General features: G+C 62.8%; 55 protein-coding genes, 1 tRNA gene and 1 riboswitch (1 of these 57 running past the window's edge). Of the genes, 38 read left to right on the forward strand and 18 right to left on the reverse strand.

All coding sequences use genetic code 11. The features are described 5' to 3' along the window. Positions 1–2: 2 nt before the first annotated feature. Positions 3–84: transfer RNA gene (locus AB5Y91_RS13545), tRNA-Tyr, on the reverse strand. Positions 85–210: 126 nt separating this feature from the next. Between AB5Y91_RS13545 and AB5Y91_RS13550 the strand changes: the two genes are divergently transcribed. Next, positions 211–720, forward strand: coding sequence for a VC2046/SO_2500 family protein (locus AB5Y91_RS13550; RefSeq protein ID WP_368170026.1), 510 nt, complete (start codon positions 211–213; stop codon positions 718–720). 75 nt (positions 721–795) lie between these two features. On the opposite strand, the gene raiA is transcribed toward AB5Y91_RS13550, so the two are convergent. Further along, positions 796–1,134 (reverse strand): ribosome-associated translation inhibitor RaiA, encoded by a 339-nt coding sequence (gene raiA, locus AB5Y91_RS13555; protein WP_005325604.1) that lies wholly within the window; start codon positions 1,132–1,134, stop codon positions 796–798. A 390-nt stretch (positions 1,135–1,524) separates the two neighbouring features. Here raiA and AB5Y91_RS13560 point away from each other — a divergent pair, with 390 nt between their 5' ends. The 5 genes from AB5Y91_RS13560 to yciA all read left to right on the forward strand — a co-directional run bounded on the left by AB5Y91_RS13560 (position 1,525) and on the right by yciA (position 8,826). Beyond that, positions 1,525–4,041, forward strand: a complete 2,517-nt coding sequence (locus AB5Y91_RS13560) for a bifunctional diguanylate cyclase/phosphodiesterase (RefSeq protein WP_025326381.1) — start codon at positions 1,525–1,527, stop codon at positions 4,039–4,041. A gap of 86 nt (positions 4,042–4,127) precedes the next feature. Further along, positions 4,128–6,044, forward strand: a complete 1,917-nt coding sequence (locus tag AB5Y91_RS13565) for a transglycosylase SLT domain-containing protein (RefSeq protein WP_368170027.1) — start codon at positions 4,128–4,130, stop codon at positions 6,042–6,044. Between the two features lie 177 nt (positions 6,045–6,221). Continuing rightward, positions 6,222–7,220 (forward strand): LacI family DNA-binding transcriptional regulator, encoded by a 999-nt coding sequence (locus AB5Y91_RS13570; protein WP_368170028.1) that lies wholly within the window; start codon positions 6,222–6,224, stop codon positions 7,218–7,220. Between the two features lie 248 nt (positions 7,221–7,468). Further along, positions 7,469–8,284: an NAD-dependent epimerase/dehydratase family protein gene (locus AB5Y91_RS13575; protein WP_368170029.1), complete on the forward strand. Its 816-nt coding sequence runs from the start codon at positions 7,469–7,471 to the stop codon at positions 8,282–8,284. 143 nt (positions 8,285–8,427) lie between these two features. After that, positions 8,428–8,826 carry an acyl-CoA thioester hydrolase YciA gene (gene yciA, locus AB5Y91_RS13580; RefSeq protein ID WP_005325590.1) on the forward strand — a complete coding sequence of 133 codons (399 nt, stop codon included), beginning with the start codon at positions 8,428–8,430 and terminating at the stop codon, positions 8,824–8,826. A gap of 6 nt (positions 8,827–8,832) precedes the next feature. Here yciA and AB5Y91_RS13585 read toward each other — a convergent pair whose 3' ends face one another. Beyond that, positions 8,833–9,057 carry a hypothetical protein gene (locus tag AB5Y91_RS13585; protein WP_025326386.1) on the reverse strand — a complete coding sequence of 75 codons (225 nt, stop codon included), beginning with the start codon at positions 9,055–9,057 and terminating at the stop codon, positions 8,833–8,835. 111 nt (positions 9,058–9,168) lie between these two features. On the opposite strand from AB5Y91_RS13585, the gene AB5Y91_RS13590 reads away from it, so the two are divergent. Beyond that, positions 9,169–10,014 carry an endonuclease/exonuclease/phosphatase family protein gene (locus AB5Y91_RS13590; RefSeq protein WP_106887356.1) on the forward strand — a complete coding sequence of 282 codons (846 nt, stop codon included), beginning with the start codon at positions 9,169–9,171 and terminating at the stop codon, positions 10,012–10,014. Between the two features lie 69 nt (positions 10,015–10,083). Here AB5Y91_RS13590 and AB5Y91_RS13595 read toward each other — a convergent pair whose 3' ends face one another. Together AB5Y91_RS13595 and gloB are read right to left on the reverse strand one after the other, a co-directional pair. Continuing rightward, positions 10,084–11,625 carry a LysM peptidoglycan-binding domain-containing protein gene (locus AB5Y91_RS13595; RefSeq protein WP_368170030.1) on the reverse strand — a complete coding sequence of 514 codons (1,542 nt, stop codon included), beginning with the start codon at positions 11,623–11,625 and terminating at the stop codon, positions 10,084–10,086. A gap of 69 nt (positions 11,626–11,694) precedes the next feature. Beyond that, positions 11,695–12,459: a hydroxyacylglutathione hydrolase gene (gene gloB, locus AB5Y91_RS13600; protein ID WP_368170031.1), complete on the reverse strand. Its 765-nt coding sequence runs from the start codon at positions 12,457–12,459 to the stop codon at positions 11,695–11,697. An 81-nt stretch (positions 12,460–12,540) separates the two neighbouring features. Here gloB and AB5Y91_RS13605 point away from each other — a divergent pair, with 81 nt between their 5' ends. Then, positions 12,541–13,263 (forward strand): class I SAM-dependent methyltransferase, encoded by a 723-nt coding sequence (locus AB5Y91_RS13605; RefSeq protein WP_171275776.1) that lies wholly within the window; start codon positions 12,541–12,543, stop codon positions 13,261–13,263. Positions 13,264–13,326: 63 nt separating this feature from the next. Here AB5Y91_RS13605 and rnhA read toward each other — a convergent pair whose 3' ends face one another. Next, positions 13,327–13,791 carry a ribonuclease HI gene (gene rnhA / locus AB5Y91_RS13610; protein WP_111911319.1) on the reverse strand — a complete coding sequence of 155 codons (465 nt, stop codon included), beginning with the start codon at positions 13,789–13,791 and terminating at the stop codon, positions 13,327–13,329. A gap of 52 nt (positions 13,792–13,843) precedes the next feature. Between rnhA and dnaQ the strand changes: the two genes are divergently transcribed. Together dnaQ and AB5Y91_RS13620 are read left to right on the forward strand one after the other, a co-directional pair. Beyond that, on the forward strand, positions 13,844–14,578 hold the full coding sequence (gene dnaQ, locus AB5Y91_RS13615) for a DNA polymerase III subunit epsilon (RefSeq protein ID WP_289984366.1): 735 nt from the start codon (positions 13,844–13,846) through the stop codon (positions 14,576–14,578). Continuing rightward, complete coding sequence (locus tag AB5Y91_RS13620; RefSeq protein WP_368170032.1) at positions 14,575–15,834, forward strand: TIGR03503 family protein; 1,260 nt, start codon at positions 14,575–14,577, stop codon at positions 15,832–15,834. The genes dnaQ and AB5Y91_RS13620 overlap by 4 nt, the downstream gene beginning before the upstream one ends. Positions 15,835–15,900: 66 nt before the next feature. On the opposite strand, the gene AB5Y91_RS13625 is transcribed toward AB5Y91_RS13620, so the two are convergent. Beyond that, entirely contained in the window at positions 15,901–17,418 is a 1,518-nt protein-coding gene (locus AB5Y91_RS13625; RefSeq protein WP_262109241.1) for an HD domain-containing phosphohydrolase, read from the reverse strand. A 173-nt stretch (positions 17,419–17,591) separates the two neighbouring features. Continuing rightward, positions 17,592–20,048, reverse strand: coding sequence for an acyl-CoA dehydrogenase FadE (gene fadE / locus AB5Y91_RS13630; protein WP_163148557.1), 2,457 nt, complete (start codon positions 20,046–20,048; stop codon positions 17,592–17,594). Positions 20,049–20,305: 257 nt separating this feature from the next. Here fadE and lpcA point away from each other — a divergent pair, with 257 nt between their 5' ends. The 3 genes from lpcA to AB5Y91_RS13645 all read left to right on the forward strand — a co-directional run bounded on the left by lpcA (position 20,306) and on the right by AB5Y91_RS13645 (position 22,437). Then, positions 20,306–20,884, forward strand: a complete 579-nt coding sequence (gene lpcA, locus AB5Y91_RS13635) for a D-sedoheptulose 7-phosphate isomerase (protein ID WP_005325554.1) — start codon at positions 20,306–20,308, stop codon at positions 20,882–20,884. 122 nt (positions 20,885–21,006) lie between these two features. Beyond that, a complete protein-coding gene (locus AB5Y91_RS13640; protein ID WP_202046300.1) occupies positions 21,007–21,804 on the forward strand; it encodes a class II glutamine amidotransferase in 798 nt (265 codons plus the stop codon). 297 nt (positions 21,805–22,101) lie between these two features. Next, a complete protein-coding gene (locus tag AB5Y91_RS13645; protein WP_106887347.1) occupies positions 22,102–22,437 on the forward strand; it encodes an Hpt domain-containing protein in 336 nt (111 codons plus the stop codon). A 14-nt stretch (positions 22,438–22,451) separates the two neighbouring features. Here AB5Y91_RS13645 and yvcK read toward each other — a convergent pair whose 3' ends face one another. Continuing rightward, positions 22,452–23,375 carry a uridine diphosphate-N-acetylglucosamine-binding protein YvcK gene (gene yvcK, locus AB5Y91_RS13650; RefSeq protein ID WP_163155930.1) on the reverse strand — a complete coding sequence of 308 codons (924 nt, stop codon included), beginning with the start codon at positions 23,373–23,375 and terminating at the stop codon, positions 22,452–22,454. A gap of 112 nt (positions 23,376–23,487) precedes the next feature. Between yvcK and AB5Y91_RS13655 the strand changes: the two genes are divergently transcribed. After that, entirely contained in the window at positions 23,488–24,672 is a 1,185-nt protein-coding gene (locus AB5Y91_RS13655) for an FIST signal transduction protein (protein WP_168235449.1), read from the forward strand. A gap of 18 nt (positions 24,673–24,690) precedes the next feature. Continuing rightward, positions 24,691–26,772: an ATP-binding protein gene (locus AB5Y91_RS13660; RefSeq protein ID WP_368170033.1), complete on the forward strand. Its 2,082-nt coding sequence runs from the start codon at positions 24,691–24,693 to the stop codon at positions 26,770–26,772. A gap of 255 nt (positions 26,773–27,027) precedes the next feature. On the opposite strand, the gene AB5Y91_RS13665 is transcribed toward AB5Y91_RS13660, so the two are convergent. The 4 genes from AB5Y91_RS13665 to narQ form a co-directional block, all read right to left on the reverse strand. Continuing rightward, the gene (locus tag AB5Y91_RS13665; protein ID WP_111913686.1) at positions 27,028–27,603 is read right to left on the reverse strand and encodes an LON peptidase substrate-binding domain-containing protein; all 576 of its coding nucleotides are present in this window, start codon (positions 27,601–27,603) and stop codon (positions 27,028–27,030) included. Between the two features lie 313 nt (positions 27,604–27,916). Then, positions 27,917–28,342: a globin domain-containing protein gene (locus AB5Y91_RS13670; protein WP_262109266.1), complete on the reverse strand. Its 426-nt coding sequence runs from the start codon at positions 28,340–28,342 to the stop codon at positions 27,917–27,919. A 163-nt stretch (positions 28,343–28,505) separates the two neighbouring features. Then, a complete protein-coding gene (gene narL / locus AB5Y91_RS13675; protein WP_005325544.1) occupies positions 28,506–29,144 on the reverse strand; it encodes a two-component system response regulator NarL in 639 nt (212 codons plus the stop codon). Then, the gene (narQ, locus tag AB5Y91_RS13680; RefSeq protein ID WP_106887342.1) at positions 29,144–30,856 is read right to left on the reverse strand and encodes a nitrate/nitrite two-component system sensor histidine kinase NarQ; all 1,713 of its coding nucleotides are present in this window, start codon (positions 30,854–30,856) and stop codon (positions 29,144–29,146) included. Before narQ ends, narL begins: the two co-directional genes overlap by 1 nt. Before the next feature lie 79 nt (positions 30,857–30,935). Beyond that, positions 30,936–31,075: riboswitch (molybdenum cofactor riboswitch) on the forward strand. Between narQ and moaA the strand changes: the two genes are divergently transcribed. The 16 genes from moaA (at position 31,063) to AB5Y91_RS13760 (ending at position 44,030) form a co-directional block, all read left to right on the forward strand. Beyond that, positions 31,063–32,058, forward strand: a complete 996-nt coding sequence (moaA, locus tag AB5Y91_RS13685) for a GTP 3',8-cyclase MoaA (RefSeq protein WP_205641409.1) — start codon at positions 31,063–31,065, stop codon at positions 32,056–32,058. It overlaps the preceding riboswitch by 13 nt. Positions 32,059–32,308: 250 nt before the next feature. Beyond that, positions 32,309–32,818 carry a ferredoxin-type protein NapF gene (napF, locus tag AB5Y91_RS13690; RefSeq protein WP_368170034.1) on the forward strand — a complete coding sequence of 170 codons (510 nt, stop codon included), beginning with the start codon at positions 32,309–32,311 and terminating at the stop codon, positions 32,816–32,818. 8 nt (positions 32,819–32,826) lie between these two features. Continuing rightward, a complete protein-coding gene (locus AB5Y91_RS13695) occupies positions 32,827–33,117 on the forward strand; it encodes a chaperone NapD (RefSeq protein ID WP_256351239.1) in 291 nt (96 codons plus the stop codon). 125 nt (positions 33,118–33,242) lie between these two features. Beyond that, complete coding sequence (gene napA, locus AB5Y91_RS13700; RefSeq protein WP_368170035.1) at positions 33,243–35,732, forward strand: nitrate reductase catalytic subunit NapA; 2,490 nt, start codon at positions 33,243–33,245, stop codon at positions 35,730–35,732. Positions 35,733–35,747: 15 nt separating this feature from the next. Beyond that, complete coding sequence (gene napG, locus AB5Y91_RS13705) at positions 35,748–36,482, forward strand: ferredoxin-type protein NapG (protein ID WP_368170036.1); 735 nt, start codon at positions 35,748–35,750, stop codon at positions 36,480–36,482. After that, complete coding sequence (gene napH / locus AB5Y91_RS13710) at positions 36,479–37,354, forward strand: quinol dehydrogenase ferredoxin subunit NapH (protein WP_368170037.1); 876 nt, start codon at positions 36,479–36,481, stop codon at positions 37,352–37,354. The genes napG and napH overlap by 4 nt, the downstream gene beginning before the upstream one ends. Then, the gene (locus AB5Y91_RS13715) at positions 37,354–37,809 is read left to right on the forward strand and encodes a nitrate reductase cytochrome c-type subunit (protein ID WP_106887336.1); all 456 of its coding nucleotides are present in this window, start codon (positions 37,354–37,356) and stop codon (positions 37,807–37,809) included. Before napH ends, AB5Y91_RS13715 begins: the two co-directional genes overlap by 1 nt. A gap of 12 nt (positions 37,810–37,821) precedes the next feature. After that, on the forward strand, positions 37,822–38,412 hold the full coding sequence (locus AB5Y91_RS13720) for a cytochrome c3 family protein (RefSeq protein ID WP_025326410.1): 591 nt from the start codon (positions 37,822–37,824) through the stop codon (positions 38,410–38,412). A 224-nt stretch (positions 38,413–38,636) separates the two neighbouring features. Next, the gene (moaB, locus tag AB5Y91_RS13725) at positions 38,637–39,143 is read left to right on the forward strand and encodes a molybdenum cofactor biosynthesis protein B (protein WP_106887335.1); all 507 of its coding nucleotides are present in this window, start codon (positions 38,637–38,639) and stop codon (positions 39,141–39,143) included. A gap of 50 nt (positions 39,144–39,193) precedes the next feature. Further along, a complete protein-coding gene (gene moaC / locus AB5Y91_RS13730; protein ID WP_106887334.1) occupies positions 39,194–39,688 on the forward strand; it encodes a cyclic pyranopterin monophosphate synthase MoaC in 495 nt (164 codons plus the stop codon). After that, positions 39,685–39,930 (forward strand): molybdopterin synthase sulfur carrier subunit, encoded by a 246-nt coding sequence (gene moaD / locus AB5Y91_RS13735; RefSeq protein ID WP_290028802.1) that lies wholly within the window; start codon positions 39,685–39,687, stop codon positions 39,928–39,930. Before moaC ends, moaD begins: the two co-directional genes overlap by 4 nt. 16 nt (positions 39,931–39,946) lie before the next feature. After that, positions 39,947–40,423 (forward strand): molybdopterin synthase catalytic subunit MoaE, encoded by a 477-nt coding sequence (gene moaE, locus AB5Y91_RS13740; protein WP_368170048.1) that lies wholly within the window; start codon positions 39,947–39,949, stop codon positions 40,421–40,423. 85 nt (positions 40,424–40,508) lie between these two features. Further along, entirely contained in the window at positions 40,509–41,237 is a 729-nt protein-coding gene (modA, locus tag AB5Y91_RS13745; protein WP_368170038.1) for a molybdate ABC transporter substrate-binding protein, read from the forward strand. A gap of 210 nt (positions 41,238–41,447) precedes the next feature. Then, entirely contained in the window at positions 41,448–42,128 is a 681-nt protein-coding gene (modB, locus tag AB5Y91_RS13750; protein WP_106887331.1) for a molybdate ABC transporter permease subunit, read from the forward strand. Further along, on the forward strand, positions 42,125–43,180 hold the full coding sequence (gene modC / locus AB5Y91_RS13755) for a molybdenum ABC transporter ATP-binding protein (RefSeq protein WP_368170039.1): 1,056 nt from the start codon (positions 42,125–42,127) through the stop codon (positions 43,178–43,180). Before modB ends, modC begins: the two co-directional genes overlap by 4 nt. A 70-nt stretch (positions 43,181–43,250) precedes the next feature. Continuing rightward, positions 43,251–44,030 carry an alpha/beta fold hydrolase gene (locus AB5Y91_RS13760; RefSeq protein WP_368170040.1) on the forward strand — a complete coding sequence of 260 codons (780 nt, stop codon included), beginning with the start codon at positions 43,251–43,253 and terminating at the stop codon, positions 44,028–44,030. Positions 44,031–44,094: 64 nt separating this feature from the next. Here the strand turns inward: AB5Y91_RS13760 and moeB are convergent, their stop codons facing one another. Both moeB and moeA read right to left on the reverse strand, forming a co-directional pair. Next, positions 44,095–44,850 carry a molybdopterin-synthase adenylyltransferase MoeB gene (moeB, locus tag AB5Y91_RS13765; RefSeq protein ID WP_368170041.1) on the reverse strand — a complete coding sequence of 252 codons (756 nt, stop codon included), beginning with the start codon at positions 44,848–44,850 and terminating at the stop codon, positions 44,095–44,097. Then, complete coding sequence (gene moeA, locus AB5Y91_RS13770) at positions 44,847–46,073, reverse strand: molybdopterin molybdotransferase MoeA (RefSeq protein ID WP_368170049.1); 1,227 nt, start codon at positions 46,071–46,073, stop codon at positions 44,847–44,849. The genes moeB and moeA overlap by 4 nt, the downstream gene beginning before the upstream one ends. A 357-nt stretch (positions 46,074–46,430) precedes the next feature. Between moeA and folE the strand changes: the two genes are divergently transcribed. Together folE and AB5Y91_RS13780 are read left to right on the forward strand one after the other, a co-directional pair. Further along, positions 46,431–47,087, forward strand: coding sequence for a GTP cyclohydrolase I FolE (folE, locus tag AB5Y91_RS13775; RefSeq protein WP_106887327.1), 657 nt, complete (start codon positions 46,431–46,433; stop codon positions 47,085–47,087). Positions 47,088–47,362: 275 nt separating this feature from the next. Next, positions 47,363–49,012: a methyl-accepting chemotaxis protein gene (locus tag AB5Y91_RS13780; protein ID WP_290028795.1), complete on the forward strand. Its 1,650-nt coding sequence runs from the start codon at positions 47,363–47,365 to the stop codon at positions 49,010–49,012. 242 nt (positions 49,013–49,254) lie between these two features. Here the strand turns inward: AB5Y91_RS13780 and AB5Y91_RS13785 are convergent, their stop codons facing one another. After that, positions 49,255–50,985, reverse strand: coding sequence for a formate--tetrahydrofolate ligase (locus AB5Y91_RS13785; RefSeq protein ID WP_368170042.1), 1,731 nt, complete (start codon positions 50,983–50,985; stop codon positions 49,255–49,257). Positions 50,986–51,051: 66 nt separating this feature from the next. On the opposite strand from AB5Y91_RS13785, the gene AB5Y91_RS13790 reads away from it, so the two are divergent. Further along, the gene (locus AB5Y91_RS13790) at positions 51,052–51,465 is read left to right on the forward strand and encodes a hypothetical protein (RefSeq protein ID WP_368170043.1); all 414 of its coding nucleotides are present in this window, start codon (positions 51,052–51,054) and stop codon (positions 51,463–51,465) included. Between the two features lies 1 nt (position 51,466). Here the strand turns inward: AB5Y91_RS13790 and AB5Y91_RS13795 are convergent, their stop codons facing one another. Continuing rightward, positions 51,467–52,369: a LysR family transcriptional regulator gene (locus AB5Y91_RS13795; RefSeq protein WP_368170044.1), complete on the reverse strand. Its 903-nt coding sequence runs from the start codon at positions 52,367–52,369 to the stop codon at positions 51,467–51,469. A gap of 110 nt (positions 52,370–52,479) precedes the next feature. On the opposite strand from AB5Y91_RS13795, the gene AB5Y91_RS13800 reads away from it, so the two are divergent. From AB5Y91_RS13800 to AB5Y91_RS13815, 4 genes are all read left to right on the forward strand, one after another. Further along, complete coding sequence (locus AB5Y91_RS13800) at positions 52,480–53,040, forward strand: YceI family protein (protein ID WP_025326429.1); 561 nt, start codon at positions 52,480–52,482, stop codon at positions 53,038–53,040. Beyond that, positions 53,040–53,777 (forward strand): hypothetical protein, encoded by a 738-nt coding sequence (locus tag AB5Y91_RS13805; RefSeq protein ID WP_368170045.1) that lies wholly within the window; start codon positions 53,040–53,042, stop codon positions 53,775–53,777. Before AB5Y91_RS13800 ends, AB5Y91_RS13805 begins: the two co-directional genes overlap by 1 nt. Before the next feature lie 185 nt (positions 53,778–53,962). Beyond that, positions 53,963–55,084, forward strand: coding sequence for an adenosylhomocysteinase (locus AB5Y91_RS13810; RefSeq protein WP_168235430.1), 1,122 nt, complete (start codon positions 53,963–53,965; stop codon positions 55,082–55,084). Next, complete coding sequence (locus AB5Y91_RS13815) at positions 55,081–55,392, forward strand: SelT/SelW/SelH family protein (protein WP_163158005.1); 312 nt, start codon at positions 55,081–55,083, stop codon at positions 55,390–55,392. Before AB5Y91_RS13810 ends, AB5Y91_RS13815 begins: the two co-directional genes overlap by 4 nt. Positions 55,393–55,457: 65 nt before the next feature. Here AB5Y91_RS13815 and AB5Y91_RS13820 read toward each other — a convergent pair whose 3' ends face one another. Continuing rightward, positions 55,458–55,601, reverse strand: partial view of a lysophospholipid acyltransferase family protein gene (locus AB5Y91_RS13820; protein ID WP_368170046.1) — the final stretch only. Its footprint extends 1,584 nt past the window's final position; only the last 144 of its 1,728 coding nucleotides appear in the window; its start codon lies off the right edge, out of view; its stop codon occupies positions 55,458–55,460.

The raw sequence follows: 55,601 nt of genomic DNA on the forward strand, positions 1-55,601 counted from the left end.
GGTGGAGGGAGAAGGATTCGAACCTTCGAAGGCAGAGCCGTCAGATTTACAGTCTGATCCCTTTGGCCGCTCGGGAACCCCTCCCCAAGTGCGAGCCGCATACTAACAGATCTGTCGCGCTTGTGAACCCCTTGGCAGGGATTTTTAATGCTTAAAGGATTGGGTTGACGGCCGATAAACAATGAAACCCTCATTTCCAAGATTTATCCCATGCTGCCCAGTGCCATTCGTGATCGCCTGCTCGTCGATGAAGCCCAGTTGGGCCAGCGGCTCAACCAGGATCTCCGCCAGGGGGACAGGGCCGACTTCAGGCTGCACCTGGCGCTGCTGACCGACGCGGTCGAGGAACAACCCTGGTTTGGGGCCGCCCCGGCGGCGGCACCGCAAACGCAGGCATGGCGCACCCGTTTCGGTTTGATGCCCCAAGCCGATTTGCAGGGCGAGCCGGGGGACGCCGACGCCTGGGCACTCAACGAGCGGCTGCAACAGGGGGGCTGCATGGCCGATGTGCGGCTCTGGCTGGCGCTGCGATCTCCTGCGCTGGTCAACCGGACACCGGCGCTGGATCCCGCCGTGTATGACACCCTGTCGGCGCTCGGGCGGGAACGCTGGCAGGGCAAGCTGGCCTCCCAGCCCAGAGGGGAGGATCCCTTGCTGATGCTGCCGTTGCTGGAGGATCTGACGCGGGGGGTGGATGCTCGCTTGCGCTGGCTGGCCTGATGCCAGAGGCGCAGGGAGAAGATGCAAAAAGGCGGGATGACCCGCCTTTTTGCGCAATGGATGGGATAACCGGGATTAGGCGTCGGCTTCGTCCACCTCGGGAACGTCCTTGCCTACGACAGCCGCGCGGCGGGCGAGGGGTTTCTCGATATGGCGATTGAGCTGACGCTCCAGCTTCTGGCCCAGATCCGTGATGGCGGCATACAGATCCTCGTGCTCTGCCTGCGCAAACAACTTGCCGTTGGGAATGCCGGCGGTGGCTTCGACGATATACATCAAACGCTCTTTGGAGATGATCACATGGGGTGTGATAAGAGGCACCTGAAGACGCTCGAGCTTTTCAAAACGGGATTCAATGCGCTCGCGGATGGCTGGGGTAATGTCGATGATTTTACTGGTCATTTCGATTTTCATATTGGCCCCCTTCGGGTCGTCTTGCTTGTGTCTTCACCCTCAGATTACCCATGTGGCCGGATAGAAATGTGATTTGGGTCACAAAATATCCCCTTGGTGATCCGGCAATCCCTAAATTGTGAGCTTTTCCCGTTTCATGCCAAAAACCGCTTGAGCTCAGCGAAACGGGCAGGCAGTATGCGCGAATAGGATCGTTTCTGTCCCCCCTTGGCAGCGCCTTGTGTCGACCCGATGTCTGGTTTTCACCGCTCAGTCTCGCATTTTCTCTACCCACATCGTTTATCGCATCGCAAAAGGATTGCCATGCGCCGGTGGAGATATGCGCACAAACGGATATGCTTTTCTGCATGTGTCGGGGTGGATAACGTGGTTGTAGTGTTGGAGTCGTAAATGAAGCAACAAGCCACCCAGATGATGTGGTTTTATGATCGGCAGCATGAGCAGTGGAGTCTGTCTGATCATCTCTCTTGCCAGCCCTGGCAAGGGGAAGGGGCTCATCCCTGGGCCAGCCAACTGGCGCCAGAAGATGAGTCCGGTTTCGCCGATTTTCTCGCAAGACTCCACCATTCGGGCCAGCCCGGACAGTTCATCGGTCACCTCTGCGATGAGGCAGGCACAGTGCATCACGTGCTCTGGTACGGCCAATATGTGCCGGCCCAGCAGCTCTGCTGCGGCTGGCTGGCGCCCCTGGAGATGGCTCACAACGCCGCGAGCCGCGTCGAGCCGCCCGCCAGTCTGGCCCCGCCGCTTCCCCTGCTGCAAGCCCCCTTGCTGGCCCAGCTGGCGCAGGCGCTCTCCGCGAGGACGGGCCTCGATTTCTGCCATACCCTGGTCAACGAGCTTGCCCATATCCTGGGGGCCAACGCTGTCTGGCTGACGGAGCGGGTGGGCCTTGACCGGCTCAGGGTGCTGGCGAGCCACGGCATCGACTTCAAGGAGTACGCCCTGGCAGACATGCCCTGCCAGCAGCTCTATCGGGGCGCCGCCAGTGCGACCCCCATCAGCGAACCCCTGACCGGCTGTACCTGCCTGCCCCCGGGCCAGCACTACTATGCCCAGCCCCTGCTGGATCGCAGTGGCCAGATCCTGGGCCATCTCGCCCTGCTGTTCCCGAACCAGACCCAGACTGCCGATCTGGGATCCGTGCTGACCATCTTCTCGGTGCGCATGGTGGCCGAGCTGGAGCGCCTGCAGAGCGACGCCCTGATGCGGCTCTCTGCGGTGGCGTTCGAGACGCACGAAGGCATCATCATCACGGATCCCGACTTCAAGATCCTGAGGGTCAACTACGCCTTCAGCCAGATCACCGGCTTCGACAGCCAAGGGGTAATAGGCCTGCACCTTGGCAACGACCTCTGGTCCGGGCTCGGGGGGCTCGGCTATGAGCTCAACGCCCTGGATCGCTGGCAGGGTGAGACCCTGCGCCTGCACGCCGACGGCCATGTCTATCCCCAGTGGGAAATCGTCACGCCGGTGCAGGATGACAAGGGGGGCATCAGCCACTACGTCATCTTCTTCGAAGACATCTCCGAGCGTAAGGCGGCGGAGCGCCGCATCCAGGATCTCGCCTATTACGACGAGCTGACCGGTTTGCCCAATCGCCGCCAGCTCCACGAGACCCTGGCCCAGGCGTTCAGCGAGGCGAGCCGCGAGCACCTGATCGGCGCTTTGCTGTTCATCGACCTCGATCACTTCAAGACCATCAACGACTCCCTCGGTCATGCCACCGGCGACTGGCTGCTCAAGGAGGTGGCCAACCGCCTCAAGCGGCTGGTGCGGCAGGGGGATTGTCTGGCCCGGCTCGGCGGCGACGAGTTCGTGTTGCTGCTGCCCGGCCTCTCCATCAGCCCGCCCCAGGCGGAGATGCAGGCCGATCTCATCGCCGAGCGGCTCATCGGCGAGATTGCCGCCCCTTACAGTCACGGGGGCCAGGTGCTGCACATCGGGGCCAGCGTCGGGATCACGCTCTTCCCCGGAAGGGAGCAGGAGGCCGGAGATCTGCTCAAGCAGGCCGACACCGCCATGTATCAGGCCAAGTCGGCGGGCCGCAAGACCCGGCGTTTCTTCGATGCCTCCATGCAGTTGCAGGCGGACAGGCGTCTGCTCATTCACAACGAGCTGCGCAGCGCCCTCAACAATCAGGAGCTGACCCTCCACTATCAACCCCAGCACATGGTCGAAGGGGGAGACATCATAGGGGTGGAGGCGCTGATCCGCTGGCAGCCGCCGGGCCGGGCGCTGGTCTCTCCCGCCGAGTTCATCCCCATCGCCGAGGAGACGGATCTCATTGTCGATATCGGCAACTGGGTATTGCATGAGGCCTGTACCCAATATGTCTCCTGGGAGGAGAACGGGATCCACGTGCCCCAGCTATCGGTCAACGTCAGTGCCAAGCAGTTCCATGCCCACGATTTCGTCGATCGCATTCACGATGTGCTGGCCGCCACCGGCATGGATCCCTCCTGCCTGAACCTGGAGATCACCGAGTCAGTGGTGCTCGGTCATGCGGAGGACACCATCAGCAAGATGGCCGAGCTCAAGACTCTTGGCATCAGCTTCGCCATCGACGATTTCGGCGCAGGCTACTCCTCCCTGAGCTACCTCAAGCGGCTGCCCGCCGATGAACTCAAGATCGACAGATCCTTCATCCAGGACATCCCCAAGGATGGCGACAACATGGCCATAGTGGAGGCGGTGATCGCCATGGCCCGTCACATGGGATTCAACGTGACGGCCGAGGGGGTAGAGTCCCGCCAGCAGCTGGAATTCCTGCAGGCGCAGGGCTGTCATTTCTTCCAGGGCTATCTCGCCTCCAAGCCGCTGCCCGTGCCCTATCTGGAGCGCTACATCAGCCGCCTGACCCGCCATGATCGCGCCGCCCCTGCCGACAAAAATAGTGTGGCGTAGCGCCCATCTTTAACGGGTAGAATGAAGGTATCTCACCACCGCCAGCGGGCGGTGGTTATGCCTCTTCTTAAGGGAGAATGCCTTTCGTGAAAGCCGTGCAGGGAATCATCTTTTCGGCGCTGTGCGTGCCAGGGCTTGTGGCACCCGTCTTTGCGCAAACCATGGAGCAGTCCCTCTATCGTGAGGGTTATGACGCCGTGCGTGCCAATGATCAGGAGCGTTTCCAGCAGATCCGCGCCCGCCTCAACCATTATCCGCTGCTGCCCTATCTGGATTACTACCAGCTGGCGTTCCGGCCCGGGGCGGCAGATTACAACGACGTGACCCGCTTCATCCGCCAGCACGGGGATACCCCCCAGTCCAACCGTCTGGAGCGCAGCTACCTCACCTACCTGGCCCAGAGCCAGCAGTGGTCCCAGTTCCTGCGCTTCTACCCGGCCAAGCCGAACTCCACCGATCTGCTCTGCATGCACTACCAGGCCCGCTATTACACCGGCCACAAGAGCGAGGCCCTGCAGGAAGCGGGCAAGCTCTGGCTGACGGGCCAGTCCAGGCCCGATGCCTGCGATCCCCTGTTCCAGCTCTGGCAGCAGGCGGGTCTGCGCACCCAGGAGAAGATCTGGCAGCGGATGAACCTGGCCTTCGAGGCGCAGAACCCCAATCTCATCCGCCACCTCGGTGCCCAGCTGGGGGGCAGTCTGAAACCCTATGGGGATCAGATGATAGCCCTGTTTGATCAACCGGCCAGGGCGATGAACCCGGCCTCCTTCTCGACGGCGCCGCCGTCGAGACAGCTGCTCTCCCTCGGGCTGGCCCGCTATGCCAACGAGCAACCCGAGCCCGCCCTGCGTCAGCTGGGGGAGATGAAGCGCCGCTTCGGCCTGAACCAGGCCGAGGTCGCTCGGGTGGAGCGGGCCGCCGCCCGCCGCCTGCTGCTTGACAGATCCCTCGCCCAGCGCAACTGGCTGGATGCGACCCTGGTGCGGATGAAGGATGCCGAGCTGGTGGAGCTGCGGGCACGCCTCGCCATCTGGGAGCAGGATTGGCGCGGCCTCGAGGGCTGGGTCAAGCGGATGCCCATGGCACTGCAGAAGGAGGATCGCTGGCGCTACTGGCTGGCGCGTTCCCTGGAGGTGCAGGGCCGGCAAAAACCGGCGCGGGAGCTCTATCTCGAGACCGCCAACCTGCGCGGCTTCTATGGCTTCATGGCGGCGCAGCGCACCGGGGTGCCCTATCGCATCAAGAACCAGAGCGTGGGGCACAAGGTGCCGGACTGGCGTACCGCCAGCAGCCGCTGGCCTTTCCTGGTGCGGGTGCGTGAGCTGCTGGCGATGAACGAGATCACGGCGGCGCGCTCTGAGTGGATCCACAACATGGATCGCAATCCTGTGGCCCAGCGCCTGGAGTTCGGTCATATTGCCCTCAACCAGGGCTGGCACGAGCTGGCGATCCTCTCCAGCATCCGGGCCGAGGCCTGGGATGCGATCGACTTGCGCTTCCCCTTGCCCCTCAAGCGCACCTTCTCCCAGATGGCGCAGGAGCGCACCATGAACACCAGCCTGCTCTACGCCATCTCCCGTCAGGAGAGCGCCCTCTATCCGCTGGCGCAGTCGCCGGTCGGGGCGCGTGGCCTGATGCAGCTGATGCCGGCGACTGCCAAGGAGACGGCCGCCAAGCTGGGTGTACCCTATCGCAATGAGCAGCAGCTGTTCGATCCCACCATGAACATCCGCCTCGGCAGCGCCTACCTCAAGCGGCTGCTGGACGTCTATGACGGCAACCGGATCCTGGCGGCGGCGGCCTACAATGCGGGCCCCGGCAGGGTCAAGCGCTGGCGGGATCAGAGCACCAACAAGCCGATGGATGTCTGGGTGGAGAGCATCCCCTATAGAGAGACGCGCAACTACGTCCAGAACGTGCTCTCCTTCGATCTCATCTACCAGCACAAGCTGCAGCAGCCCCTGCGTTTCATGTCGGAACGCGAGCTCAATCACGCCTACTGAGTGCGGGGGCAGTCGTGTCAGCGACTGCCTCCCATTCTTGCCTCAGAATGGTTATTATCCCTTAAGCTTTGTTACAAAAGGAAACCTGTCAGGTGATCGGGCGCCGCGTCTTGGTCTGACTGGTTCGATATAATGCCCGATCAACACAGACAGGCTTCCCCAACAAAGGAATTGAGAGTGGCAACGATCAAAGACGTATCTCAGCTGGCGAATGTGTCCATTTCGACGGTGTCGCGAGTCATCAACAACACGGCGCAGGTTGCACCCGAGAAGCGCGAGGCCGTGCTCGCGGCCATGAAGGAGCTGAGCTTTCGTCCAAACAGCTTCGCCCAGGCCCTGGTAAGCAAGCGTTCCAACTGCATCGGTGTCCTGGTTGGGGATCTCTGTGGTGGCCCCTTCTTCGCCCAGATGATGCGTGGCATCGAGAGCATGGTCGACAAGGCGAACAAGTTCACCATAGTGGTCTCCGGCAACCACGACGCGGCCCGGGAGCGTCACGCCATCCAGGCGCTGCTGCAACGCCAGTGTGACGCCCTGATCCTGCACAGCAAGGCGCTGCCGGACGAGGAGCTGAGCGAGCTGGCGTCGGGGTCCACCCCCATCGTCTTCATCAATCGCCAGGTGCCGGGCTGCGAGGAGCGCTGCGTCTGGCTGGACAACCAGGCGGGCATCACCACGGCCTGTCAGCACCTGCTGGATGCGGGACATAGCCGGATTGCCTTCATCACCTCAGATGACGAGGAGTTCGTCGATGGCCAGCAGCGGATGGCCGGCTATCGCTTCGCCCTGCAACGGGCCGGCATCGAGCTGGATCCCGCCCTCATCGGTCGCGCCTTTGCCGACGAGAAGGGGGGCTATGTGGCCATGAGCGAGCTGCTGGAGCGCGGCGTTCCCTTCACGGCCGTGCTGGGCTTCAACGATGCCATGGTGGCGGGTGCCATCTCCTGCCTGCTGGAGCGGGGCTACAAGATACCGCAACAGGTCTCTGTGGTCGGTTTCGACGACATACCCTATGCCCGTTACATCTATCCCAAGCTCACCACTGTGCGTTATCCCATCGAGAAGATGGGAGAGCGGGCCGCGGAGCTCGCCTTGCGACTGCTGGATCACAAGCCGGTAGAGGGGCTGGCGCTCAAGTTTGAAGCTGAACTGGTGCGTCGGGAGTCCGTGGCCTGAGCCAAGAGGTTGGCCCCAAGCGGGCCAGCTTTTTCGCCAAACATTGAAAGCGCTTTCAGAAATCCTTTTCAACTGTGATCAGCTTCAAAGCTTTTTAACCGCGCAGTCACTAGCATAGGCCCCACGAATTAGGAGCGTGCGCTCCCGATTTTCCCGCTGTGGGAGGTAACCGGTTCATCCGGCTATTTCCTTCGTTACTTTCGACGGTCATCATAGGATGGCCGTTTTTTTTTGCCGAGATTTTGCCGATGACGACCGAACATGAGTATCAGACGGGAATAGTGGGTGCAGGCTGGCTGGGGTTGCCGTTGGCCCGGGCATTGCAGGCGCAGGGCCAGTCCGTCGCCGTGACAGTCAGCTCCCTCGAGAAGGCGACCCGGTTGCGTGACGGGGGCATCGCGGCCTGGCCGCTGCTGCTGGCCCCGGACATGGCGGGCCCGCTGCCGTTTCGCTGCCGCGATCTGGTGATCTGCGTGCCCCCCAGCAAGACCGAGGATTACCCGGCGTCGGTGGCACGGCTGTGTCAGCTGGCCAGGGCGGCAGGTGCTGGCAAGGTGCTCTTTATCAGCGCGACCTCGGTGTGGGCGCCAGGGCAGGGGGAGGATGAGACCCCGAGCCCGGCCAACGCCAGGGGAGAGCGGATGCGGGCGGCAGAACTGGCTGTCCAGGAGGGCGGCTTTGCGTGTGCCATGGTGCTGCGTCCGGCCGGCCTCTACGGCCCGGACAGGCACCCCGGGCGCTTCCTCTCGGGCAAGACGCTGGCAGGAGGAGGGCAGGCGGTGAACCTGGTGCATCTGGACGATGTGGTGGCGGCCTGCCAGCTGATGCTGGCGGTGGGGCAGGTGGGGGACACCTACAACCTGAGCGCCCCGGTCCACCCGCGCCGGGAGCAGCTCTATCCCTTCGCGAGCCGTCTGCTCGGGCTGGCGCCCCCGCAGTTCATCGAGCCGGCGGGGGATTTTTCCCCCATCGAGGGACAGCGCATCTGCCAGCGACTGGGTTTCGTCTACCGCTGGCCGGATCCGGCCCACTGGTTTGCCACGCAGGCGTCCTTGCAAGGCTGAGTCCGGATGGGCTTCAACCTGGTCTTCTTTGCCGATGGCTGGGCCCGCAAGCCTTGTGCGGTGCGGGCCCGCCGGGCAATTGAGGTTTGCCAAGGGCGGGATCGCCCCCTATCATGCCGCCATCCATGATAGAGAGAGCGGTAATGATGGAAGAGACAAAGCGTCATCCCGATGGGGAGCTGTTGCTGAGAACCCTGGCGATGCCAGCCGATACCAACCCCAATGGCGATATCTTTGGGGGGTGGATCATGTCCCAGATGGATATAGGTGGGGGCATCATGGCCAAGGAGCTGGCAAAAGGACGCATCTGTACCGTCTCGGTGGAGGGCATGACCTTCCACAGTCCGGTCAAGGTGGGCGACGTGGTGTGCTGCTATGGTCGCTGCCTGAAGGTGGGGCGCAGCTCCATGCGCCTCAAGCTGGAGGTCTGGGTCAAGCCGGTGCTGCGGGAGAACGAGGCCCAGCGTTACTGTGTGACTGAGGGGGTCTTTACCTACGTGGCCATCGACGATCAGGGTAAATCACGCCCCGTTCCGGTCTGAATCTGCTCAGATGAGCCGGGCGTTGATGATGGATATTTCCTGCTCAAGCCCGGTTTTTTGCCGTATCATGCGTTCCAGCATCTCTTCCGAGCCGACGCACTGATCCGTGTCGAACAGACAGAGATCGCACTGGGGATCCCGTCTGATCTGATAGACGGTGGAAAGCTCCACTTGATGACAGGTTCCTTGTTGATCATAAAATGTCACGCGGTACTGGTGCTGTCTCGCCATTGCGGGATCCCTCATGGATGAGTCGGGCCGGACACGAATAATGAGACTAGTCGGCGTCCATGACCTCTGTGAGGATCATGGCGCCTTGCAGAGGCAGGTGATTGTTAGCCAATGAAAAATAGTTATCGGATTCTGGGGACTTCCTTGCTGACGCTGGGACTGGTTGGCTGTTTCGAGGTACCGGATCAGGATCACCTGGTCACGGCGGCGGGCATAGTGCCCGGCGTCGATTGCCAGAAGCCCCCCCTGGTGGCGCTGGCCACCACCGCCTTGCCCCGCGAGTTTGGCATCACCGTCTGGAATCTCTACAAGGGGCAGCGCAAGAACTGGCGCGAAGGGCTGGACGAATATGCCAAGTCCCAGGATCTGGTGCTGCTGCAGGAGTCGGCGACCCGGCCCGAGATGCTGCAATGGCTGCGTGCCGGCGACTTCCAGTGGCAGCAGTTGCAGGCGTTCACCCAGGGCGGTGTCTCCTTCGGTGTCATGACGGTGGCCAAGACGCCGCAGGCCTTCGTCTGTGGCGTGCGCTCCCCCGAGCCGCTGCTGCGCATCCCCAAGTCCGGTCTGGTGAGCCTCTACCCCTTGCAGGGGGATCCTGACGGCGTGCTGGTGGTCAACCTGCATGCGGTCAACTTCGAGCTGGGGATGGCCACCTTCCGCGAGCAGCTCAACGATCTGACCGCACTGATCCATCGTCATCAGGGCCCTGTCATCCTAGGGGGAGACTTCAATACCTGGAGCGACAAGCGCGAGTTCTGGCTGAACAAGCTGGTCGGCGAGCTTGGCCTGCAGGAGGCCATCCCTGTGCCCGACTTGCGCCGTACCGCCTTCGGCCGTCCGCTGGATCACCTCTACTACCGCAACCTGGACCTAGTGGAGGTGAGCTCACCGGCTACCGATGCCTCGGATCACAATCCCATCATGGCGCGGTTCGCGGCCCAGGCCATCACCCCCTGAGGTTTGATGGATTGCAGGTAAAAAAATACCCCGCATTCGCGGGGTATTTTTTTATGCGGTGATAAGCAATCAGCTGTTGTTCTTCACGAACAGGGTCAGCTCCTGCCCCGGCTTGAGGTAGTCGGTCTTGCCGAGCTGATTCCAGCGCATCACGTCGTTGACGGCGACCTGGAAGCGGGCGGCGATGGAGGAGAGGGAATCCCCGCGACGCACCTGATAGACCATGGATTTGTTGCTGCCCTTGCCCTGCTTGGGCCAAATCACCAGCTTAATGCCCGGTTTCAGGGCTGACTTGGCGCTCAAACCGTTCCACTTGGCCAGATCGGCGTGGGTCACCCCGTGGGCCTGGCTGATGCTCCACAGATTGTCGCCCGAACGCACCTGATACTGGATCTTGCTGCCACTGCGGCTGGCCAGTTGCTGGGGCTTGCTGCGGGTGACCTGGCTCGCGGTGCCGCCGTTGGGGATCACCAGGCTCTGGCCACGGCGCAGATTGGTGCCGCGCAAATTGTTGGCCAGCTTGAGCTGCTGCACGCTCACCCCGTGATTCTGGGCGATGCGGGAGAGGGTATCGCCGCTGGTGACCTGATAGGAGCGCACACCACGGTTACGTTCACGCTGAGGCAGATCGGCCAGGGCCAGCTCCAGGGTGTCGGCGTACTCGATGGGTACCAACAGGTTGTAGGGGCCTCGCGGCGAGGTCATGCCACGCTTGAGTGCCGGATTGAGGGCTTTGAGCTGGGAAGCGGAGACGCCTGCCAGCTGCGCCGCCACGTTCAGATCGATCTGGCCACCCGTGTTGATGGTCCGCAACTGCGGCTTGTTGGCCAGCACCGGCAGGGTGACATTGTATTTGTCCGCATTGCGGATCATGTCGGCCATGGCCAGGATCTTGGGCACATACATCCGGGTCTCGCGGGGCAGATCCAGCGACCAGTAATCGGTCGGCCGACCGGCCTTCTGATTGCGGATGATGGCGTTGCGTACCCGGCCTTCACCGGCATTGTAAGCGGCCAGCGTCTGCAGCCAGTCACCGTCGAAGAAACGGTTCAGGTACTCCAGATAGTCCAGTGCGGCATTGGTGGACGCCAATACATCGCGGCGGCCGTCATACCAGTTGTCGTGGCGCAGGCCGAAGTTCTTGCCGGTAGCCGGAACAAACTGCCAAAGACCCACCGCATTGCTGCGGGAGCGGGCATTGGGATCGAACATGCTCTCGATCATGGGGATGGTAATAAGCTCCATTGGCAGCTCACGCCGTTCGATTTCCTCTACCATCAGATACAGGTAGGGCTCAGCCCGGCTGGCAATGGTCGCCATATGCTTATCATTACGCAGTAACCAATCACGCTGCTGGCGGACACGGGCATTTTCGTGCGAGTCCAACTGCATATCATCGCTGATACGCACCCACAGGTTATCCGTGTCATCCAGTTCTTCAATCTGTTCATCGCCGAACAGGAAGCGCGCTGAATGTTTTTTGTATGTTTTCTTGCTGACTTGGGGGGATTTGATCGGCTCGATTGCCGTTACCGCCCGGTCATCCTGATGGCTCAGGTTTTGACAGCCGCTGAGAAACAGCGCCGCCAATAAGGCCGTTCGTAGCTTCATCTCGCTCAGGTCATCTCTTGAAAAACAGCTCGCATCATAAGGGGCAATGGCCCCCTGATCAAGGTTTGTTCAAAAAACGTCCTTCCAGCCCCTCAGTACGGTGAAGGTATCCTCTGGATTTTCCAAGCATTTAAGGGCGTATTTCTCAGCAGAAAATTTCACTGAGTCCTCATTGCAGCGCAGAAAAACATTGAAATGCCGCTCATCCCCCAGGCGTGAGGGGAGACTCGGCAAGCCCTGCTGACGCAGCTTGCTGATCACCCCGATCCGCCGCTGGATCGCCAGGTTGTCCGGCTCGACCGCGTGGGCGAAACGCAGGTTGGAGAGGGTGTATTCATGGGCACAATAGAGGAGGGTGTCATCGGGCAGGGCCGCGAGCCGCTGCAGGGATCCGTACATCTGTGCGGGGCTGCCTTCGAACAGGCGACCACAACCGGCACTGAAGAGGGTATCACCACAAAACAGCATGCCATGGCCGTGATAGGCGATATGGCCCAGGGTATGACCGGGGATGTGGAGGACATCCAGGCTCAGGCCGTGCCAGTTGATCTGATCGCCGTCATCGAGCCACTGGCCGTGATGATCCGGCATGGGGTCATGTTTGGGGCCATAGAGGCGGGCATGAGGGAAACGATGAAGCAGATCCGTGACGCCGCCCACATGGTCGCGATGATGGTGGGTCAGCAGGATGGCGTCGAGCTCAAGCCCGAGCGTCTCGAGCCGCTCCAGCACGGGGGTTGCCTCGCCCGGATCCACGACCAGGCAGTGATTTTCGTGTCGGATCAACCAGATGTAGTTGTCGCTGAAGGCGGGAACTGTGATGACGCTATACATGGGTCGGCTTCTCTTTGTGTTCTCTTTGTGGAAGGGATCTTATATAACAAGATGGCATTCGCCCCCCGGATTGGTCCCATTATGCAGCTGGCACGTACCGAACAACAGATCGCGATCCCGACCAGCTGGTCGGCACTGCCCATGGGTGACTGGGTGGCGGCCGAGATCCAGGAGCGGCTCGACAACTGGTGCCCTCATCTGTTTGGCTACCATCTGCTGAAAATTGGCGCCCTGAGCGCCGAGCTCTCCTGCGGCAGTTCCACCATTCGCCACCAGCTGGGTGTCGCCCCCGGCGGGCGTCTGCTGGATATCAAGGGCGACCCCCTTGCCTTGCCGATCCGTACCGCCAGCGTGGATGCCTGCCTGCTCGCCCACTGCCTCGATTTCTCGTCGGATCCGCACCAGGTGCTGCGTGAAGCCGAGCGGGTGCTGACCGATGACGGCTGGCTCATCGTCAGTGGCTACAACCCCACCAGCCTGGTCGGCCTGGGTCATTACCTGCCCTTCATGCGACAGCACCTGCCCTGGTCGGCGCGCATGTTCACCCCGGCCCGGGTGACCGACTGGTTGCAACTGCTGGGATGCGAGGTGATGTTTGACGATCGCTTCGGCTTCTCCTTCATGGGGAAGCAGAGCCGGATCGGCTGGTGGCGGGAGAGCCTGGGGCGGGATTACTGCAGAGCCTTTGCCTCTGTCTATGTGATAGCCGCCCGCAAGCGGCGTTTCCCCGTCACCCCGGTGCGCCGTCGCTGGCGCCTGCCGGAGTCGATGGCGGCGCCTGGCATGGCGCGCCAGGGCTGGTGACTGTCCCGGCAGGCCGCTTGCCGTTCCCTTCATTAATAGAGAAGCTTCGGCCTGCCTGGCATCTCAGGGCTGGTAGCCCGTGTCTTCGGCGAGCTGCTTGCCGCTGGCGGCATCCCGGGCCAGCACGTCGCAGCGTTCGTTTTCCGGGTGACCTGAGTGACCCTTGACCCAGAGCCATTCGATCTGGTGGCGCGCCACTTCCGCATCCAGCGCCTGCCAGAGATCGACGTTCTTGACCGGTTGGCGACTGGCGGTCATCCAGCCTTTCTTCTTCCAGCCGATGATCCACTGGGTGATCCCCTGGCGCACATACTGGCTGTCGGTGGTCAGGCGAACCTGGCAGGGTTCGTTCAGGGTGCGCAGCCCCATGATGGCGGCCATCAGCTCCATCCGGTTGTTGGTGGTCAGCCGATAGCCCCCTGCCAACTCCTTGCGGTGCTTGCCATAGACCATGACGGCGCCATAGCCGCCGGGGCCCGGATTGCCGAGGCAGGAACCATCCGTATACAAATCAATCTTTTTTAGCATGTGTCTTGGGGTAAACTAGCGAATAAAACCGAAGTTTGACATGGATTCGATCATGAGCACACCCCAACTGAATCGCCAGATCATTCTGGATACTGAAACCACAGGTATGAACACGGCAGGCGGCCCCATCTATCAGGGTCACCGCATCATCGAGATCGGCTGTGTGGAGGTGATCAACCGCAAACTGACGGGCAATCATTTCCATGTCTACATCAAGCCGGATCGGTTGGTGGACCCCGAGGCCATCCAAGTGCACGGCATCACCGACGCCTTCCTGGCGGACAAGCCTTCCTTTAGCCAGATAGCCGACGACTTCATCGCCTTCATCCGCGGCGCAGAGATCATCGCCCACAACGCCCCCTTTGACGTGAGCTTCATGGACTATGAGTTCAGCAAGCTCGGCCTCGGTTTCAAGACGGCGGACATCTGCGGCATCACGGATACCCTGGCGATGGCGCGGGATCTTTTCCCCGGCAAGCGCAACAACCTGGATGTGCTGTGCGATCGCTACGGCATCGACAACTCCCACCGTACCCTGCACGGAGCCTTGCTCGATGCGGAGATCCTGGCGGATGTCTACCTGCTGATGACGGGTGGCCAGACCAAGCTCAATCTGGCCAGCGAGAGCAACGAGAATGACAGCAACCAGGACACCGGGATCCGCCGGCTGGAGAGCAACCGGGCTCCCCTCAAGGTGGTGCGCGCCAGCGACGAGGTGGTCGCCGTCCATGAGGCCAGGCTGGATCTGGTGCAGAAGAAAGGGGGAGCCTGCCTGTGGCGGCAATGAGTTCGCTCTGGGGGGGCCTGCTGCTGCTGACCTCCCTCTCCGGCATGGCCAACGAGGTGTTTGCCCCCTCTGACATTCCGCTGCTCGACAACCGCTTTCGCATCGATTACGGGGTCAAGGAGATCACCTTCATCATCAAGCGCAAGCCGGGCACGCCGTCGGTGATCCTGGTGCGGCCGGATGGCAGCAAGCTCTATGTGGGCAAGGTGACGCCGCCGGATGTGGGCTGGCTGACGCAGCAGGATCAGGATCTCATCACTGTGCGCAACCCCATGCCGGGCCCCTGGCAGGCCATCGGCGAGGTGGACCCCGACAACAGGGTGCGCCTGCTCACCGACATCCGGCTCGAGAGCGAGCCTCTGCCGGCCCGCCTCTATCAGGGAGAGCGGGTCAAGCTGCAGTCCAGGTTGCTGATCGATGGAGCTGCGCCGGGGGCGGGCTACTACCTCTCCGATCTCGGCATGACGGTGAAGCTGCAACAGTTCAACGACGCCGCCCAGAGCGGGGAGCCCATCGTCGAGGAGACCCTTGGACATTATCTGGATGATGGCAAGGGGCTCGACGAGGTGCCCGGGGATGGCATCCTGACCGCCGAGGCGGTGCTGGATGTGCCGGCAGGCAAGTATCGCGCCCTCTACAGCAGCGGCAACCAGGTGTTCTCCCGTGCCCAGTCCCAGCAAGTGCTGCTCTTCCCCTGGCCGCTGAGCTACACCCTGGATGCCCCTTCCGGTGACACTGGGGCCAGGCTCTCCTTGCTCATCGATGCCGACGAGCTGGATCCGGCCTCAGTGGTGATCCAGGGCAAGGCCATCGACAGCGCAGGGGTCAGCATGGCCTTCAATGCAGTGGCAACCGAGCCCCGCCTTGGGGTCGATCTCTCCGCCCTCAAGGCGGCGGGGCAGTACAGGGTGGAGGCGACCCTGTTTGGCACCACCCGGCTCGGCCGCGAGGTGCAACTGCAACTGCCGGTCAAGTCGTTCACCATAATGCCGCCACCGGCGCCCACCCCGTCAGCGGCATCTCCCACTTCGGCGGCGGTACCGACCCAGGCCAAGTTTGAGGAGCGGGAGAGCCCGGTCTGGTTGCCCTGGGCCCTGGGGGGCGGCGGTCTGCTGCTCCTGCTGCTGGGGGCGGGTGGCTTCATCCTGCTGCAAAAACGCCGGACCCTGCACAAGGCGATGGCGGCGCAGAAGGCGCAAAGCGAGGCAGTGGCCCCGGCGGCGCCCAAGCTGGATCTCAATCTGCCGGAGCAATAGCTCGCGCTCAATGCAAAGAAGCCGCCCGATGGGCGGCTTCTTCATGATGGCGTGGACACCCCTATCTCAGTGGGCGCCGATATAGATGTCTTTGTACTGCTCGCGGATCTCGAGGAACTTCTCCAGGTTGGCCAGCATCAGATCCACCAGCAGGGGATCGAAGTGCTCTCCCTTCTCTGCTCTGATCAGCGCCAGCACCTGCTCCAGTGGCCAGGCCTGCTTGTAGCAGCGATCCGACCCCAGGGCATCGAACACGTCCGCCAGCGCGACTATGCGCCCCTCCAATGGGATGGCATCCCCTTTAAGTCCGCGGGGGTAGCCGGTGCCGTTCCACTTCTCGTGATGGTTGCCAGCTATGGTGGCCCCTATCTGGAACAGCGCGAGATCGCTGCCGGAGAGCATGTCCTGCCCCAGCTGGGCGTGGGTCTTCATGATCTCCCACTCATCCGGGGTGAGCTTGCCTGGCTTGTGCAGTATGGCATCCGGGATCCCCACCTTGCCGATGTCGTGCAGGGGAGAGGCGCGCTTGATGAGCTCGCACCTGTCTTCGTTCATGTCGAGCAACTGGCAGAACAGCTCTGTGTAGAGCGCCACCCGCTTGACATGCAGGCCGGACTCCTTGGAGCGACTCTCCACCAGTTCGCCGATGCGGTAGATGATCTCGCGCTGGTTGTCGCCGATGACCTCGTTGAGCCGGATGTTCTCCAGCGCCACTATGATGTTCTCGGTGAACAGGCTCAGCAGGCCGGTATCCATCTGGCTGAGGGGGCGAGTGGTTTCGATGTGGAACAGCAGGTGGTGACGGGGGTTCTGGCAATAGAGCACCATCTGGTTGCCATCGTAGACGTTGGCGCCCTTGTCCATGGCGCAGCGCAGTATGGCTGGCGCTTCACTGAGGCGCAGGGCCGGGCCCTCGCTGAGCAGGGGTTCCAGCACCTGGTCCCGCACCTCGTAGGCCAGATGCTTCACATCATAGATCTGGGACTCTTCCAGGTTGAGCAGGGCGCTGAGCTGGGTCTGGGCCCCTTCGACGAACTGGCGCAGGGCCCGTTGCTCGAAGATCCCCTTGGAGGCCTCGATGACCTTTTCCAGCCCCTGGCGATTGCTCTCCAGGGTGCGAATGTCCCGGTAGGAGCGCAGGCTGGCGCGCAGCAGGGTGCGCAGCTTCTGGGAGGTGAGCTCCGTCTTGTCCTTGTAGTCGTTGATGTCGTAGTTGGTGACGACGTCGTCTTCCGGGGCCTGACCGGGTTGGCCGGTCCGCAGCACTATGCGCACCATCTTGTTTTGCAGTTCGTCGCGCACGAACTTGACCACCTCCAGACCGGCGTGATCGGCTTCCATGACCACATCGAGCAGCAGCAGGGCGACATCCGGGGTGACGGCGAGCAGGGCCTTGGCTTCGGCGGCGGAATAGGCGTGCAGAAAATCGATGGGCTTGCCGTCGAATTCAAACTTGCTCAGGGTAATCTTGGTGATGCGATGCACCTCGGGTTCATCGTCCACTATCATCACCTTCCAGCCGGCGGGTCGCGGTGCTGTTTGGGGCAGGTCTTCATCGTCAATTATCAGGATTTGATCATCCATTACGCAATCCTGTGTGTGATCCTGTGCTTACCTTAACCGCTTCATTCAAGTTAGGAAACGGATTGATATCCAAAACATGATCCAGCTGGTTGCTCTTTCTCCATCCGGGGTTGCCGGGCAGATGCCAGCATGAAAAACGCCTCCACTAGGGAGGCGTTTTGGCATTCATGGCATCAAGCTGCCCTGTGATAGGCGGACGCTTCAAACAGCGCCTTGTTGGCCACCAGATCGATGGGGTCGAAGTCATCGACGTTGATGGTGCGCAGGCGGCTCTCTTCGGCACGGCGCAGCAGGTCGGCCTCGGTCTGGTTGATGACGCCAAGGGCCAGGCCGGCGTCTGCCACCTTGTCCAGCTGGGTGAAGGGACGCTTGCGGCCCTCTGCCTTGCACACCTTGTCAAACAGCGGCTCGGCGGTCAGCACGTCATCGAGGGCCTGCTCCAGCAGCCCGAAGGGGTTGCCCTCCTCGCGGGTGAGGTACTGCCCTTCGGCCAGACGGTCGCGGGTGGCACTCGGGGTCTGCAGCAGACGGGCAACCTGGCTGTCCAGCTTGTCGGAGGGACGCTTCATGTCGCGACCCAGCGGCAACACTATGACGCGCAGGGCCAGGCCAATCCAGCGATTCGGGAAGTTGCGCAGCAACTCGTCGATGGCTTCTTGTGCCTTGAACATGGCATCTTGCAGCGCCCAGTGCAGCAGCGGCAGGTCGGCCTGTTGGCGTCCCTCATCCTGATAGCGCTTGAGGGCGCTGGAGGCGAGATAGAGCTGGCTCAGCACGTCGCCGAGACGGGCGGAGACCCGCTCCTTGCGCTTGAGCTCGCCACCCAGGGTGCCCATGGCCATGTCGGACAGGAAGGCCAGGTTGGCACTGAGGCGCGAGAGCTGCTGGTAGTAGCCCTTGGTCTGATCCCTGTAGGGGGCGGACGCGAAGCGGGCGCCGGTCAGGCCCAGCCAGAAGCTGCGCACCAGGTTGCTGATGGCAAAGCCCACATGGCTGAACACCGCCTTGTCGAACTGCTTGAGGGCCACTTCCTGATCCGGATGGCTGGCGGCCAGCATCTCCGGCAGCACGTAGGGATGGCAGCGGATGGCACCCTGACCGTAGATGATCATGCTGCGGGTCAGTATGTTGGCACCCTCAACGGTCACCGCGATGGGGGCACCCTGATAGCCACGGGCCAGATAGTTGTTCGGGCCCATGCAGATGGCCTTGCCGCCGTGGATGTCCATGGCATCTATGATGCACTTCTGGGCACGGTCGGTGAGGTGGTACTTGACGATGGCGGAGATGACGGAGGGTTTCTCCCCCAGATCGATGCCGGTCACCGTCAGCTTGGCGGCGGCACCCATGATGTAGGCGTTGCCGCCGAGGCGCGCCAGCGGCTCTTCGATGCCTTCCATCTTGCCGATGGGCAGTTTGAACTGGCGACGGATGCGGCTGTAGGCGCCGGTGGCCAGGGCCAGCATCTTGACGCCGCCCGTGCTGTTGGAGGGCAGGGTGATGCCGCGACCGACCGACAGGCACTCCACCAGCATGCGCCAGCCCTGACCGGCCATGGCGGGGCCGCCGATGATGAAGTCCAGCGGCACGAACACATCGTTCCCCTTGGTCGGCCCGTTCTGGAACGGCACGTTGAGGGGGAAGTGACGGCGGCCTATCTCGACGCCCTTGATGTCGGTGGGGATCAGGGCACAGGTGATGCCAAGCTCCTCTTCCTCACCCAGCAGGTGATCCGGGTCGCGCAGCTTGAAGGCCAGCCCCAGCACTGTGGCTATGGGGGCGAGCGTGATGTAGCGCTTGTTCCAGGTCAGGCGCATGCCGAGCACCTCTTCCCCTTCCCATTCGCCCTTGCAGACAACGCCGAAGTCGGGGATTGAGCCCGCATCCGAACCCGCTTCCGGGCTGGTCAGGGCGAAGCAGGGGATCTCCTTGCCGACGGCCAGGCGCGGCAGGTAGTGGTCTTTCTGCTCTTCGGTGCCGTAGTGTTGCAGCAGCTCGCCCGGGCCCAAGGAGTTGGGCACGCCGACGGTGGAGGCGAGCACGGCGCTGGCGCCGCACAGTTTTTGCAGCACGCAGGACTGGGCGTAGGCGGAGAACTCCAGGCCACCGTACTTCTTCTTGATGATCATGGCGAAGAACTTGTGGTCCTTCAGGTACTGCCACACCTCGGGGGAGAGGTCGGCCCGCTCGTGGGTCACTTCCCAGTCGTTGACCATGCGGCACACGTCTTCAACCGGGCCGTCCATGAAGGCCTGCTCTTCGGCTGACAGAACGCTGACCGGAATGGCGTGCAGCTTCTTCCAGTTCGGGTTGCCAGCAAAGAGATCCGCTTCCCACCAGGTGGTACCCGCCTCTATGGCTTCCTTCTCGGTGCGGGACATCTCCGGCATGATGGACTTGTAGATCTTGAACAGGGGTTTGGTCAGCTGGTTGCGACGAAACTCCACCAGGTTGAGCGGGATGGCGATCACCGCGAACAGCACCCACACCAGCAGGGGCACATGGCCATAGAGGGCGCCGGCGACCAGGGCGGCGGCCGTGGCAAGCGTGGAGGTGAACAGTGACGCCCGGCGGTAAGCCATGGCGCCGATCACCAGGATCACCCCGAACAGAGTGAGGGTCGTCGTCATTTTTCGCTCCTTGCATGAGTTGCCGAAGTTGGGGAAACGTGGGTTAACTGATCCAGAGGTCTGACCTGTTGGATATGGCCCCTGTTGTAATTCATGTGCACAAAATTATCAAGATGTTTACAAGCTCGTTACCTTGACACCGTGATCGGCCTAACGTACCGGGGCCGCATCTTGGCGGGCGGGGGGGCGACGATTGGATTGGCTTGTGCGACAATGCAAAACCCTATGTTGGACGATACAAAGAGACATCAGACGCCATGTACCAAGAACTTATCCGCAATGAATTGACCGAAGCTGCCGGCGTGCTCCAGGCCTTTCTGGCCGATGAGCAAAATCTGAAGAACATAGAGGCGGCCGCCAAACTGCTGGCTGACTCTTTCAAGGAAGAGGGCAAGGTGCTCTCCTGCGGCAACGGCGGCTCCCACTGCGACGCCATGCACTTTGCCGAAGAGCTGACCGGCCGCTATCGCGAGAACCGTCCTGGCTATGCCGGCATCGCCATCTCCGATCCCAGCCACCTCTCCTGCGTCTCCAACGACTTTGGCTATGACTATGTCTTCTCCCGCTACGTGGAAGCGGTCGGCCGTCGCGGTGACGTGCTGCTCGGCATCTCCACCAGCGGCAATTCCGGCAACATCCTCAAAGCCATCGAGGCCGCCCGTGCCAAGGGCATGAAGGTGATTGCCCTGACCGGCAAGGACGGTGGCAAGATGGCAGGTCTGGCCGATGTCGAGATCCGGGTGCCGCACTTCGGCTATGCCGACCGCATCCAGGAAGTGCACATCAAGGTCATTCACATCCTGATCCAGCTGGTCGAAAAAGAGATGGCCAAGTAATCAGAGAAAGAGGGCGGGTGGGGCTGCCGCGGGAGCAGATGAGCGATCCTGGCGCCTCGTATCCAGCTTAAGTTCGCTGATTGACGCAGAGATGATCAATTAATTCAGGGAGTGGACTGGACATGTGCGAACTGCTCGGCATGAGCGCCAATGTGCCGACCGACATCTGCTTCAGCTTTACCGGGCTGATGCTGCGGGGCGGCAAGACGGGCCCCCACAAGGATGGCTGGGGGATCACCTTCTACGAGGGGCGAGGCTTTCGCACCTTCAAGGATCCCGAACCCAGTGCCCAGTCACCCATCGCCAAGCTGGTGCAGGCGCTGCCCATCAAGAGCCGCGCCGTGGTCAGCCATATCCGGCAGGCCAACCGGGGATGCGTGTCGCTGGAGAACACCCACCCCTTCACCCGCGAGCTGTGGGGGCGCTACTGGACCTTTGCCCACAACGGCCAGCTGACCGGTTACAAGGGGTTGCGGACCGGGCGCCACCGTCCTGTGGGGGACACCGACAGCGAGCACGCCTTCTGCTGGCTGCTCGACAGGCTGGAGCAGAAATACCCCAAGCGTCCGGCGAACTTCCCCGCCATGTTCCGCTATCTCGCGACCCTGTGCGACGAGCTGCGTGGACTCGGGGTATTCAACATGCTGCTGTCGGATGGGGAGTTCGTGATGACCTATTGCAGCAACAACCTCTACTGGCTGACCCGTAGGGCCCCCTTTGGCGAGGCCCGTCTGCTGGATGAAGATGTGGCCATCGACTTCCAGAGCGAGACCACCCCGAATGACGTGGTGACCCTGATAGCCACCCGCCCGCTCACCGGCAATGAGAGCTGGGTGAAGATGGCGCCCGGGGAGTTCTGTCTGTTCAGGCTGGGTGAGCTGGAATACGGCAATGCAGCCAGGCTGCTGACCCGCCAATAAAAAAATACCAGGGTAGAATCCTACCCTGGTTCTTCGCAGCAGCCATACAGGCAAAAAGGGATGAGAGAGGTGTTGCTGAGCCGCATCATTCTCATGGCCTGCATTGTTATGTCATTGTTAATTTTGTGACAACATTTATCTCTTTCCTGCTTGGAACTGCGTGTTGATAACTTGAACTGGCTCACATTCTGATGGCGGCACGCCGCTTCAACCGACTCTCGCCGCAGAGCGGGTGACAGCCGGTGTGCGGGTCGGCTATATTGTGGTCTGTTTGAATACCATCATAGGGAAGAGAAGATGGAGTGGCTGGATCAGAAAGTGCTGAGACAACTGGCAGATGACATAGGTCACGACATGATGCCGGTCGTCATCTCGGTGTTTGTCGAGGAGGTGGGCGGGCAACTTGCCCAGCTCAGGCCGCTCTTTGATCAGCGGGACTGGACCGCCCTGGCCCGCCTCGCCCACAGCATGAAGTCCTCTTGTGGCAGTTACGGTGCCGAGCCCAGCTATCGGCAGGTGATGGCGCTGGAGCTCGCCTGTCGCCGGGAGGATGCGGAGGAGGCCGGTCGCCTGCTCGAGCAGCTCGAGCACTCCCTGCCTCAGGTGTTCTCCCATCTGGCCAAGTATCACTAGATCGCACTGGCGGATTAGCCCGCCTTGTCACGCTCTGCGTACCAGCTCAGTATCACCGCATCCAGCGCCTGTCGAAGTTTGAGGCGATCGTGGCGATGGGGCAGGGCTGCCTCACCCAGACTGGCCTGAATCAGGCAATGCTGCAGCTCCGGGGCCCCATGGCCTTCGGGGGCCAGGATGGCATCGATCCGCCCTTGGCCGATCCGCTCTTCCAGCCAGCGATGCTGGTGGGACAGGGTCAGCTTGCCAGCCGGCCCGTTTTCGGCCACCAGATTGCTGATGAAGACGACGATGGCGCCGCTGCTGCGGATCGCTTCTGCGATCTCGCTCAGCAACAGGGGCGGCATGATGGAGGTGAGGAAGCTGCCGGGCCCCAGAATGATCATGTCGGCCTGGCTCAGGGCGTCGATTGCCTCGTGGGTGGCGGGCACGATCGGGTTCAGGCTCAGGGCCCGTGGCGGCGTGGTGAGCTGATCGATGGAGACTTCCCCCAGGATCTGATCGCCACAGACGGTGTGGGCACACAGATCCGTGGGGTGCTCGGACATGGGCAGCAGGCTGGGCGCTATGTGCAACATGTCGCTGATGAGCCGGATGGCATCCAGGGGACGGACACAGAGGTTGTCGAGGGCCAGCAGCATCAGGTTGCCGAGGTTGTGACCCGCCAGCTCGCCGCGACCCGTGAAGCGGTATTCGAACAGCTGGCTGCCGATGCTGGGCTCGGTCACCAGCTGATTGAGGCAGTTGCGCAGATCGCCCCAGGCGATGCACTCCTGGCTCTTGCGCAGGCGTCCGGTGGAGCCGCCATCATCCGTGGTGGTGACTATGCCCGTCAGCCGAGTGCCTAAAAAAGAGAGGGAAGAGAGCACCCGACCCATGCCGTGACCACCGCCGATGGCGACGACCCGGTCGAAGTCATTGATATTTTTCTGCCACATGCAGTCATCCTGTGGGAGGCCAGTGCGCATCAGTTTAGCCCGCCTGGCCAGGTAATTGTTTGATAAAGGTATGATTTTTGCTTGATGCCCCGGCATCACATACCACTAGGAGATGGTGTTGAACTTCCTGACGGCTCACTCTCTTGCCGAGACGACCCCGCTGGCCGCCCAACAGATAGCTGAACGGTTGCTCGCTCAATCACCTCATTCCCCGTCGTTGTTGCTGGTCTATTTTACCCAAGCACACGATGCCGCGGTACTGCGCCGTGCGCTCAAGGCCCGTTTCCCCCATACCCGGCTCATCGGCTGCAGCTCTTGTGGCGGTATCCTGACCCAGGCTGGCCATCATGGCCGGCTGGGCTGGAGTCTGGCAGTGGCGGCCCTCTATGACGACAAGGGGGCCTACGGCGTGGCCGGTCAGGCAGGGGACGAGCTGGATGTGCGCCAGTTGCTGCGCCGTGCCATCGCCGATGGCGGGCGTCCCGGCGAGTTGCCGCAACTCATCCTGCTGCACACCAGCCCTGGGCAGGAGGAGGCGGTGCTGGCGGGCATAGATGCCGAGTTCGGGGCGACGGTTCCCGTCGTCGGCGGGTCGGCGGCGGACGACAGTGTCAGCGGCGAGTGGCAGCTGTGCTGGGATGAGGGGGAGGGTCGCCAGGGCTGCGTGGTGGCTGTGCTCTATCCCGATTGCCAGCTGGCCTTCCAGTTCCACTCCGGCTATGTGCCCACCGAGCGCCATGGCACCATTACCGCGCTGGATGGCCGCGAGGTGCTGACCATAGACAATGAACCGGCAGCCCGGGTCTATGCCCGCTGGACAGAGCGCCAGCTCCCCTGGCCTGTGGGTCCCATTTTGCGGGAGACGACCCTCTCCCCGCTGGCCCGCCAGGTCGGGACCCTGGATGAGATGCCCTACTACAAGCTCTCTCACCCCGAGGCGGTGACGGAGCGGGAAGGGTTGCGCCTCTTTACCGAAACCCGGCTGGGGGAGCGGCTGCAACTCATGTACAGCAGTCAGGAGGGCTTGCTTCAGCGCAGCCTGAATGCGGTGCGCATCGAACCCGAATATGGCATGGCGGGGAACCTGCAGCCCATAGGCGCTCTGGTGGTGTTCTGCGCAGGCTGCCGTCTGGCGCTGGGAGATTCGCTCAGCGATGTCGTCGGCCATTTCAGCCAACGGCTGGGGGAGATCCCCTTTATCACGCCATTCACCTTCGGCGAGCAGGGGCGATTGCCCCACGGTGAGCTGGCGCATGGCAACCTCATGGTATCGAGCGTAATCTTCCTCGAGAGCTGACAAGGTGCTGGACACAAGATGATAGGCAATAGCGAACTCGAAACCCTGGGCGACAAGCTGCAAACCACGCTGGTGGAGCTGATGCGTTGCCGGGAGCGCGAGGCCAGATACCGCCAGGAGTCACAGGCCCTGCTGTGCGGGGTGGCGACGCTGGCACAGGCCAAGAGCCTGGAGCAGGTGCTGGACAGCCTCATTCTGGCGCTCAAGCCCTTCATCGGCTTCGAACAGGCTGATGTGGTCGCCTGGGAGAGCACGCGCGGCACCACCCATCTGAGCACCCAACCCGGGGAGGTCGGCCGCACCTGGCCGCTGACGCCGCTCTTCTCCCGCGCCATCGCAGGTGAAACCCTGGTCATCTATGATCCGGCCCAGTTGCCCGAGCTGGCCTCCCTGGCGGGGGCGGCGGGCTGGGCCAGCGTCATGATGACGGGCTTGCAGGCGCCGGGCTTCTCCGGGGTGCTCATCTGCCGGCACAGTGCCGCGGGCACCTTCGATCTCCAGAGTAAGGCGGCGATGCAGCGTTGTCGCCCGCTCATCTCCCAGGCGCTGGTCAACATTGCCTATAGAGCCCGCCTGCAGGAGCAGGTCGACCTCAAGACCCTCGCCTTGCAGGCCAGCGAGCAACGCTTTCGCAGCTTTGCCGCCATGGCGTCCGACTGGTTCTGGGAGACGGATCCCGAGCACAGGCTGAGCTATGTCTCTGCCCCCGGCTATCAGGGGGAGGCGCTTGTCCGCCAGGCGGGGCGCAGCCTCTATGACTTTGCCCACGATAAAGAGGATCCCGCCTGGTGCAGGTATCAGCACCAGATAGCTCGCCATCTGCCGGTGCGGGCGATGCGCGCCCAGGTGACGCTGGCGAGCGGCCCCTGCTGGATGGAGATCAATGCCGAGCCCTGTCATGACGCCAGCGGTGCCTTCATCGGTTATAGGGGCACGGCGCGGGAGATTGGCAGCCAGATCCGCCGCGAGCAGGAGCTGGCGCGGGCGCGGGATGAGGCCGAGAGTGCCAACCGCGCCAAGTCCCAGTTCCTGGCCATGATGACCCACGAGATCCGCTCCCCCATGAATGCGGTGCTGGGGATGCTGGATCTGCTGCAACATGGCCGGCTCGAGACCCCGCAACAGACCCTGCTCGGCCACGCCACTCACTCTGCCCATCTGCTGCAGACCATCATCGACGATGTGCTCGACTTCTCGAAGATTGAATCCCATACCCTGGCCTTGCACTGCGAACCCTTTCAACCCGCCGAGCTGTGCCGGGCCCTGGTGGAGCCGCTGCAGGCGCAGGCCAGCGCCAAGGGCATAGCGCTGCATTGGCAGCTGGATGAGGAGGTGCCGTCCCACCTGCAGGGGGACGCGGTCCGCCTGTCCCAGGTGATCGGCAACCTGCTCGGCAATGCGGTGAAATTTACCGCCGCTGGTAGCGTGCGACTCGCGCTGGCGTGGCAGGATGAACGGCTGAGGGTGTCGGTCAGCGACACCGGGATTGGCATATCCCCCGAGGATCAGGCGCTGCTGTTCGAGCCGTTCTATCAGGTCGACAGCTCGGCCACCCGTCGCTTCTCCGGCTCCGGGCTTGGGCTGGCCATCTGCCGGCGGCTGGTGCAGCTCATGGGGGGTGACATCCGCCTGCAGAGCGCCCCTGGGCAGGGCAGCTGCTTCTGGTTCGAGTTGCCCGGGATGGCCTCACCTTGCGTCGCGTCGACCAACCCCGCCATCGAGGGGGTCTCCATGCTGGATCTGGATGTGCTGGTGGTGGAGGACAGCCCGGTCAATCAGCTGGTGGTGTCACTCATGCTGCAAAAGCTGGTGTGCCGGGTGAGGCTGGCAAGCAATGGCCTGGAGGCGCTGGCACAGGTCGGCGAGCGGCGACCGGATCTCATCCTGATGGATATGCGGATGCCGCAGATGGATGGGCTGGAGGCCACCCGTCGTCTGCGAGCCATGGGATGCGAGGTTCCCATAGTGGCGCTGACGGCCAATGCCATGACGGAGGACAGGGCCCGTTGCCTGGCCCAGGGGATGAACGATTTTTTGGCCAAGCCCATCAGCCTGGCCCGGCTGCGCAGCTGTTTGCTGCGCCATTGCCGGCTCCCCTAGCCCGATTTTGGGTAAAAAAAATGGTCAACCTGGTGGTTGACCAATTCTTCAGCAAATACTGAAGAGAGCACGGGATAAATCGGGTTGTACGGTCTTATATGAAAAAGTCGTGCCAACTTTTCATGACCTGTTATTGCGGCTTGCAGCCGTGTTATCTGTTTTATATGGTGGCTGCTGGTTGCAAAATGCAAATATCTTGTTTCATTGTAAGAATTGTCAGTCGTTATTTTCGCATTTTGCAAACCACTTCTTGACTCACTGTGCGATCAGTCGGCGCAGGAACTGGCGCGCCGCTTCACTGTTTTGTTTGGCAATCAACATCTGTTTCTCATAGATCGGCATGGGCAGGATCTCGAGCCAGCGCTGGCAGAGCCAGGCCGCGTCGTCGAACTGCTTGTCCGGGTAGAGCTCATCCAGTTCCGGATATTGTTCAAATACCTCCTGCAATCTGCTGACCAGCTGCTTGTCGCTGAAGTCCGAGTGCGCGCTCGGCCAGTTGGGCAGGGTTTCCACCTGAGCGTGACGCAATCCGGATCCATCCGTTTCCATTTCATGGATGCAGAAACGTTCCAGACCGAGCACTGTGACCCCGAGCAGGCCATCGTTGAGGGTATAGAAATCAGTCACTTTGACACGAGTGCCGACCGGCAGTATGCGTCCGCAGGTGCCCGTGCTGGTGGTCTCTTCCATGACGATGCCAAAGCCCCGATCATCGACGAAGGACTCCTTGAGCATCTGCAGGTGGCGAGGCTCGAACAGGCGCAAGGGGAGTTTCCCGCCCGGCAATATGTGTGAGGGCAAGGGGAACAGTGCCAGGTGTTGAAGTTTCATGTTCCATCCTCCGATAAGTTGCATCTGGATATGACAATGCAGTGACTGTGCCAGAGATCGGGGAAAATGGAGGAACGGCAGGAAAATGAGGCCGATAATTTAAATATCCATTAGTAATCAAACAATTATAATTTTACTCAATGGCAGGGACGGGACAACTCAGGAAGGGATTCAGGTGGCCTTGTAGGGGCTCGTACATGCCCCATCTGCAGAATGGGGCAGAGTTCGCATATTGCAAATGATCCCCCTGCAAAATGCGTATCTGCCGTCCATCTTAAGCGGCAGGATCTCTCGGGCGTGATGGCAGAGGCGGCTAGGCGACGGATTCGGTGGGCTGACTGAGCCCTTCCAGCATCAGGGCGGCTATCTCGTCGTACATCTGTGACCAGGCATCAGAGAGCGCTGGTGTGAAATGCTCCCCCAACCGACGTGCCAGCACCAGGGTCAATGCCTGTTTCAACAGGGCGAACTGGTGTGACTGCACCTTGAACTTTTGATGCCGCCTGCCGAGATCCCGGATGATGAAGCGCAAGGCATCCAGTTGCTCCAGGCTGGTGATCACCGTATTCAGGGTATCCGACACCTTGGCGACCGGCATTCCCGCAGGATCGGGAAAGAGGTTGATCAATTCCGGCGAGAGTCGGAACAGCTCCGCATATACCTCCTGGACATAGGTGTTGTTCAGTGCGGTGACCTTGCCCCAGGCCCTTTGTACCAGCTCGATCTGTTCGGATGTCATGTCGTGCGCCCTCCATGTGCTGTCTCCTGAAGATAATAATTCATTTGCTCAATAAGATGCGGGGGACGGTGGCGTTTTGTGAGGCGGGGGAGGGAGGCAGCCAGCAAAAGGCCCCGGGATGGCGGGGCCTTGGCTGGCATGAGATGGGGCGCGTAACGGGAGCTTAGTTGCGCTGCTCCAGGTACATGACGGCGGCTTCTACCCGACTCTGGGCCTCGAGCTTTTTCAGCAGGCTCTTGACGTGTACCTTGACGGTACCTTCCGAGATGTGGAGCACTGAGGCGACCTGCTTGTTGGAGAGACCCTTGGCAATCTCGCGCATGATCTGCATCTCGCGGCGGGTCAGGCTTTCCAGCTTCTGCTGCAGGTGATCCAGCTCGTAGATGTTCTCGAGGTAGGGGCGCAGCGGCTCGCTCAGGATCTGCTTGCCGGTCATGACATCGGCCAGCTGGCCCAGCAGCATGTCGGGCTCGGTGTCCTTGAGCAGGTAGCCATCGGCGCCGGCCTTGAGCAGGGCAACCACGTCCTGGCGGGCATCGGAGACGGTCAGGATCACGACCCGGGAGGTGACCTCTTCGGCGCGCAGGGCCTTGAGGGTATCGAGGCCGGACAAGCCCTTCATGTTGAGATCGAGCAGGATGAGGTCCGGCTCCGACTCCTTGGCCATGGCCACGGCGTCAGTGCCGTTAGAAGCCTCGCCTATCACTTCGATGTTATCTTCCAGCTCCAGCAGTTGCACAATGCCTTTGCGCATCAGGGGATGGTCATCTACGACCAGAACACTATATTTCATCTCGTCCATCAGGCGTCTCTTGTTAGGCTGGTGGGAAAGGTCAGGTGTACACGGGTGCCCCCGGAGGGTGGTTCACTGATGGTCAACTGACCGTGCAACTTGCTGGCACGCTCGTTCATGATGCTGAGACCGTAGTGATTCACCGCCGAGCTTGCGCCCCCTATTCCGACACCATCATCTGCAATCTGAACCTGGATGTTACCATCAGCCAGGGTCTCACAGCTAACGTCAATGCGCTGGGCGCAGGCATGTTTGATGGCATTGAGCACTGCCTCACGGATCAACTGCAGGATGTGAATGTGTTGCCCCGCCTCGAGATCCGTATCGGTCAGTCCGTACTGGAGCCTGATCTCGGCCCGGGTCTGGGGCTTGAGCTGCTCCAGCATGACGCCTATGGCTTCGCCGAGGTTGGCATCGCCAATGCTGAGGCGGAAGGTGCCGAGCAACTCGCGCAACTGGGTATAGGCATTGCTGAGCCCCTCGTCGATCTGCTGCATGGCGGCCTCTGCCTTGCCATTATCCCCCTTGGCGACGGAGCGCTTGAGCAGGGTGGACTGGATCTTGAGGTAGGAGAGCGCCTGCGCCAGCGAGTCGTGCAGCTCGCGGGCGATGACGGCCCGCTCCTCCATCAAGAGCAGGCGCTGGTGTTGCAGCAGGGTCTGATCCTTGTGCAGCACCTGGGCCAGCAACATGGAGAAGTTCTTCATCAGCCGCTCGTCTATGGGGTGTTCGCTTATCATGTCGAGCCGGCCGTACTCCTCATCATCCATCTGCAGATAGAAGCTCACCACGGCCTCCAGATCGCCTGGCCAGCCCTTGCGCCCGGTGATGTAGACCGGCATGGCATTGTGCTCGAAGCGGGTCAGCCGGATATGGTCTATGTGCTGATGGGCGGCGGCCCGCTCCAGCAATTTCTGCAGGGTACGCCGGCTCAGCGGCGCCGCGTGCAGCTTCTGGGCGGTGGAATAGAGGAAGGAGAGGGTGTCGTTGGCCTGCTGCAGCTTGGCGGTTTTCTCTTCCACCTTGCTCTCCAGCTCCCGATAGAGCTTGCCGAGCTCGTCCGCCATGGTGGCGAAGGCGCCGGACAGTTCCCCCAACTCGTTTTCGCAGTGGGGGGGCAGGGTCAGATCGAACTCCTGGCGCTGGATCTGGCGGGCGCAATGGACCAGCTGATTGAGGGGGGCCACCACCTGCTGGCGGGTGAAACGCACCGTGAACCAGGCGATGGTGATGATGGAGAGCAAGCCCAGTCCCTCCGCCAGGGCCAGCATGCGCACCTTGAACTCCACGTGATACTGCATCTGGTTGACGAAGTCATCGATGGCGGCCACGAACTGTTCCGTGTTGTCGGTATAGCGGCTGGGGGTGGCGTTCTCGATGTGTTCGCGCATCATCTGCCATTGCAGCAGCACCTCGCCATAGGTGCGGCGCAGGGAGGCGGGGGTGATCCAGCGCTGGGTCTCCTGCAACTCGGAGGCGTGCAGTGTCTGCTCGAACTGGTCGAGTCGGCCGAGGACGGCCTGATCCTTTTCGATTTCGTAGGCCATGCGATAGGCCTGCATCCGCAATGATCCCGACAGGTTGATCGCCTTGGCATCGGGTACCGAGTAGAAGAGGGTGACCATGGCCACCACGGCGATCAGGCTGGCCATGAACAGGATCAGCACCATGGAGCGGCCGATGGCGCTGCTGACCGAGTGTACTTTGAACCACTTTCCCATGCCGATTGGCTTCCTTCAGATCAGACAAAGACCCCACAAAGTAGCATGGGAGTGTACTCCAACTTGTGCTAGCATCGAAAAACTAGATGAACTCCGAGCGTTTTTGCCTAAGTCATTGAGATAGGGGGAAAACGCCGTCAGCCGTCGTTCGAGCTGAAAGGGTCAGGAAAGAAATGCCCTGGCCTCCCGTATTTGGAAAGGTGTTTATGTTGCCACTTGAAGATGGTTTTTCCCGTCGCTTTTACTATTTGCGCCTGTCGATTACCGACGTGTGCAATTTCCGTTGTACCTACTGTTTGCCGGACGGTTATCGCCCCCCGGATGGCAACAAGGAGGGGCGCAAGTCGTTTCTCTCCCTGGAGGAGATCCGCCGCATCGTCTCGGGCTTCGCCGCCATGGGCACCCGCAAGGTGCGCCTGACCGGGGGGGAACCCTCCCTGCGCCGTGACTTCACCGCCATCATAGAGACGGTGGCCAATACCCCCGGCATCGAGAAGGTGGCCATGACCACCAATGGCTATCGCTTGAAGGAGCGGGCCCAGGAGTGGTTCGATGCCGGACTCAATGCCCTCAATGTCAGTGTCGACAGCCTGGATCCACGCCAGTTTCACCAGATCACCGGCGAAAACAAGCTGGCGGAGGTGATGGAGGGGATAGAGGCGGCACTGGCCGCCGGCTTCAAGTCGGTGAAGATCAATGCGGTGTTGCTCAAGGGGCTCAACGACCAGCAACTGGATCAGTTTCTGGCCTGGATCAGGCACAAGCCCATAGAGCTGCGCTTCATCGAGCTGATGCAGACCGGGGAGATGGACAGCCTGTTTCGCGATCACCACACCAGCGGCGAGCTCATCAAGGAGCAACTGCTTGGCAATGGCTGGATCCAGCAATTGCGCGCGGTGGACGACGGCCCGGCCCAGGTGTTCATGCATCCCGAATCACAGGGGGGAGTGGGGCTCATCATGCCCTACAGCAAGGACTTCTGCGCCGGTTGCAATCGGCTGCGGGTCTCCTCCGTGGGCAAGTTGCACCTCTGTCTGTTCGGTGACAACGGGGTGGAGTTGCGGGATCTGCTCGGTGACGACAGCCAGCAGGAGGCCCTGCAACAGCGGATCCGTCAGGCGCTCACCGGCAAGGCCGCCACCCATCGTCTGCACGAGGGCAATGCCGGCATGACCCCCCATCTCGCCTCCATCGGCGGCTGAGAGCTCGCCGTCAGAGCAAAATAGCCATCGATTAATAAGCAATCCTCACATAGGGGTAATTTACCTTGCCCCTCTGCTGCCTTATTGCGCCAAGGGTTTGATCCAGCGCAATAATCCCCCCTGTTTATCTCCCTGGTGGTATATCGCTGGACTTGTGAGAGTCGCAATATACACCCACGCTTATAATTGGTATTGAAAATGCCAGTCACTGCTTCCGCGCTCGAATTCTGTCCTGTGAAGAGGAATTGATATGCCTGATGGGGTCAATCTGTCACGCCGCAGCCTGTTTCGAGGACGACTGAGTGCGCCCAGACCCGAGGTACAGCTGCCCTGGTCTGTCTCCTGGACCGACTTCGTGGCCGATTGCACCCGGTGTGGCGACTGCCTGACGGCTTGCCCGGAGCAGATCCTGATCAAGGGGGACGGCGGCTTCCCGACGGTGGATTTCCAGCGTGGCGAGTGCACCTTCTGCGGCGAGTGCGTCAGCGCCTGCCAGGCACCGGTGTTCAGGCCGACGACGCAGACGCCCTGGGACTATGTGGCTCACATCGAAGCCGGATGCCTGGCCAGTGCCCAGGTCTTCTGCCAGCGCTGTCAGGACAGCTGCGAGCAGCAGGCCATCCGTTTTTCTCCTCAGCTGGGGCGAGTACCTACCCCCAGTATCCATACCGAGTCGTGCAATGGCTGTGGTGCCTGCGTGGCGGATTGTCCGGTCGGCAGTATCAGGGTGGGCGCCCCCCATCAGGGGGCGTCCACATGAAGCAAGGGATGAGCAAGTTGGAAAACAACCATATGACCCGAGAAGAGTTCCATGTATCCAGCCTGGTGGTACTGACCCAGCCCCCCTTGCGCCACCGTCTCGCAGAGCAGATTGCGGCTCTGGACGGGGCCGAGATCCATGCCGTCAGCGACGAAGGCAAGCTGGTGGTGACCCTGGAAGGGCCCAGCCAGCGCCCCATCATGGCGGCCATCGATGCGATCAATGCCATGCCGGGCGTGCTCTCTGCCGCCCTGATCTACCACCAGTTTGATGAAGTCGAAGCCGAGGGCAAGGAATAGCGCCATGAGGCTGGGCCGCGCGGTTCGCGATGCCCGAAGAAAGCAATAAAGCGCCATGACGCTGAGCCAGCGCGGCTCGTGACAATGGCTGTCATTGATGTGATTAAGCAATGCGAGGATATGTCATGAAGCTGAGTCGACGCGACTTTATGAAGGCCAATGCGGTGGCGGCAGCCGCTGCCGTGGCCGGAGTCAGTGCCCCCACCCTGGCGGCGAACCTTATTACCAGCACCGACAAGACGGCCATCACCTGGGACAAGGCGCCCTGCCGCTTCTGCGGCACCGGCTGCTCAGTGCTGGTGGGCTCCCAGGCCGGCCGTGTCGTGGCGACCCAGGGGGATCCCGATGCGCCGGTCAACCGTGGCCTCAACTGCATCAAGGGCTACTTCCTCTCCAAGATCATGTACGGCGAGGATCGCCTGACCCAGCCCATGCTGCGCATGACCAATGGCAAGTTCGACAAGAATGGCGACTTCGCCCCCATCAGCTGGGATCAGGCGTTCGACATCATGGCCGAGAAGTTCAAGGCCACCCTCAAGGAGAAGGGCCCGACCGCGGTCGGCATGTTCGGCTCCGGCCAGTGGACGGTGTGGGAAGGCTACGCCGCCGCCAAGCTGATGAAGGCGGGCCTGCGTACCAACAACCTGGATCCCAACGCCCGTCACTGCATGGCCTCCGCCGTGGTCGGTTTCATGCGCACCTTCGGCATGGATGAGCCCATGGGCTGCTACGACGACATCGAGCAGGCCGACGCCTTCGTGCTCTGGGGCTCCAACATGGCCGAGATGCACCCCATCCTCTGGTCGCGGATGTCCGATCGCCGCCTCTCCAATCCGGATGTGCAGGTGCACGTGCTCTCCACCTTCGAGCACCGCAGCTTCGAGCTGGCGGACAACGGCATGGTGTTCACGCCCCAGACCGACTTGGCGATCCTCAACTACGTCGCCAACTACATCATCCAGAACGACAAGGTGAACTGGGACTTCGTCAACAAGCACACCCAGTTCCGCAAGGGGGTCACCGACATCGGCTACGGCCTGCGTCCGACCAATCCGCTGCAGCAGAAGGCCAAGAACCCGGACAGCGGTGACTCAACCCCCATGAGCTTCGAGGACTTCGCGAAATTCGTGGCGGATTACGACGTCGACTCTGTGTCCAAGCTCTCCGGCGTCTCCAAGGACAAGCTGGAAAAACTGGCCCAGCTTTATGCCGATCCGGACAAGAAGGTGGTCTCCTACTGGACCATGGGCTTCAACCAGCACACCCGTGGCGTCTGGGCCAACAACCTCTGCTACAACATCCACCTGCTGACCGGCAAGATCTCCACCCCGGGCAGCGGTCCCTTCTCCCTGACCGGCCAGCCCTCTGCCTGCGGCACGGCGCGGGAAGTGGGAACCTTCGCCCACCGCCTGCCTGCCGACATGGTGGTCACCGATCCCAAGCACCGCGCCATCGCCGAGAAGATCTGGAAGCTGCCGGAAGGCACCATTCCCGAGCAGGTGGGTTATCACGCCGTGCTGCAAAACCGCATGCTCAAAGACGGCAAGCTCAACGCCTACTGGGTGATGTGCAACAACAACATGCAGGCCGGCCCCAACATGAACGAGGAGGGGCTGCCCGGTTATCGCAACCCGGCCAACTTCATCGTGGTGTCCGACCCTTACCCGACCGTCACGGCGCAAGCGGCTGACCTTATCCTGCCCACCGCCATGTGGGTGGAAAAAGAGGGGGCCTATGGCAACGCCGAGCGCCGCACCCAGTTCTGGCACCAGCAGGTCAAGGCGCCGGAAGGGGCCAAGTCCGACTTGTGGCAGCTGATGGAGTTCGCCAAGCGCTTCACCGTGGAAGAGGTGTGGCCGGCGGAGCTTATTGCCAAGATGCCGGAAGTGAAGGGCAAGACACTGTTCGAGGTGCTCTATGCCAACGGTCAGGTCAACCAGTTCCCGAAAGAGCAGAGCAAGGGGGCGTTGAACGACGAGGCCGACCACTTCGGCTTCTACGTGCAGAAGGGGCTGTTCGAGGAGTACGCCTCCTTCGGTCGCGGCCACGGTCACGATCTGGCCCCCTTCGATCAGTACCATGAGGCGCGCGGCCTGCGCTGGCCGGTGGTGGACGGCAAGGAGACCCTGTGGCGCTATCGTGAAGGGTTCGACCCCTATGTGAAGGCGGGGGAGGGGGTGCGTTTCTACGGCAAACCCGATGGCAAGGCGGTGATCTTCGCGCTGCCTTACGAGGCGGCCGCCGAGGCACCGGACCAGGAGTACGACATGTGGCTCTCCACCGGCCGCGTGCTGGAGCACTGGCACACTGGCACCATGACCCGTCGGGTGCCCGAGCTCTATCGCGCCTTCCCGGATGCGGTGCTCTTCATGCACCCGGAAGATGCCAAGGCCCGTGGTGTGCGTCGTGGCGAAGAGGTGATAGTCGCCTCCCGCCGTGGCGAGGTGAAGACCCGCGTCGAGACCCGCGGCCGCAACCGTCCGCCCAAAGGCCTGGTGTTCATGCCCTTCTTCGATGCCAGCCAGCTGGTCAACAAGCTGACCCTGGACGCCACGGATCCGCTCTCCAAGGAGACGGATTACAAGAAGTGCGCCGTCAAGGTCATGAAGGCGTAAGGCGGGGCCGGGGGGATGAGTCGCAGCCGTCGCCAGTTCCTGGCAGACCTTGCCAAGGGGGCCTGCTCCGTGGGCCTGCTTGGGGCAGGGCTCGGCACCGTGGCCCGCCAGCAGGCGCAGGCGGTGCCCGCCCAGGCACTGCGGCCGCCTGCGGCACTGGGGGAGCCTGACTTCCTCGGTGCCTGCGTGCGCTGCGGGCTCTGCGTCGACGCCTGCCCTTATGACACCCTCAAGCTCGCCCGGCTGCTGGATCCCGTGACCACGGGCACCCCCTATTTCGAGGCGCGCGCCGTCCCTTGCGAGATGTGTGACGACATCCCCTGCGTGGTGGCCTGCCCGAGCGGTGCGCTGGATCAGGGGATGACCGACATCGATCAGGCGCGCATGGGGGTGGCGGTGCTCATCGATCACGAGACCTGCCTCAACTATCTGGGGCTGCGCTGCGATGTCTGTTATCGGGTCTGCCCCCTGATAGACAAGGCGATCACCCTAGAGCTGCAACGCAATCCGCGCACCGGCAAGCACGCCATGTTTCTGCCCACGGTACACAGCGACATCTGTACTGGCTGCGGCAAGTGCGAGCACGCCTGCGTGCTGGAGACGGCGGCCATCAAGGTGGTGCCCCATGGGCTCGCCAAGGGTGAGCTCGGTCATCACTACCGGCTCGGCTGGGAAGAGAAGGCCAGGGCGGGCAAGTCCCTCATCGGTGAGCGACTCACCCTGCCGACCCGCAAACCGGAGGGGCTATGAGTCGTTATCCGGGGGCCGAGGCCAGCGCCAGGCTCGGCTGGTGGCGCGCCCACCGCTTCCTGCTGCTGCGCCGCCTCAGCCAGTTTGGCGTGCTGGGGCTCTTCCTGCTGGGACCGCTGGCGGGGGTCTGGATCCTCAAGGGCAACCTCTCCAGCTCTTTATTGCTGGAGACGGTGCCGCTGAGCGATCCCTTGACCCTGCTGCAGTCGGTGGCGGCGGGCCATTGGCCCATCACCACCCTCTGGCTCGGGGCGGCAATAGTGCTGCTGGGGTACTGGCTGGTCGGGGGGCGGGTGTTCTGCTCCTGGGTCTGCCCGGTCAACCTCATTACGGACGCCGCCGCCTGGGTCAGGGCCCGGCTTGGGCTCAAGGGCAACGGCCAGTTCAACCGCAACACCCGCTACTGGCTGCTGGCCATGGTGCTGGTGGCGCCCACCATCACGGGCGTGCTGGTGTGGGAGCTGGTCAATCCGGTCTCTTTGGCCATGCGCGGCCTGCTGTTTGGCATGGGGGCGGGCTGGGGTCTGCTGGTGGCCCTGTTCCTGTTCGACCTCTTGGTGGTGGAGCGGGGCTGGTGTGGTCATCTCTGTCCGGTGGGGGCCTTCTATGCCCTGGTCAACCGGGTCGGGTTTATCAAGATTTCTGCCAGGGGGCGTGAGCGGTGCAGCAACTGCATGGATTGTTATGCGGTCTGCCCGGAGCGTCCCATCCTGCGCGGCCCGGTTCACGGGGCCAGGCGCGGTCACGGGCCCTTGATTGTGGCTCAGGAGTGTACCAACTGCGGCCGTTGCATCGATGTCTGCGCGGAGCAAGTTTTCGAAATCACTACAGGTTTTGCCGTCAAGGCAGAGAAAACGTCGGAGAACAAATAATGAAAAAGCTGATTGGAGCAATGCTGGCCTGCCTGATGGCGGGCTCCTTGATGGCAGCCACCCCCGAGATCACCAACAGCACGGGGGGGATCAAGTCGGAGCGGGGGAGTACGGATCTGGTCACGGAGGCAGATGCGGCCCCCATGAAGAACTATCGCAAGGATGGGGATCTCTATGATCGCCAGTACATGCATCAGCCGCCGCTGATCCCCCACGATACCCGCAACTACGAGGTGGACAACAAGGTCAACAAGTGCCTGGCCTGCCACAGCTTCAAGAACGCCAGCAAGATGAAGGCACCCAAGATCAGCCCGACGCACTTCGAGACCCGCGACGGCATGACCCTTGGCGAGGTGTCCCCCCGTCGCTACTTCTGCCTGCAGTGCCACGTGCCACAAGCGGATGCCAAGCCGCTGGTGGAAAATACGTTTAAACCAGTTGAAGCGCTGAACTGAGGAGCCAACTAGATGAAATTACCCGGCTTTATCCAGCGTCTGTGGACCACTTTCAAGTCCCCGTCGAAGGCGGCCCTCTGGGTGCTGCTGCTGATGGGCTTCTTCGGCGGCGTCATCTTCTGGGGCGGTTTCAACACCGCCATGGAAGCCTCCAACACCGAGAAGTTCTGTACCGGCTGCCACGAGATGAAGGACAACGTCTTCGTGGAGTACCGCGACACCATCCACTACGCGAACCGCTCCGGAGTGCGCGCCAGCTGCCCGGACTGCCACGTGCCCCACGAATGGACCTACAAGATCATTCGCAAGGTGCAGGCCTCCAAGGAGCTGTGGGGCATGCTGACCGGCAAGGTGGATACCCGCGAGAAGTTTGAATCCCACCGCCGGGAGATGGCGGAGCGGGAGTGGCAGCGGATGAAGGACACGGATTCGCGCGAGTGCCGCAACTGCCACAACTTCGAGTACATGGACTTCTCCCTGCAAGGGCGGCGGGCGGCCCAGATGCACTCCACCAACCTGGCAAGCGGTCAGAATACCTGCATCGATTGTCACAAGGGCATCGCGCATCAGTTGCCTGACATGAAGGGCGTGGAAGGGTTCTAAGGGGCCGGGCCATCGGAGCGCATAGCGCCGCTTCGATGGCCTTTGATTTTTATGGGCCTTTTAACCCCCTCAGCCAGACATCTTTTGATAGAATCCCTCCCCGGCAACGCGGCGCCCCTGTCGGCACGCATTTACCGACCGGCATGGCCGGGTGACGCGTCCCCCTCTTCTCCTCTCGTGGTCAATGAATGATTGACAGGATTTGTCCTATGGCATCCAGAAACATGGCACCCAAAAACAGCGAATTCATCCCTCTCAAGATCGCCGTGCTGACGGTCTCCGACAGCCGCACCGCCGCCGACGACAGCTCGGGGGATTATCTGGTATCGGCGTTGACCCAGGCGGGTCATCAGCTCGCGGATCGAGCTCTGTGCGCCGACAACCTGTTCAGGATCCGGGCCCAGGTGAGCCAGTGGATCGTCGACGAGGCGGTGCAGGTGGTACTGATCAACGGCGGCACCGGCTTCAATGAACAGAACCGGGTGCCGGAGGCTGTGGGGGTGCTGTTCGAGCGCACCGTACAGGGCTTTGGCGAGATGTTCCGCCAGCTCTCCTTCGCCGAAATCAAGGGCTCGGCCATGCAGAGCCGCGCCCTGGCGGGGCTCGCCAATCGCACCCTGATCTGCTGCCTGCCGGGCTCCACCGGCGCTTGCCAGCTCGGCTGGGAGCAGCTCATCCGGGATCAGCTGGACGCCCGCACCAGGCCGTGCAACTTCGTGTCCCATCTGTGATCTCGGGAGTTTTCCCGGATCATCCATCTTATTTTTCGATAGGGGAATAGATGAACCTGACCCATCTCAACCAGAGCGGCGAAGCCCACATGGTAGATGTGACCGACAAGCAGGTCACAGAACGTGAAGCCCGCGCCGAGGCCTTCGTGACCATGGCCCCCGCGACCCTGGCCCTGATCCTCGGCGGTCAGCACCACAAGGGGGACGTGTTCGCTACCGCCCGCATCGCCGGCATCATGGCAGCCAAGAAGACAGCTGATCTCATTCCCCTCTGTCACCCCCTGGCGCTGACCCGGGTGGAGGTAGAGATCGAGGCCCAGCCCGAGCACAATAGGGTCCATATCCGCACCCTCTGCAAGCTCTCGGGCAAGACAGGGGTGGAGATGGAGGCGCTCACCGCTGCGTCCGTAGCGGCGCTGACCATCTACGACATGTGCAAGGCGGTGCAGAAGGACATGGTGATAGAGCAGCTGCGGTTAGTGGAGAAGAAGGGCGGCAAGTCCGGCCACTTCCAGCTGGGCTCCCAGGCAGGAGAGAAGGCATGATCAAGGTACTGTTTTTTGCGCAAGTGCGTGAGCTGGTGGGCTGCGACGAGCTCAGCTTGCCCTGTGACTATGCCAGTGCCGACGCCCTTCGCGCGGCCTTGTGCGAGCGCGGCGATAAGTGGGCCCTGGCGCTGGAGTCGGGCAAGCTGCTGGTGGCGGTCAACCAGACTCTGGTGCCGCTCGAGACGCCGCTTAATGATGGCGATGAAGTCGCCTTCTTCCCCCCCGTGACCGGAGGCTGAGCCCATGTCCCACGAGATGCCCACTGACTCGACCGATCGCATCCTGGTGCAGCGGGCCGACTTCTCCCTGGGAGAGGAGTATGAGCGCCTCGCCGCCCGCCATGACAGCGGCGCCATTGTCACCTTCGTCGGCAAGGTGCGTGACTTCAATCAGGGGGAGGAGGTCAAGGGGCTCTCCCTCGAGCACTACCCCGGCATGACCGAGAAGGCGCTGACGGACATAGTCACAGAGGCCCGTGGCCGCTGGCCGCTGCAGGAGTGCACCCTCATTCACCGTATCGGCGATCTGCTGCTCGGGGATCAAATCGTGCTGGTGGCGGTGAGCAGCGCCCACAGGGACGCTGCGTTCGAGGCCTGCCACTTCATCATGGATTTCTTGAAGACCCGGGCACCCTTCTGGAAAAAAGAGCTGACCGCCGAGGGCGTTCAACGCTGGGTCGAGGCGAAGCAGAGCGATGACGCCGCCGCCGCCCGCTGGCGGCAAGCGCCCTAGCCGACCCGGCTCGATGACAGGCGAGTGCCCGCGGGCGCTTGCCACCACTAGCTTCGGGTTCGCCGGAGCCTCAAGGAGACAGGGAATGAAGAAACAGTTGTCCGTGGTGTTGCTCGGTCTGTTCGCCGGCGCCTTGCACAGCGGGGCCGCTCGGGCCGATGAAGTCAGGGTCGCCGTGGCCGCCAACTTCAAGGGCACCATAGAGCGCATCGGCAAGGAGTTCACTGCCAAGACCGGCCATAGCGTCGTTATCAGCTCGGCGGCCACCGGCGTGCTCTACACCCAGATAAGCCACGGCGCCCCCTTCGATCTCTTCCTCTCCGCCGACGTGGCTACCCCTCAAAAACTGGAGGCGGAGGGCAAGGGGAGCGGTCGCTTCACCTACGCCATCGGCCAGCTCGGCCTGTGGAAGAAGGGGGGGCCTGCCCCAGATGAGGCAAGCCTGCGCAGCTGGAAGGGCAACCTCGCCATCGCCAACCCGAAAACCGCGCCCTATGGCACCGCCGCCATGGCAACCCTGGCCCACCTCAAGATAGATCCCAAGCAGTATCGCCTGCTGACCGGCACCAACATCAGCCAGACCTGGCAGTTTGTGGACACGGGCAACGCCGAGCTGGGTTTCGTCGCCTGGGCCAACCTGGTTGAGGCGGGCAAGACAGGCGAAGCCTGGGCGGTGCCGGCCAGCTTCTACCCGCCCATAGAGCAGCAGGGGCTGGTATTGAAGAAAGGGGAGGCGGTCGAGGCGCTGGTGGCCTGGCTCAAGGGCCCGGGCCAGGGGCAGATCAAGGCTGCGGGCTATGCCTTGCCGCAATGATGGCATGAATGCCAATCTCCCATGACCACTGGCCGGCCTCAGGGTAGGCCACGCTTTGCAATGAGGATGCATAACATGTTGCAGCTCGAACCAGGGAGGGATATGCCCCATGAGTGAAGGGGATCTGCTGGCGGCGTTTAGCTCGACCCTGAAGCTACGTCCTCGCCCCCATGGCTTCGCATTTCTCATTCAAACCCGAGAGGTGCCGCTATGAGTGAAGGGGATCTGCTGGCCGTCTGGCTCACCCTGAAGCTGGCGGCCAGCACCACCGTCATACTGCTGCTGCTGTCGCCGCCGCTTGCCTGGTGGCTCTCCCGCAGCCAGCACCGGCTGCGGCCGCTGGTGGAGGCCCTGGTGGCGCTGCCCCTGGTGTTGCCGCCGACCGTGCTCGGTTTCTATTTGCTGCTCGCCTTCTCGCCGGAGTATGGCCTCGGCGCCTGGTGGCGGGAGACCTTCGGGACAACCCTGGCCTTCAGCTTCCTCGGCCTGCTGTTTGCCTCCATCCTCTATTCGCTCCCCTTCGTGGTGCAGCCTCTTACCTCCGCCTTCGTCAACATGGGCAACAAGGAGCTCGAGGCCGCCGCCACCTTGGGGCTGGGGCCCCTTGAGCGCTTCTTTCAGATCATCTTGCCGATGACGCTGCCTAGCTTCGTGATGGCGGCGGCGCTGGGCTTTGCCCATACCCTGGGGGAGTTTGGCGTGGTGCTGATGATAGGGGGCAATATCCCGGGGGAGACCCAGGTGCTCTCCATCGCCCTCTTTGATCACGTGGAAGCCATGGATTATCAACATGCCCACTACTTGGCAGGCGGCCTGATGGGCTTCTCCCTGGTGATGCTGGTGCTGGTCTATGGGGTCTTGCAGCGCCGGCAGCGGAGGTTGTTCGGATGAGCCTGCACCTCAAGGCCAGCCGTGCGTTTGGCTCCTTCACACTGGCATGCGATCTGGCGCTGCCCCTCGGCGGCATTCTCGGCCTCTTTGGCCCCTCCGGCTGTGGCAAGAGCACCTTGCTGCGCATCATCGCCGGGCTGGACCGCGCCCCCTCGGACGTCCTGCACTGGCAGGGGCGGGATCTGGCGGCCCTGCTGCCGGAGGCGCGCCGCATCGGGCTGGTGTTCCAGGACTCCCGCCTCTTCCCCCATCTGAGCGTGCTTGGCAACCTGCAGCTGGCGGCGGGCAAGGGGCGAGGGCGCTGGCAGCCCGAGGCGCTGGCGCTGCGGCTCGGCTTTGCCGATCTGCTGGGGCAGCCCGCCCACGCCCTCTCCGGCGGCCAGCGCCAGCGGGTGGCCCTGGGGCGGGCCCTGCTGGCGGAGCCCGATCTGCTGCTGCTCGATGAGCCCTTCTCGGCGCTCGACAGCCGCAGCCGCATCCATCAGGCCCATGTGCTCAAGGGGTTGCAGCGCGAAAGCGGCATCCCCATGATCTTCGTGAGCCACGCCATGGAGGAGGTGAGCCTGCTGTGCGATCAGCTGGTGCTGCTGGCTGACGGCAGGCTGGAGGCGCAAGGCAGGCCGAGCGAGATCTTCGCCCGCACCGACCTCTCCTTGGCCAGTCGTGACGATGTGGGCGTCATGCTGACGGCGACCCTGGCCCACTACGACGACGATGAACAGATGGCGACCCTGCAACTCGGGGATCAGACCCTGATGGTCACCATGGAGCATGCCCCCGACGAGACAGGGGAGTTGCAGATCAAGGTGGCGGGGCGGGATCTGGTGATCGCCACCGCCCCCATCACACACTCCAGCCTCTCCAACTGCCTCGCGACCCGACTGCTCGAGGTGAGGGAGGTGAGGCCGGGGCAAACCCTGTTGCAGTTGGCGCTGGGGCAGCAGATACTGCTGGCCCGGATCACCAGCCGCTCCGCGAAACGGCTGGCGCTGGTGCCTGGGCAGCGCCTCTACGCCTACATCAAGGCGGTGAGCCTGGTGGGAGAGGGCTGAGGGGCGTGTCGCCACAGCATGGGCAGCAAGGCCGTCGGTGGCCGCTATCGAGTCGAGAGGGAGAGCACGGGTGCGTCGCAACCAGGTAATGAAATCCCATGGATTGGCCTTGCGCAGCGCGGGGGAGGGCCCCTTGTTGCTGTTGCTGCACGGCCTTGGCTCCTCCAGCCTCGACTGGCAGGCCCAGATCGAGCACTTCTCCCAGCACTACCGGGTGGTGGCGCTGGACCTGCGCGGCCACGGCCAGAGCATGCAGGAGGGCCCCTTCGATGTGCCCACCCTGGCGGCGGACGTGGCCCGCTGGCTCGAGGAGCAGCCGGAGCCCGCCTGGGTGGTGGGACTCTCGCTCGGGGCCATGGTGGCGCTGGAGCTGGCGCTGCGACTGCCCCACAAGGTGCGGGGGCTGGTGCTGGTCAACGGTTTCAGCGAGTTTCTACTGGAGACGCCAAAAGAGCAGGAGCGCCATGCCATGCGCCTCAAGTGGCTGCGCTGGTTCGGCATGCGGCCGCTGGCCTGGTGGCTGGGGCGCGAGCTCTTCCCCGGTCCCGAGCTCGCCCAAGTGCGCCACACCTTCCGGCTGCGCTTCGTGCGCAGCAACAAGAAAAAGACTTATCGTGCGCTGCTGGAGGCGCTGCCCGGCTGGTCGGTGCGCGCCCGGCTCGGTAGCCTTTGGCAGCCGGTGGCCATCATCTCCACCAGCCACGACTACCTGCCGCTCGCCAAACGGGTGGAGCAGTTCGCCTCCCTGCCCAACGCCAGCATCCATACCCCGGAGGGCCATCACGCCTGGCCCGCGGAAGATCCCGCCGGGTTCAATCATTTGTTGCAACGGATCCTGGCGACTCACTGAGCCTGCATGGGCACAACAAAGCCGAACCCCTGGGTTCGGCTTTTTGGTGGGTGCGTTTTGCCACTCAGGGCTGGGAGCAGACCGGGCAGTCCGGGCGCTTGGGCAGCTTCATCTCGCGAAAGCTGCCACCCAGGCCGTCGATCATCAGCAGGCGGCCGCTGTGGCTCCTGCCCATGCCGGCAAGCAGCTTGATGGCTTCCAGCGCCTGCAGGCTGCCCACCAGTCCGACCACGGGAGCCAGCACCCCGGCCTCGACACAGGTCAGGGACTGCTCGCCAAACAGGGCGCTGAGGCAGGCGTAGCAGGGCTCGTCCGCCTGCCAGGTGAAGCTGCACAGCTGCCCCTCCAGCCGGATGGCGGCGCCGGATACCAGGGGCACCCGATGCTGGCGGGCGCGCTGGTTGAGCAGGTTGCGGATGGCGACGTTGTCGGTGCAGTCGAGCACCAGCTGGTGGTTGGGCAGCAGGGCATCGAGCAGCACCTCGTCTGCGAGGAGGGCATGAGTCTCCACCTCGAGCCAGGGATTGAGGGCCCGCAGCGCCAGGGCGGCGGAGTCCACCTTGTACATGCCGATGCGCTCGTCGGTGTGCAGCACCTGGCGCTGCAAGTTGGAGAGCTCCACCCGATCGAAATCCACCAGGGTGAGGTGACCGACCCCGGCCACCGCCAGGTATTGGCTGGCGGCGCAGCCCAGGCCCCCGGCGCCTATCACCAGCACTCGCGCCTGCTTGAGCGCCTCCTGCCCCTCGAAGTCGAAAGACTTGAGCACTATCTGGCGGTTGTAGCGAAGGAGCTCGGCATCGCTCAGGATCTCGCTCACAGCAGCAGCCCCGAGAAGGGCTCGACGGTGACCGTCTCACCGGCGGCCACCTTGCCCCGCGCCTGCTCGAGGACTATGTAGCAGTTGGCCCGGGAGAGGGAGCTGAAGACGCCGGAGTCCTGGGAGCCGGTGCTGCGCACCTCGAGGCCGTTCGGGCCAAGGCTCAGGATGCCGCGCTGGAAGTCCAGACGCCCCGGCGCCTTCTTGAGGGGCTCGGCAGCCATGACCTGCAACGGCAGGGGGCGCGCGAAGTGGTGGCCGGCCAGCTTGGCCAGCGCCGGTTGCACCAGTTGATCGAAGGTGACCATGGCGGAGACGGGGTTGCCCGGCAGGCCGAAGAACCAGGCGTTTGGCAGACGGCCGAAGGCAAAGGGCTTGCCCGGCTTGATGGCGAGCTTCCAGAAGCCGATTTCGCCAAGCTCCTCCAGCAACTGCTTGGTGAAGTCTGCCTCCCCGACCGAGACGCCCCCTGTGGTGATCAGGGCATCGGCCTCGCGGTCGGCCTGGAGGAAGGCAGCGCGCAGGGCGGCCGGATCGTCGGGGATGATGCCAAGATCCAGGCACTCTATGCCCATGCGGGCCAGCATGGCCTTGACGCCGTAACGGTTGGAGTCATAGATGTCGCCATGGGCGAGGGGGGTTCCCACCGGCTTAAGTTCATCGCCAGTGCTGAAGATGGCCACCTTGAGGGGGCGGCGCACCGTCACAGTGGCGATGCCGAGCGATGCCAGCAGCGGCAGCTCCCGGGGGCTGAGGCGCAGGCCGCTGGCCAGCACCCGGGACCCTTCGGCCAGGTCCTCGCCGCGGCGGCGGATGTTCTGGTCAAGGAAGGGGGTCGTCAGAAAAGTGATCCCGTTGGCGCCCTCCTGCGTTTCTTCCTGCATCACCACCGCCTCCGTGCCCGCCGGTACAGGGGCACCGGTCATGATGCGGATGCAGTGACCGGCTGGCCATTCGCCCTCATAGGGCTGACCGGCGAAGGCCTTGCCCGCCACGGGGAGCGGAGTGCCGGCGGCGAGATCGGCCAGGCGCAGGGCATAGCCGTCCATGGCGGCGTTGTCGAAGGGGGGCACCGACAGGGGGGAGCTTATCTCCTCGGCCAGTATCCGATCCAGCGCCTGGGGCAGCGGCAACTGCTCCGTCTCGCAGCGGCAGCTCAGTTGTTCCAGCATCCCTTGCAGGGCCTTGTCCAAGGGGAGGAGTGCACCGGTATCGAATCCCATCATCATGACCTCTCTGGTGTATAGGGGGCGGATTATCCCAAAAATCTGCCCCCATGGGCAGGCGGATCGCGCAAGAAGGGGGGATAAAGCCGCTTTTGCCGCGATGAGAGGGGCTGTCATCCCCTTGAATTACCTCCTTGTGGGTGGCATGGCAGGGGGGCATGGGGAGTTGCCGGACCATTGACCCTATGCCCCCCCGAACGGGGAGGGGGGGAGAGGGTAAAACGGGGCGGTTTGGCATAAAGTCGGGTAGCGGGCTTGAGTTAGTTTGAATTATGACAATAATCGCCCTGTAACATTGCGCCACGGCACCACGTCGATGGCCAGCACAGTCCCTGAGCGTGGGAGAGAAACAAGATGACGAGCTTTAGCCAGGAAGCCCTGTTGGTCAGGGCAGCGCTCGAGGCCGAGGGCCTGGAGACACCACTGGTGGCCAATGGGTTGAACGGCCAGCAGAAGAAGGAAAACATCGAAGGCCATATGCGCGCCATCATGGAGACGCTTGGGCTGGATCTGGCCGATGACAGTCTGGCCGAGACGCCGCACCGCATCGCCAAGATGTACGTGAACGAGATCTTCTCCGGCCTCGATTACGCCACCTTCCCCAAGGTGACGGTGATCGAGAACAAGATGAAGGTGGACGAGATGATCATGGTGCGGGACATCAGTCTCACCAGCACCTGTGAGCACCACTTCGTCACCATAGACGGGCTGGCCCACGTGGCCTACATCCCCCGTGGCAAGGTGATCGGGTTGTCGAAGATCAACCGCATAGTGCAGTTCTTCGCCCGCCGTCCCCAGGTGCAGGAGCGGCTCACCCAGCAGATCCTGCTGGCGCTGCAGACCCTGCTCGGCACCAGGGACGTTGCCATCAGCATCAAGGCGACCCACTTCTGCGTGAAGGCCCGTGGGGTGATGGATTCGACCTCCTATACCACTACCACCTCCCTCGGCGGCGTCTTCAAGACCCAGCCAGACACCCGAGCCGAGTTTCTCGGTGGCCTGAAAGGCTAGTCACCCAGGGGCATGTCCCACCGACATGCCCCGACGTCTTTCCCTCCCGTCTGCCCACCCGGTTTATTTTCTGAAAAAATCCTAAAGGGATGCCCGCGTGCGCCGATACAGCTCACCGTGCCGCGGGATGGTCTGTTTGACACCCGTTTGGCCCCCTCGTCCGTGTCGATACGGATGAGATTTGAATGACTGCTATGGATGGCAGCTAGCGTGCTCGCGCCTCGAAGGGCCGGCGCCGACGAATGCCACTTGATGACCCATATGCAGGACATGCCATGAACACCATGACGATAGGCAAGAAACTCACCGCCGGCTTTGCCGTACTCGGCCTGATGATGGCCTTTATCGGCGGCTTTTCACTGTTTGAATTCAGCACCATGAACCGGGCCGCCACCGGGTTCACCGACAGCATACTGCCCGCCGTGGTGCGTACGACGGCCATCGGCGAGGGCATCAGTGAGCTACGTCGCTATGAGCTGGGCTACTTCCTGGTGGCCTCAGATCCGCAGAAAAAAGCGGAGTACCGCAGCGAGACCGCCCGCAAGTTCGCCCAGGTTGCCCAGCAACTGGTCGATCATGACGCCACCATCTGGGCGGAAGACGTGGAGGAGCGCCGTATCTTCGAGGGCGTGAAGGCAGACTGGGCCCGCTACTCGGCGCTGCACGAGCGGGTCAGGCAATTGCAGGAGGGGGATCAGCTGGCGAGTGCACAGCAGGTCTTCATTAGCGAGGGGATCCCGCTCTACCTCAATCTGACCAAGTCGGTGGGCGATCTGGTGCGCATCAACCATGGTTATGCCGACGCCTCCCGCAAGGTGGTGGTGGCGGCCTATGACTCCGCCAAGCTGAGCGTCACCCTGGCCCTGCTGGTCGGTCTGGCGCTGGTGATCTGCCTCTCTGTGGTGCTGACCCGCCAGATCCGCGACCCGCTCATCATGCTGGCCCGTCAGGCCCAGCGCATCGCGGGCGGCGATCTCGGCAAGGGGGAGCTGCAGGAGTGGATCCGTGGCAGTCGCTTCAACCGCGACGAGCTGGGTCAGCTCGGCTCGGCCATCGACCGCATGCAGGGGGCGCTGGCGGACCTGGTGAGCGAGATAGCCGGCTCGGTGAGCCAGCTCAGCAGCGCCGTGGAGGAGGTGAGCGCCATCTCCGAGCAGTCCGCCAAGGGCATGGCCAGCCAGCAGAGCGAGGTCTCCCAGGTGGCCACCGCCATGAACGAGATGCAGTCCACCGTCAATGAGGTGGCCCGCAACACCACGGATGCCATGAGCGCGGCCAAGGATGCTTCCCGCACCTCGACCCAGGGCAACCAGGTGGTGCGCAGCGCCATCGGCAGCATAGAGCAGGTATCTCAGCAGATAGAGCAGGCGGGCACTGTGGTGTCGCAACTGGAAGCGGACAGCGCCAGCATCAGCATGGTGCTGGATGTCATTCGCGGCATCGCCGAGCAGACCAACCTGCTGGCACTCAACGCGGCCATAGAGGCGGCCCGGGCCGGCGAGCAGGGGCGTGGTTTTGCGGTCGTCGCGGACGAAGTGCGCTCCCTGGCCCAGCGTACCCAGGCCTCCACCGCCGAGATCAGCAAGATGATAGCGCTGCTGCAGGAGCGCACCGCCGAAGCGGGCAACGCCATGCAGCTGAGCCGTCAGCAGATGCAGGAGAGTGTCGGACTGGCACGGGAAGCGGGGGGCAGCATCGACAGCATCAACGGCGCCGTCACCCAGATCAGCGACATGAACACCCTGATCGCCACCGCTACCGAAGAGCAGAACGCGGTGACCGAGGAGCTCAACCGCAGCATAGTGAACATCCACAATGCCGCCGACGAGAACGCCCAGGGGGCGCAGCAGACCGCGCAGGCCTGTGTCGAGCTGAGCAAGCTGGCCAACAACCTGCACCATATGACCCAGCGCTTCACCCTCTAAGCCCATGGTCCAGAAACAACAAGGCCCCGCCAATTGGTGGGGCCTTGTTGTTTCTGGCGTATTGCTTGGGGCTGACTATGTCGCCGTCAGCTCAGGCCCACTATCTCGCCGTCGTCGTCGATATCGATATGACGGTTGGGGAGGGCAGACTGCCGGTGCGGTTATCAGCTCAGACCCACTATCTCGCCGTCGTCGTCGATGTCGATATGGCGCTCAGGGAAGGCAGGCTGCCAACAGGGTTCTTAGCTCAGTCCAATGATCTCGCCGTCGTCATCGATATCGATATGGCGATAAGCCGGCAGGCTGCCAAGGCCAGGCATTGTCATGATGGGGCCCGCCAGGGCATAGACGAAACCGGCACCGGCGCAGAGCCTCACCTCCTCGATGGGCACCTCGAAGTCCGTCGGTACCCCCTTGATGGCAGGATCATGGCTGATGGAGAGCGGCGTCTTGGCCACGCAGATGGGCAGATGGTCCCAGCCGTCGGCCGAGAGCCGGGCCAACTGCTGGCGCGCCTTGTCCGAGAGCCGCACCCCGCGCCCGCCGTAGCCGCACTCCACCAGGGTGGCGAGCTTGGCGCCGAGGCTCATCTCGTTTGGGTAGAGCAGCTTGACGTCCCTTGGCAGCGCACAGGCGGCGACCACGGCCCGGGCCAGCTCGCTGGCGCCCGCGCCCCCCTCGGTGAAGGCGTGGGAGATGGCGGCGTCACAGGCGCCGGCGGCCAGCGCCTCGCGGGCCAGCAGATCCAGCTCGTCCTGGCTGTCGCTCGGGAAGCGGTTGATGGCGACCACCACGGGCACCCCATAACGGCGGGCGTTGCGGATATGCCAGGCGAGGTTGGCGCAGCCCTGCTTGAGGGTGGGCAGGTCTTCCCCCTGGAGGCTGGCCGGCAGCGGCTGGCCAGGGCGAATGTCGAGCAGGCCGCTGTTGGCCTTGAGACCGCGCACCGTGGCCACCAGCACCACGCAGGCGGGGGTGATGCCGGACTGGCGGCTCTTGATGTTGAAAAACTTCTCCAGCCCCATGTCGGAGCCAAAGCCCGCCTCGGTCACCACGTAATCGGTGAGCCCGAGCGCCATGCGGTCGGCGATGACCGAGGAGTTGCCGTGGGCGATGTTGGCGAAGGGACCGGCGTGCACCAGCACCGGGGTCTGCTCCGTGGTCTGCATCAGGGTCGGTTGCAGGGCGTCTTTGAGCAGCACCGTCATGGCGCCCGCTACCTCCAGCTGCTCGGCGGTGATGGGGTTGCCGTGGATGTCCCGCGCCAGCTGGATGCGGCCGATGCGTGCGCGCAGGTCTTTCAGATCGCTGGCCAGCGCCAGGATGGCCATCAGCTCGGAGGCGGCGGTGATGACGAAGCGATCGGGGCGCTCCACCCCATCGGCGGGGCCACCCTGGCCAAGGGTGAGGTGGCGCAGGGCGCGGTCGTTCATGTCCAGAGTGCGCGGCCAGAGGATGTTGGCCGGGTCTATCTCGAGGCGCGAGAGGCCGGTCCTGGCGCTGAACTGGTCGCCCAGTTTCTGCTCGTGGAACAGGCGGGCATCCAGGGCCGCCGCCGCCAGATTGTGGGCGGCGCTGAGGGCATGAAAGTCCCCGGTGAGGTGCAGGTTCATCTCCTCCATGGGCACCACCTGGGCGTGGCCGCCCCCGGCGGCGCCCCCCTTGACCCCGAATACCGGCCCGAGACTCGGCTGGCGTATGGTGGCTATGCTGGGCTGGCCTATGTGATTGAGGCCCATGGAGAGGCCCAGGGTGGTGACCGTCTTGCCCTCGCCAAGGGGGGTGGGGGTGATGGCGCTTACCAGCACCAGCTGACCTGCCTGCCCGGGCCGGGACTTGAGCAGTTCGAGACTGAGTTTGCCCTTGTGGTGGCCCTGGGGGCTGAGCTGGTGGGGTTGGATGGCGAGGCGTTCGGCCAGCGCGTGAATGGAGAGACGGGGGGACTGGCGGGAGATCTCGATATCGCTTAGCATCAGCACCTCGTTGGCATGTCAGGTCAAAGATGCGGCGAAGTCTAGAGGAATCAATAAGGTTATCCAATGAGTAATGCTATTTTATCCGGCAGTCGTGAGCCCCATCAAAGCCCCATACTGCTGGACCTCAATGCCCTCTACCATCCTCCCAAGCAGCCGCTCACCGCCCTTGGCATCGTCAGCGCCTTGGTCCCGCTGTTCGGCTACGGCTGGCAGGCGATGACCCAGGATCCCGAGACTCATTTTCGCCAGGAGCTCGGCAAGCGCATCAACAAGCGCAAGACCGACGAGGCCAACCTCGCGCTGATCCTGCAACTGGCGGCCATGCTCGATTGCCACTGCCTGCACATCACCCTGCCCTATGCGCTTGGCGAGGGGCAGCTCGCCACCCTGGCACGGCGCCTGCCGCGCTGGCAGCTGACTTTGCGCGATCTGCTGCTGGTGGCCGAGCTGCCACTGTCGACCGGCCCAGCGCGCTAGTTCACACCTCCCTGTCCCAGTAGTGGGGGGCCAGGTAGCGCTCCTGCACGAACTCGATGAAGCAGCGCACCTTGGCCGAGACGAAACGGCGGTGCGGATAGAGGGCATAGAGCCCCACCTGTCCCTTCTCCCATTCCGGCAACAGGGGCACCAAGGCGCCTGAGCGCAGCGCATCCCCTACGATGAAGGTGGGCTGCAATATGATGCCCTGGTGGTCGCAGGCGGCCCGGGTCAGGGCCACCCCGTTGTTGGCGCGAAGGGGCCCTTGCGGGCGCACGCTTTGCTGCTCCCCATCCCGTTTGAAGACCCAGTCCGGCTGGGTCAGGGTATAGATGAGGCAGTCGTGCTGCTTGAGATCCTCCGGGGTCTTTGGGGTGCCCCTGCGGGCCAGGTAGTCGGGGCTGGCGCACACCACCAGCTTCATGGTGGCGAGCGGCTTGGCCACCAGGGAGGAGTCCGGCAGGTTGCCGATGCGCAGCGCCAGATCGAATCCCTCCTCCACCAGGGCCACCCGCCGGTCGCTGTACTCTATCTCCAGCTTGAGCTCGGGAAACCGCGTCCGAAACAGCGGCAGGGCGGGGGAGAGGTGCAGGTAGCCAAAGTCCATGGGCACCGAGAGTTTGAGGGTGCCCTGGGGCCGCTGGTTGTTGTGGGTGAGCTGGCTGTGGGTCTCTTCCAGCTCCGCCAGCAGGGCCAGGGAGCGCTGGTAGTAGAACTGGCCCGCCTCTGTGGGGTTGACCTGGCGGGTGGTGCGTGACAGCAGCCGGGTCGACAATGACTCCTCGAGCTGCTGCATCAGCTTGGAGGTCATGGCGACCGAGATGCCGAGCTGATGGGCGGCCTTGGTAAAGCTCTGGCACTCCACCACCTTGATGAAGGTGCGCATGGCGGCTATCTGATCCATATTCCACTCTCGGTTGATAATTATTTTAATAAATCGATGATTATCCATTCCTGCTCGGAGGTTAGCATGTCGGGTATCGATGTGAACCCCCCAATGAAGGAACGATCGGAATGAAAATGACCAAGGCCCTGCTGGCTTCCTGCCTGTTTATGGCGGCTCCCCTGATGGCGGCCGACTACGATGTCGATGCGGCTCACACCACAGTCCAGTTCAAGGTGGGCCACCTCGGCTTCTCCGAGCTGGTCGGCCGGTTCAACACCTTCAGCGGCACCTTCAGCATGGATGATGCCAATCCGACTGCCGCCAAGGCGAGCTTCGAAATCGACGCCGCCAGCGTGGACTCCAACCACGAGGCCCGCGACAAGCACCTGCGCAGCCCCGACTTCCTGGACGTCAAGCAGTACCCCAAGATGACCTTCGTCAGCTCAGGCTATGAAGGCACCAAGGACAAGGGCGTGCTCAAAGGCACCCTGACCCTGCACGGCGTTTCCAAGGATGTGGCCTTCGACATGGTCCACATCGGCGAAGGCAAGGATCCCTGGGGCGGCTATCGCAGCGGCTTCAACGCCACCACCACCATCAAGCGCAGCGACTTTGGCGTGAACTACATGCTGCCGGGCATTCCGGACGAGATGAGCATCAACCTGTTCGTCGAAGGTGTGCGCAAGTAATGGGCGCAGCACTCTTGCTACAAACCCTGGCGGCTCCTTTAGGGGCCGCTTTGCTGTCATGGCGCTGGCCACGGCTGGGTTATCTGTGGGGGGCGCTCGCGCTCTGGCTGGTGGGCTGCCTGCTGGGCGGCGCCTATGGCCTGCCGGTCAAGGCGTGGCAGTGGCTGCCGCTGTGCCTGCTGGTGCCCGCCGTGGCGCTGCAACTGGCAGACAAGGGCATAGCCCTGGCACTGTTCGCCGTGGTCGGTGCCCTGGTGTGGTGGCAGGGGCTGGCCTCGGTGCTCGACATCGAGCCGCGCATCTGGCTGGCACTCTTGCCCGCCATCGCCTGGTTCGGCTGGACGGGCTGGCGCGGTGACAGCGAGGAGGGGCTGGGCTTTGCCCTGGGCTTCATCTGGTTGGCGCTGGTCATCGGCATCGATGGCAGCCTGCTGATCGCCCAGCTGGCGGGCGGCCTGGCCGCCTTCGCCGGTTTCCGTGCCCTGCTCGGTGCCTTTGCGGGCATCAGGGTGACTCCGGCCGCCCTGGCGCTGGCGCTGGCCTTCGTGCAGATGCTGGCCTGGCAATATGTGGAAGTGCCGCTGCTGGTGCTGCTGCCGGTCTGGTTGCTGCCGCTCTTGGAGTGGGTCCTGCGCAAGCGCCCGGGGTTGTCTCGTTGGGGTCTGCTGATCCTGGTAGGGGCAATTGGTGCTGGTTTGAGTCTGTGGTGGGTGTGGCCAGAGGCATCACTTTATTAATTTCTGCATGAAAAACAGACTATTACCTTATAAATTGATGGGTTAGTCAAAGTCTGCACAGATAAAGATTGAGCCCCATGGTGCTTTCAGATAAAAAGGATTTTCAATTATCTGGACACACACAGAACCCGGCTATGCCGGGTTCTGTTTGCCTGCTTTCTCGCGGCACGCTAAGGAGGCCACAGTTGCGCAGTCAGGGATCTGAGCATCTGTTTTTTCGCCATTTCACCGAGCAGGGACGCCTCGGGGATCTCTGCATTCTGCTGGTGACCCACCTGCTCCCAGACCGACCCCATTTCATCCAGGTGCTCGACCGGGTGGGGCGGGTCGGCGCCATACTGCCCAAACCCAAGTCCGTTCACGGGCCGACCCTGGCCTGGGCCCAGCAGCACTACCCAGTGCTGCCCCTCAATCGCCACTGGACCTCGGATCCCGAGGGCGTCATTGCCCAGATAGCCCCCCTGGTGGCACCCCACGAGCGGCTCATCATCCTGGACATAGGCGGCTACTTCGCCAAGACCCAGGCGGTACTCTCTGAACACTTCGGCGAGCGCTTTCTCGGGGTGGTGGAGATGACAGAGAACGGCCATCAGCGCTACGAACAGGAGCTGCTGGCCGCCCCCGTCATCTCGGTGGCGCGCAGCCCCCTCAAGCAGGCGGAAGACATCCAGATCGGCCTGAGCGTGGTCTACTCCGCCGAGTCCCTGGCGCGCACCCTGAGGCGTACCTTCAACGTCTGCCAGGCCGCCCTGTTTGGCTATGGCAAGGTGGGGCGCAGCATCGCCCGCGAGCTGCGCTGCCGCAACCTACACCTGGAGCTGGTGGAGACGGATGCCCTGCGCCAGGTGGAGGCGCTCTCCCACGGCTTCAAGCTGGTGAACAAGGCCGAAGCCCTCGGCCGCGCCGAGCTGGTGATCTGCTGCACCGGCAACGGGGCCCTGGACATCGCCGACTTGCAGGCGCTGCGCCCCGGCGCCATGGTGGCCTCTGTCACCTCGGCGGACGACGAGTTCGCCTTCTGCCTCTCCCAACTGCCCTGGCCGAGCGAGGAGGTGTGCCCCCATGTGCTGGCGCTCACGCGCCCGGATGGCAGCACCATCTTCCTGCTCAATCGCGGTGAGGCGGTGAACTTCGTCCACGGCGCCGTCATCGGCGAGTACGTCTATCTGGTGCTGGCGGAGATCATCGAAGGGGTGCACCAGCTGGCCGGGCAGCGGCCGGCACCCGGCCTGCTCGAGCTGCCCCAGGCCACCATGCAGACCATAGCCCGCCACTGGTTAACCGATTTTCATGGAGTCATCGCATGACAGAACGACAGACCCCGGTCAGCAAGCCGCGCATCGAGATCCGCTATTGCACCCTCTGCCGCTGGATGCTGCGCGCCGCCTGGCTGGCCCAGGAGCTGCTCTCCACCTTCGACAGCGATCTCGGCGAGGTGGCGCTGGTGCCCGCCAGCAAGGGGGAATTCAAGATCTTGGTGAACGGGATACAGGTGTGGGACAGGGTGGCCGACGAGGGCTTCCCCGAGGCCAAAGAGATCAAGCAGCGGGTGCGAGACCTCATAGCCCCGGAGCGCGATCTCGGCCACGCCGATCGCAAGCCTGCCACCGAGTAGGTCAGGGACAGGGGTTGAACGAGAGAGGGAGGCGCAGGCCTCCCTCTCTTTTTTTGTTCAGGCGGCTAAGAGGCTGCTGGCGGCGGGGCGTCGGTCCCGCTCGCGGGAGAACCTATATAGCGGGCCCGCTTGTGGGGCTTGATGCGGCTCACGTCCACCCACACCAGGCCGTCGATGCAGTGGTTGAAGTCGGGGTCTATGCCAAAGTC

This window comes from Aeromonas sp. R4-3, assembly GCF_040908275.1.
GTDB classification, from domain to species: Bacteria; Pseudomonadota; Gammaproteobacteria; order Enterobacterales; family Aeromonadaceae; genus Aeromonas; species Aeromonas rivipollensis.

Coding starts and splice junctions, on each gene's coding strand:
- AB5Y91_RS13550 (WP_368170026.1), top strand. CDS start 211: ATGCTGCCCAGTGCCATTCGTGATCGCCTGCTCGTCGATGAAGCCCAG.
- raiA (WP_005325604.1), bottom strand. CDS start 1,134: ATGAAAATCGAAATGACCAGTAAAATCATCGACATTACCCCAGCCATC.
- AB5Y91_RS13560 (WP_025326381.1), top strand. CDS start 1,525: ATGAAGCAACAAGCCACCCAGATGATGTGGTTTTATGATCGGCAGCAT.
- AB5Y91_RS13575 (WP_368170029.1), top strand. CDS start 7,469: ATGACGACCGAACATGAGTATCAGACGGGAATAGTGGGTGCAGGCTGG.
- yciA (WP_005325590.1), top strand. CDS start 8,428: ATGATGGAAGAGACAAAGCGTCATCCCGATGGGGAGCTGTTGCTGAGA.
- AB5Y91_RS13585 (WP_025326386.1), bottom strand. CDS start 9,057: ATGGCGAGACAGCACCAGTACCGCGTGACATTTTATGATCAACAAGGA.
- AB5Y91_RS13590 (WP_106887356.1), top strand. CDS start 9,169: ATGAAAAATAGTTATCGGATTCTGGGGACTTCCTTGCTGACGCTGGGA.
- AB5Y91_RS13595 (WP_368170030.1), bottom strand. CDS start 11,625: ATGAAGCTACGAACGGCCTTATTGGCGGCGCTGTTTCTCAGCGGCTGT.
- gloB (WP_368170031.1), bottom strand. CDS start 12,459: ATGTATAGCGTCATCACAGTTCCCGCCTTCAGCGACAACTACATCTGG.
- AB5Y91_RS13605 (WP_171275776.1), top strand. CDS start 12,541: ATGCAGCTGGCACGTACCGAACAACAGATCGCGATCCCGACCAGCTGG.
- rnhA (WP_111911319.1), bottom strand. CDS start 13,791: ATGCTAAAAAAGATTGATTTGTATACGGATGGTTCCTGCCTCGGCAAT.
- dnaQ (WP_289984366.1), top strand. CDS start 13,844: ATGAGCACACCCCAACTGAATCGCCAGATCATTCTGGATACTGAAACC.
- AB5Y91_RS13620 (WP_368170032.1), top strand. CDS start 14,575: ATGAGTTCGCTCTGGGGGGGCCTGCTGCTGCTGACCTCCCTCTCCGGC.
- AB5Y91_RS13625 (WP_262109241.1), bottom strand. CDS start 17,418: ATGGATGATCAAATCCTGATAATTGACGATGAAGACCTGCCCCAAACA.
- fadE (WP_163148557.1), bottom strand. CDS start 20,048: ATGACGACGACCCTCACTCTGTTCGGGGTGATCCTGGTGATCGGCGCC.
- lpcA (WP_005325554.1), top strand. CDS start 20,306: ATGTACCAAGAACTTATCCGCAATGAATTGACCGAAGCTGCCGGCGTG.
- AB5Y91_RS13640 (WP_202046300.1), top strand. CDS start 21,007: ATGTGCGAACTGCTCGGCATGAGCGCCAATGTGCCGACCGACATCTGC.
- AB5Y91_RS13645 (WP_106887347.1), top strand. CDS start 22,102: ATGGAGTGGCTGGATCAGAAAGTGCTGAGACAACTGGCAGATGACATA.
- yvcK (WP_163155930.1), bottom strand. CDS start 23,375: ATGTGGCAGAAAAATATCAATGACTTCGACCGGGTCGTCGCCATCGGC.
- AB5Y91_RS13655 (WP_168235449.1), top strand. CDS start 23,488: ATGGTGTTGAACTTCCTGACGGCTCACTCTCTTGCCGAGACGACCCCG.
- AB5Y91_RS13660 (WP_368170033.1), top strand. CDS start 24,691: ATGATAGGCAATAGCGAACTCGAAACCCTGGGCGACAAGCTGCAAACC.
- AB5Y91_RS13665 (WP_111913686.1), bottom strand. CDS start 27,603: ATGAAACTTCAACACCTGGCACTGTTCCCCTTGCCCTCACACATATTG.
- AB5Y91_RS13670 (WP_262109266.1), bottom strand. CDS start 28,342: ATGACATCCGAACAGATCGAGCTGGTACAAAGGGCCTGGGGCAAGGTC.
- narL (WP_005325544.1), bottom strand. CDS start 29,144: ATGGACGAGATGAAATATAGTGTTCTGGTCGTAGATGACCATCCCCTG.
- narQ (WP_106887342.1), bottom strand. CDS start 30,856: ATGGGAAAGTGGTTCAAAGTACACTCGGTCAGCAGCGCCATCGGCCGC.
- moaA (WP_205641409.1), top strand. CDS start 31,063: ATGTTGCCACTTGAAGATGGTTTTTCCCGTCGCTTTTACTATTTGCGC.
- napF (WP_368170034.1), top strand. CDS start 32,309: ATGCCTGATGGGGTCAATCTGTCACGCCGCAGCCTGTTTCGAGGACGA.
- AB5Y91_RS13695 (WP_256351239.1), top strand. CDS start 32,827: ATGAGCAAGTTGGAAAACAACCATATGACCCGAGAAGAGTTCCATGTA.
- napA (WP_368170035.1), top strand. CDS start 33,243: ATGAAGCTGAGTCGACGCGACTTTATGAAGGCCAATGCGGTGGCGGCA.
- napG (WP_368170036.1), top strand. CDS start 35,748: ATGAGTCGCAGCCGTCGCCAGTTCCTGGCAGACCTTGCCAAGGGGGCC.
- napH (WP_368170037.1), top strand. CDS start 36,479: ATGAGTCGTTATCCGGGGGCCGAGGCCAGCGCCAGGCTCGGCTGGTGG.
- AB5Y91_RS13715 (WP_106887336.1), top strand. CDS start 37,354: ATGAAAAAGCTGATTGGAGCAATGCTGGCCTGCCTGATGGCGGGCTCC.
- AB5Y91_RS13720 (WP_025326410.1), top strand. CDS start 37,822: ATGAAATTACCCGGCTTTATCCAGCGTCTGTGGACCACTTTCAAGTCC.
- moaB (WP_106887335.1), top strand. CDS start 38,637: ATGGCACCCAAAAACAGCGAATTCATCCCTCTCAAGATCGCCGTGCTG.
- moaC (WP_106887334.1), top strand. CDS start 39,194: ATGAACCTGACCCATCTCAACCAGAGCGGCGAAGCCCACATGGTAGAT.
- moaD (WP_290028802.1), top strand. CDS start 39,685: ATGATCAAGGTACTGTTTTTTGCGCAAGTGCGTGAGCTGGTGGGCTGC.
- moaE (WP_368170048.1), top strand. CDS start 39,947: ATGCCCACTGACTCGACCGATCGCATCCTGGTGCAGCGGGCCGACTTC.
- modA (WP_368170038.1), top strand. CDS start 40,509: ATGAAGAAACAGTTGTCCGTGGTGTTGCTCGGTCTGTTCGCCGGCGCC.
- modB (WP_106887331.1), top strand. CDS start 41,448: ATGAGTGAAGGGGATCTGCTGGCCGTCTGGCTCACCCTGAAGCTGGCG.
- modC (WP_368170039.1), top strand. CDS start 42,125: ATGAGCCTGCACCTCAAGGCCAGCCGTGCGTTTGGCTCCTTCACACTG.
- moeA (WP_368170049.1), bottom strand. CDS start 46,073: ATGGGATTCGATACCGGTGCACTCCTCCCCTTGGACAAGGCCCTGCAA.
- folE (WP_106887327.1), top strand. CDS start 46,431: ATGACGAGCTTTAGCCAGGAAGCCCTGTTGGTCAGGGCAGCGCTCGAG.
- AB5Y91_RS13780 (WP_290028795.1), top strand. CDS start 47,363: ATGAACACCATGACGATAGGCAAGAAACTCACCGCCGGCTTTGCCGTA.
- AB5Y91_RS13785 (WP_368170042.1), bottom strand. CDS start 50,985: ATGCTAAGCGATATCGAGATCTCCCGCCAGTCCCCCCGTCTCTCCATT.
- AB5Y91_RS13790 (WP_368170043.1), top strand. CDS start 51,052: ATGAGTAATGCTATTTTATCCGGCAGTCGTGAGCCCCATCAAAGCCCC.
- AB5Y91_RS13795 (WP_368170044.1), bottom strand. CDS start 52,369: ATGGATCAGATAGCCGCCATGCGCACCTTCATCAAGGTGGTGGAGTGC.
- AB5Y91_RS13800 (WP_025326429.1), top strand. CDS start 52,480: ATGAAAATGACCAAGGCCCTGCTGGCTTCCTGCCTGTTTATGGCGGCT.
- AB5Y91_RS13805 (WP_368170045.1), top strand. CDS start 53,040: ATGGGCGCAGCACTCTTGCTACAAACCCTGGCGGCTCCTTTAGGGGCC.
- AB5Y91_RS13815 (WP_163158005.1), top strand. CDS start 55,081: ATGACAGAACGACAGACCCCGGTCAGCAAGCCGCGCATCGAGATCCGC.